This is a genomic window from Bradyrhizobium sp. GW821-FHT13H05, assembly GCF_058804065.1.
Window position 1 is genome coordinate 66,971 of sequence record NZ_JBXAPO010000012.1, and the last position, 55,262, is coordinate 122,232.

54 protein-coding genes, 1 tRNA gene and 1 pseudogene (1 of these 56 cut by a window edge) are annotated in these 55,262 nt (G+C 63.4%); 26 read left to right on the top strand and 30 right to left on the bottom strand.

Going from position 1 to position 55,262, the window contains the following annotated elements; genetic code table 11:
• Positions 1-441: 441 nt before the first annotated feature.
• Positions 442-1,677 (top strand): reverse transcriptase domain-containing protein, encoded by a 1,236-nt coding sequence (locus AC1RR3_RS28585; protein ID WP_492826917.1) that lies wholly within the window; start codon positions 442-444, stop codon positions 1,675-1,677.
• Positions 1,678-1,782: 105 nt separating this feature from the next.
• Here the strand turns inward: AC1RR3_RS28585 and rpoD are convergent, their stop codons facing one another.
• Together rpoD and dnaG are read right to left on the bottom strand one after the other, a co-directional pair.
• Entirely contained in the window at positions 1,783-3,933 is a 2,151-nt protein-coding gene (rpoD, locus tag AC1RR3_RS28590; protein WP_492826919.1) for an RNA polymerase sigma factor RpoD, read from the bottom strand.
• A 373-nt stretch (positions 3,934-4,306) separates the two neighbouring features.
• Complete coding sequence (gene dnaG, locus AC1RR3_RS28595; RefSeq protein WP_492826921.1) at positions 4,307-6,331, bottom strand: DNA primase; 2,025 nt, start codon at positions 6,329-6,331, stop codon at positions 4,307-4,309.
• A gap of 172 nt (positions 6,332-6,503) precedes the next feature.
• Here dnaG and AC1RR3_RS28600 point away from each other — a divergent pair, with 172 nt between their 5' ends.
• Positions 6,504-7,067, top strand: coding sequence for a chlorite dismutase family protein (locus AC1RR3_RS28600; RefSeq protein ID WP_492826923.1), 564 nt, complete (start codon positions 6,504-6,506; stop codon positions 7,065-7,067).
• On the opposite strand, the gene AC1RR3_RS28605 is transcribed toward AC1RR3_RS28600, so the two are convergent.
• The 3 genes from AC1RR3_RS28605 to AC1RR3_RS28615 all read right to left on the bottom strand — a co-directional run bounded on the left by AC1RR3_RS28605 (position 7,064) and on the right by AC1RR3_RS28615 (position 9,286).
• A complete protein-coding gene (locus AC1RR3_RS28605; protein WP_492826925.1) occupies positions 7,064-7,462 on the bottom strand; it encodes a gamma-glutamylcyclotransferase family protein in 399 nt (132 codons plus the stop codon). The two genes, AC1RR3_RS28600 and AC1RR3_RS28605, sit on opposite strands and share 4 nt — an antisense overlap.
• A gap of 96 nt (positions 7,463-7,558) precedes the next feature.
• On the bottom strand, positions 7,559-8,374 hold the full coding sequence (locus AC1RR3_RS28610) for a transglutaminase-like domain-containing protein (RefSeq protein WP_492826927.1): 816 nt from the start codon (positions 8,372-8,374) through the stop codon (positions 7,559-7,561).
• Positions 8,375-9,286: a transglutaminase family protein gene (locus tag AC1RR3_RS28615; protein WP_492826929.1), complete on the bottom strand. Its 912-nt coding sequence runs from the start codon at positions 9,284-9,286 to the stop codon at positions 8,375-8,377.
• 90 nt (positions 9,287-9,376) lie between these two features.
• On the opposite strand from AC1RR3_RS28615, the gene AC1RR3_RS28620 reads away from it, so the two are divergent.
• Positions 9,377-10,183, top strand: a complete 807-nt coding sequence (locus AC1RR3_RS28620; RefSeq protein ID WP_492826931.1) for an N-formylglutamate amidohydrolase — start codon at positions 9,377-9,379, stop codon at positions 10,181-10,183.
• Here AC1RR3_RS28620 and AC1RR3_RS28625 read toward each other — a convergent pair.
• The 4 genes from AC1RR3_RS28625 to AC1RR3_RS28640 form a co-directional block, all read right to left on the bottom strand.
• On the bottom strand, positions 10,180-11,163 hold the full coding sequence (locus AC1RR3_RS28625; RefSeq protein ID WP_492826932.1) for a DUF3592 domain-containing protein: 984 nt from the start codon (positions 11,161-11,163) through the stop codon (positions 10,180-10,182). The genes AC1RR3_RS28620 and AC1RR3_RS28625 overlap by 4 nt on opposite strands.
• Before the next feature lie 74 nt (positions 11,164-11,237).
• Positions 11,238-11,855, bottom strand: coding sequence for a LysE family translocator (locus tag AC1RR3_RS28630; protein ID WP_492827160.1), 618 nt, complete (start codon positions 11,853-11,855; stop codon positions 11,238-11,240).
• Positions 11,856-12,085: 230 nt separating this feature from the next.
• Positions 12,086-12,619 carry a hypothetical protein gene (locus tag AC1RR3_RS28635; protein WP_492826933.1) on the bottom strand — a complete coding sequence of 178 codons (534 nt, stop codon included), beginning with the start codon at positions 12,617-12,619 and terminating at the stop codon, positions 12,086-12,088.
• A gap of 2 nt (positions 12,620-12,621) precedes the next feature.
• Positions 12,622-14,070 carry an LVIVD repeat-containing protein gene (locus AC1RR3_RS28640; protein WP_492826935.1) on the bottom strand — a complete coding sequence of 483 codons (1,449 nt, stop codon included), beginning with the start codon at positions 14,068-14,070 and terminating at the stop codon, positions 12,622-12,624.
• A gap of 116 nt (positions 14,071-14,186) precedes the next feature.
• On the opposite strand from AC1RR3_RS28640, the gene AC1RR3_RS28645 reads away from it, so the two are divergent.
• From AC1RR3_RS28645 to AC1RR3_RS28655, 3 genes are read left to right on the top strand one after another with little or no spacing between them, the layout of a single operon-like run.
• The gene (locus tag AC1RR3_RS28645) at positions 14,187-14,501 is read left to right on the top strand and encodes an ArsR/SmtB family transcription factor (protein WP_492826937.1); all 315 of its coding nucleotides are present in this window, start codon (positions 14,187-14,189) and stop codon (positions 14,499-14,501) included.
• Positions 14,494-14,964 (top strand): SRPBCC family protein, encoded by a 471-nt coding sequence (locus tag AC1RR3_RS28650; RefSeq protein WP_492826939.1) that lies wholly within the window; start codon positions 14,494-14,496, stop codon positions 14,962-14,964. The genes AC1RR3_RS28645 and AC1RR3_RS28650 overlap by 8 nt, the downstream gene beginning before the upstream one ends.
• A complete protein-coding gene (locus tag AC1RR3_RS28655; protein WP_492826941.1) occupies positions 14,961-15,473 on the top strand; it encodes an SRPBCC family protein in 513 nt (170 codons plus the stop codon). Before AC1RR3_RS28650 ends, AC1RR3_RS28655 begins: the two co-directional genes overlap by 4 nt.
• An 18-nt stretch (positions 15,474-15,491) precedes the next feature.
• On the opposite strand, the gene AC1RR3_RS28660 is transcribed toward AC1RR3_RS28655, so the two are convergent.
• Positions 15,492-15,683, bottom strand: coding sequence for a hypothetical protein (locus AC1RR3_RS28660; RefSeq protein ID WP_492826943.1), 192 nt, complete (start codon positions 15,681-15,683; stop codon positions 15,492-15,494).
• 397 nt (positions 15,684-16,080) lie between these two features.
• Between AC1RR3_RS28660 and AC1RR3_RS28665 the strand changes: the two genes are divergently transcribed.
• Positions 16,081-16,887: a transglutaminase-like domain-containing protein gene (locus AC1RR3_RS28665; RefSeq protein ID WP_492826945.1), complete on the top strand. Its 807-nt coding sequence runs from the start codon at positions 16,081-16,083 to the stop codon at positions 16,885-16,887.
• Positions 16,887-17,078, top strand: coding sequence for a hypothetical protein (locus AC1RR3_RS28670; protein WP_492826947.1), 192 nt, complete (start codon positions 16,887-16,889; stop codon positions 17,076-17,078). Before AC1RR3_RS28665 ends, AC1RR3_RS28670 begins: the two co-directional genes overlap by 1 nt.
• Before the next feature lie 28 nt (positions 17,079-17,106).
• On the opposite strand, the gene AC1RR3_RS28675 is transcribed toward AC1RR3_RS28670, so the two are convergent.
• Entirely contained in the window at positions 17,107-17,880 is a 774-nt protein-coding gene (locus AC1RR3_RS28675; protein WP_492826949.1) for a DUF2189 domain-containing protein, read from the bottom strand.
• A gap of 260 nt (positions 17,881-18,140) precedes the next feature.
• Here AC1RR3_RS28675 and AC1RR3_RS28680 point away from each other — a divergent pair, with 260 nt between their 5' ends.
• The gene (locus AC1RR3_RS28680) at positions 18,141-20,372 is read left to right on the top strand and encodes an ATP-binding protein (protein WP_492826951.1); all 2,232 of its coding nucleotides are present in this window, start codon (positions 18,141-18,143) and stop codon (positions 20,370-20,372) included.
• Positions 20,373-20,374: 2 nt separating this feature from the next.
• On the opposite strand, the gene AC1RR3_RS28685 is transcribed toward AC1RR3_RS28680, so the two are convergent.
• The 7 genes from AC1RR3_RS28685 to AC1RR3_RS28715 all read right to left on the bottom strand — a co-directional run bounded on the left by AC1RR3_RS28685 (position 20,375) and on the right by AC1RR3_RS28715 (position 25,981).
• Positions 20,375-20,818 carry a hypothetical protein gene (locus tag AC1RR3_RS28685; RefSeq protein ID WP_492826953.1) on the bottom strand — a complete coding sequence of 148 codons (444 nt, stop codon included), beginning with the start codon at positions 20,816-20,818 and terminating at the stop codon, positions 20,375-20,377.
• 2 nt (positions 20,819-20,820) lie between these two features.
• Complete coding sequence (locus tag AC1RR3_RS28690) at positions 20,821-21,204, bottom strand: nuclear transport factor 2 family protein (RefSeq protein WP_492827162.1); 384 nt, start codon at positions 21,202-21,204, stop codon at positions 20,821-20,823.
• A 112-nt stretch (positions 21,205-21,316) separates the two neighbouring features.
• Complete coding sequence (locus AC1RR3_RS28695) at positions 21,317-21,784, bottom strand: MarR family winged helix-turn-helix transcriptional regulator (RefSeq protein WP_492826955.1); 468 nt, start codon at positions 21,782-21,784, stop codon at positions 21,317-21,319.
• A 13-nt stretch (positions 21,785-21,797) separates the two neighbouring features.
• The gene (locus AC1RR3_RS28700) at positions 21,798-23,408 is read right to left on the bottom strand and encodes an acyl-CoA synthetase (protein WP_492826957.1); all 1,611 of its coding nucleotides are present in this window, start codon (positions 23,406-23,408) and stop codon (positions 21,798-21,800) included.
• Between the two features lie 88 nt (positions 23,409-23,496).
• Complete coding sequence (locus AC1RR3_RS28705; RefSeq protein ID WP_492826959.1) at positions 23,497-24,633, bottom strand: epoxide hydrolase family protein; 1,137 nt, start codon at positions 24,631-24,633, stop codon at positions 23,497-23,499.
• A 130-nt stretch (positions 24,634-24,763) separates the two neighbouring features.
• Positions 24,764-25,219 carry a GatB/YqeY domain-containing protein gene (locus tag AC1RR3_RS28710; protein ID WP_492826960.1) on the bottom strand — a complete coding sequence of 152 codons (456 nt, stop codon included), beginning with the start codon at positions 25,217-25,219 and terminating at the stop codon, positions 24,764-24,766.
• 33 nt (positions 25,220-25,252) lie between these two features.
• Positions 25,253-25,981, bottom strand: a complete 729-nt coding sequence (locus AC1RR3_RS28715; RefSeq protein ID WP_492827164.1) for an alpha/beta fold hydrolase — start codon at positions 25,979-25,981, stop codon at positions 25,253-25,255.
• A 146-nt stretch (positions 25,982-26,127) separates the two neighbouring features.
• Between AC1RR3_RS28715 and carA the strand changes: the two genes are divergently transcribed.
• Together carA and AC1RR3_RS28725 are read left to right on the top strand one after the other, a co-directional pair.
• A complete protein-coding gene (gene carA, locus AC1RR3_RS28720) occupies positions 26,128-27,318 on the top strand; it encodes a glutamine-hydrolyzing carbamoyl-phosphate synthase small subunit (protein WP_492826962.1) in 1,191 nt (396 codons plus the stop codon).
• Positions 27,319-27,438: 120 nt separating this feature from the next.
• Positions 27,439-27,960 carry a cupin domain-containing protein gene (locus AC1RR3_RS28725; RefSeq protein ID WP_492826964.1) on the top strand — a complete coding sequence of 174 codons (522 nt, stop codon included), beginning with the start codon at positions 27,439-27,441 and terminating at the stop codon, positions 27,958-27,960.
• A 112-nt stretch (positions 27,961-28,072) separates the two neighbouring features.
• On the opposite strand, the gene AC1RR3_RS28730 is transcribed toward AC1RR3_RS28725, so the two are convergent.
• Entirely contained in the window at positions 28,073-28,597 is a 525-nt protein-coding gene (locus AC1RR3_RS28730; RefSeq protein ID WP_492826966.1) for a Dps family protein, read from the bottom strand.
• Between the two features lie 113 nt (positions 28,598-28,710).
• Between AC1RR3_RS28730 and AC1RR3_RS28735 the strand changes: the two genes are divergently transcribed.
• Positions 28,711-29,412: a class I SAM-dependent methyltransferase gene (locus AC1RR3_RS28735; protein WP_492826968.1), complete on the top strand. Its 702-nt coding sequence runs from the start codon at positions 28,711-28,713 to the stop codon at positions 29,410-29,412.
• A gap of 304 nt (positions 29,413-29,716) precedes the next feature.
• On the opposite strand, the gene AC1RR3_RS28740 is transcribed toward AC1RR3_RS28735, so the two are convergent.
• The gene (locus AC1RR3_RS28740) at positions 29,717-30,088 is read right to left on the bottom strand and encodes an ArsR/SmtB family transcription factor (RefSeq protein ID WP_492826970.1); all 372 of its coding nucleotides are present in this window, start codon (positions 30,086-30,088) and stop codon (positions 29,717-29,719) included.
• Between the two features lie 112 nt (positions 30,089-30,200).
• Here AC1RR3_RS28740 and AC1RR3_RS28745 point away from each other — a divergent pair, with 112 nt between their 5' ends.
• The 3 genes from AC1RR3_RS28745 to greA all read left to right on the top strand — a co-directional run bounded on the left by AC1RR3_RS28745 (position 30,201) and on the right by greA (position 35,664).
• Positions 30,201-31,370, top strand: coding sequence for an MFS transporter (locus AC1RR3_RS28745; RefSeq protein ID WP_492826972.1), 1,170 nt, complete (start codon positions 30,201-30,203; stop codon positions 31,368-31,370).
• Between the two features lie 142 nt (positions 31,371-31,512).
• Positions 31,513-34,977, top strand: a complete 3,465-nt coding sequence (carB, locus tag AC1RR3_RS28750) for a carbamoyl-phosphate synthase large subunit (RefSeq protein WP_492826974.1) — start codon at positions 31,513-31,515, stop codon at positions 34,975-34,977.
• Positions 34,978-35,190: 213 nt separating this feature from the next.
• Positions 35,191-35,664, top strand: coding sequence for a transcription elongation factor GreA (gene greA / locus AC1RR3_RS28755; RefSeq protein ID WP_007596674.1), 474 nt, complete (start codon positions 35,191-35,193; stop codon positions 35,662-35,664).
• A 279-nt stretch (positions 35,665-35,943) separates the two neighbouring features.
• Here the strand turns inward: greA and AC1RR3_RS28760 are convergent, their stop codons facing one another.
• Positions 35,944-36,423 carry an Lrp/AsnC family transcriptional regulator gene (locus AC1RR3_RS28760; protein ID WP_492826977.1) on the bottom strand — a complete coding sequence of 160 codons (480 nt, stop codon included), beginning with the start codon at positions 36,421-36,423 and terminating at the stop codon, positions 35,944-35,946.
• A 267-nt stretch (positions 36,424-36,690) separates the two neighbouring features.
• Between AC1RR3_RS28760 and trxB the strand changes: the two genes are divergently transcribed.
• The 6 genes from trxB (at position 36,691) to AC1RR3_RS28790 (ending at position 40,964) form a co-directional block, all read left to right on the top strand.
• Positions 36,691-37,656: a thioredoxin-disulfide reductase gene (gene trxB / locus AC1RR3_RS28765; protein ID WP_492826979.1), complete on the top strand. Its 966-nt coding sequence runs from the start codon at positions 36,691-36,693 to the stop codon at positions 37,654-37,656.
• A gap of 5 nt (positions 37,657-37,661) precedes the next feature.
• Entirely contained in the window at positions 37,662-38,585 is a 924-nt protein-coding gene (locus AC1RR3_RS28770) for a LysR family transcriptional regulator (protein WP_027534296.1), read from the top strand.
• A gap of 449 nt (positions 38,586-39,034) precedes the next feature.
• Positions 39,035-39,943: a 4-hydroxy-tetrahydrodipicolinate synthase family protein gene (locus tag AC1RR3_RS28775; RefSeq protein WP_492826982.1), complete on the top strand. Its 909-nt coding sequence runs from the start codon at positions 39,035-39,037 to the stop codon at positions 39,941-39,943.
• A 213-nt stretch (positions 39,944-40,156) separates the two neighbouring features.
• The gene (locus tag AC1RR3_RS28780) at positions 40,157-40,351 is read left to right on the top strand and encodes a hypothetical protein (protein WP_492826984.1); all 195 of its coding nucleotides are present in this window, start codon (positions 40,157-40,159) and stop codon (positions 40,349-40,351) included.
• Positions 40,352-40,520: 169 nt separating this feature from the next.
• Positions 40,521-40,667 carry a hypothetical protein gene (locus tag AC1RR3_RS28785; RefSeq protein WP_220013223.1) on the top strand — a complete coding sequence of 49 codons (147 nt, stop codon included), beginning with the start codon at positions 40,521-40,523 and terminating at the stop codon, positions 40,665-40,667.
• A 150-nt stretch (positions 40,668-40,817) separates the two neighbouring features.
• Positions 40,818-40,964 (top strand): hypothetical protein, encoded by a 147-nt coding sequence (locus AC1RR3_RS28790; RefSeq protein WP_492826986.1) that lies wholly within the window; start codon positions 40,818-40,820, stop codon positions 40,962-40,964.
• A gap of 159 nt (positions 40,965-41,123) precedes the next feature.
• On the opposite strand, the gene AC1RR3_RS28795 is transcribed toward AC1RR3_RS28790, so the two are convergent.
• Positions 41,124-41,801, bottom strand: coding sequence for an AAA family ATPase (locus AC1RR3_RS28795; protein WP_211381568.1), 678 nt, complete (start codon positions 41,799-41,801; stop codon positions 41,124-41,126).
• Positions 41,802-42,289: 488 nt separating this feature from the next.
• The gene (locus tag AC1RR3_RS28800) at positions 42,290-42,652 is read right to left on the bottom strand and encodes a hypothetical protein (protein WP_492826988.1); all 363 of its coding nucleotides are present in this window, start codon (positions 42,650-42,652) and stop codon (positions 42,290-42,292) included.
• A gap of 324 nt (positions 42,653-42,976) precedes the next feature.
• Here AC1RR3_RS28800 and AC1RR3_RS28805 point away from each other — a divergent pair, with 324 nt between their 5' ends.
• Positions 42,977-43,921 carry an AEC family transporter gene (locus tag AC1RR3_RS28805; protein ID WP_492826990.1) on the top strand — a complete coding sequence of 315 codons (945 nt, stop codon included), beginning with the start codon at positions 42,977-42,979 and terminating at the stop codon, positions 43,919-43,921.
• A 29-nt stretch (positions 43,922-43,950) separates the two neighbouring features.
• Here AC1RR3_RS28805 and AC1RR3_RS28810 read toward each other — a convergent pair whose 3' ends face one another.
• Positions 43,951-44,718 (bottom strand): outer membrane protein, encoded by a 768-nt coding sequence (locus AC1RR3_RS28810; protein WP_492826992.1) that lies wholly within the window; start codon positions 44,716-44,718, stop codon positions 43,951-43,953.
• Positions 44,719-45,180: 462 nt separating this feature from the next.
• Positions 45,181-46,590 carry an amidase gene (locus tag AC1RR3_RS28815; RefSeq protein WP_492826994.1) on the bottom strand — a complete coding sequence of 470 codons (1,410 nt, stop codon included), beginning with the start codon at positions 46,588-46,590 and terminating at the stop codon, positions 45,181-45,183.
• A 61-nt stretch (positions 46,591-46,651) separates the two neighbouring features.
• Between AC1RR3_RS28815 and AC1RR3_RS28820 the strand changes: the two genes are divergently transcribed.
• Both AC1RR3_RS28820 and AC1RR3_RS28825 read left to right on the top strand, forming a co-directional pair.
• Positions 46,652-47,209, top strand: coding sequence for a TetR/AcrR family transcriptional regulator (locus tag AC1RR3_RS28820; RefSeq protein ID WP_492826996.1), 558 nt, complete (start codon positions 46,652-46,654; stop codon positions 47,207-47,209).
• A gap of 540 nt (positions 47,210-47,749) precedes the next feature.
• Positions 47,750-48,001: a hypothetical protein gene (locus tag AC1RR3_RS28825; protein WP_492826998.1), complete on the top strand. Its 252-nt coding sequence runs from the start codon at positions 47,750-47,752 to the stop codon at positions 47,999-48,001.
• Positions 48,002-48,211: 210 nt separating this feature from the next.
• Here AC1RR3_RS28825 and tenA read toward each other — a convergent pair whose 3' ends face one another.
• Both tenA and AC1RR3_RS28835 read right to left on the bottom strand, forming a co-directional pair.
• Positions 48,212-48,877, bottom strand: a complete 666-nt coding sequence (gene tenA / locus AC1RR3_RS28830; RefSeq protein ID WP_492827000.1) for a thiaminase II — start codon at positions 48,875-48,877, stop codon at positions 48,212-48,214.
• A 243-nt stretch (positions 48,878-49,120) separates the two neighbouring features.
• The gene (locus tag AC1RR3_RS28835) at positions 49,121-51,070 is read right to left on the bottom strand and encodes a DUF924 family protein (RefSeq protein WP_492827002.1); all 1,950 of its coding nucleotides are present in this window, start codon (positions 51,068-51,070) and stop codon (positions 49,121-49,123) included.
• 299 nt (positions 51,071-51,369) lie between these two features.
• On the opposite strand from AC1RR3_RS28835, the pseudogene AC1RR3_RS28840 reads away from it, so the two are divergent.
• Positions 51,370-51,556, top strand: a pseudogene (locus AC1RR3_RS28840) (class I SAM-dependent methyltransferase); the annotation flags it as partial.
• 82 nt (positions 51,557-51,638) lie between these two features.
• On the opposite strand, the gene AC1RR3_RS28845 reads toward AC1RR3_RS28840, so the two are convergent.
• The 3 genes from AC1RR3_RS28845 to AC1RR3_RS28855 form a co-directional block, all read right to left on the bottom strand.
• On the bottom strand, positions 51,639-52,160 hold the full coding sequence (locus AC1RR3_RS28845; RefSeq protein WP_492827003.1) for a hypothetical protein: 522 nt from the start codon (positions 52,158-52,160) through the stop codon (positions 51,639-51,641).
• A 162-nt stretch (positions 52,161-52,322) separates the two neighbouring features.
• A tRNA-His gene (locus AC1RR3_RS28850) sits at positions 52,323-52,399 on the bottom strand.
• 312 nt (positions 52,400-52,711) lie between these two features.
• Complete coding sequence (locus AC1RR3_RS28855) at positions 52,712-53,146, bottom strand: phasin (protein WP_492827005.1); 435 nt, start codon at positions 53,144-53,146, stop codon at positions 52,712-52,714.
• Positions 53,147-53,644: 498 nt separating this feature from the next.
• On the opposite strand from AC1RR3_RS28855, the gene AC1RR3_RS28860 reads away from it, so the two are divergent.
• Positions 53,645-55,262 carry the beginning of a PAS domain-containing sensor histidine kinase gene (locus tag AC1RR3_RS28860; protein ID WP_492827007.1) on the top strand. 1,865 nt of this gene lie beyond the right edge of the window, so only the first 1,618 of its 3,483 coding nucleotides appear in the window; its start codon is at positions 53,645-53,647; its stop codon lies off the right edge, out of view.

Here is a 55,262-nt window from a genome sequence, read left to right on the forward strand (position 1 = left end):
GAGCCGAGCGTGTCGCGCGCAAGCGTGGCAGCTGCAAAGCTCCAAGACCCAGCAGATGCGTCTTTGACCATCTGGTGGCACGGCAGAACAACGGAGGTGTCAATGTCCGTGGTGCGTAACACTAAGAGGCGGACTATTGATAATTGTGACGGAGCGCCGAAGGGGCGGGGACGGTGTGCCGATACCGTTCGTTCATGGTCTGTTCTTTCGCTGCTTGCGGGAGCTTGCCTGGCGAACAACTTGATCGCCGGGTCTGGTGGCGGCTTTACCGTCGCGATTGACCAGACGACGGTGATCTGTCACGAGCCGAGCGTGTCGCGCGCAAGCGTGGCAGCTGCAAAGCTCCAAGACCCAGCAGATGCGTCTTTGACCATCTGGTGGCGCCAGTTCTAGCAAGCTTAGGTGCACCAACATCCTCGATCCTGAGCTTGTGCGAACGGCATGACGCCGAGACCGACGAGAATACTTTCAAAGTCTAAGCTGCGATTGGCTTGGAACGATTCTCGAGATTCCTCTCCAAGTGCTGGGCGACCAGGCGTCGACAACATTACGGCATCAGCATTCGCCGCAAATCTGGACAACAATCTCTCCGTACTGGCCCGCAGACTACAGCAGGGCCAATATGGGCCAGCGCCGCTTAAGGCTGTTTTTATTCCGAAGCCTAACTCTGACAAGGAGAGAATGATCTGCATACCGACGGTGTCAGATCGCCTGGTCCAGCGAGCCATCATCATCTATCTCGATAAGAATCGAAAATTCCCGATATACAACTCATCGTCGTTCGGCTTTTTACGCGACTTAGGAACGGAAGCTGCGATCAAAGCGACCGTCGGATATCGGCAATCCTACGATTGGTGTCTTAAGACTGATATCGAGTCGTTCTTTGACAAGATACCGCGTCAATATCTCAAAGCTCGCGTGAGCAAGGCACTCGGCAAGCACAGCCTCGCTCCTATAATTTCCAAGATCATTGATTGCGAGGTGAAGCCCACGATCTGGAATCGTGCCAAAATTTCAAAGCACAGCATACAACTGGGGCATGGCGTACGACAAGGAATGCCATTGTCGCCGATCTTGGCGAACCTAGTGCTTTCAGAATTTGATAGCCGTATGGAGCATCTTGGCGTGAAGATGGTCCGCTACGCGGATGACATAGCGGCATTTTTTGAGACCAAGGAAGAAGCCCAAGAAGGCCATAAGATAATCAGCGATGCTCTGGCTCGCATCAGCTTATCAATCCCAGGCATGAGCGACGAGTCCAAGACGCAGCTCCTCGGTCCAGACGATCCAATCGATTTCCTTGGCAGAGAAATTGTTAGAGTCGGGGACGATAAGCAGGCTGTTTGGCGAGTTGCAAACAAGCAGATCCGAAAGATCGTGCGCAAGCTAGAGGAGGAGTACACGATCCAGGCCCGCATGAAAGCTGACAGCAATTTTCAAGAGACGATCATCGACGTTTGGGATTCGATTTCCGCATACTTCTCGATTTACAAAGGTGCACACAACTTCGTATCGCTTGATACCCAGCTTCGCGGGATATCGCGAAAGATAATCGGTGATATTTTTCTCGATCTTTTCGGAGAAATGGCTCTCTCGCGTTTGACCGCTGAACAACGAAAATTCCTTGGTATGAGTCATGTCGATTTCGGTGAAACGGACAGCGATCTTTTCGCTTAGTTTGAGCTAGGCAAACTCCCTATCCAGAAACAAAAACGGCGGGCTTTCGGCCCGCCGTTTTGTTTAGATGGATGCCCGGGTCAGGCCCGGGCATGACGATCCCAATTAGTTATCCAAGAAGCTCCGCAGCTTCCTCGACCGCGACGGATGCTTCAGCTTCCGCAGCGCCTTCGCCTCGATCTGACGAATACGCTCGCGCGTCACCGAAAACTGCTGGCCGACTTCTTCCAGCGTATGATCCGTGTTCATGCCGATGCCGAAGCGCATGCGGAGCACGCGCTCTTCGCGCGGGGTGAGCGAGGCGAGTACGCGCGTGGTGGTCTCGCGCAGGTTCGACTGGATCGCGGCGTCGATCGGGAGGATCGCGTTCTTGTCCTCGATGAAATCGCCGAGATGCGAATCCTCTTCGTCACCGACGGGGGTTTCGAGCGACAGCGGCTCCTTGGCGATCTTGAGGACTTTTCGCACTTTCTCGAGCGGCATGCCGAGCTTCTCGGCCAGCTCCTCAGGCGTGGGTTCGCGGCCGATCTCGTTGAGCATCTGGCGGCTCGTGCGCACGATCTTGTTGATCGTCTCGATCATGTGCACGGGGATGCGGATGGTGCGGGCCTGGTCGGCGATCGAGCGGGTGATCGCCTGCCGGATCCACCACGTCGCGTAGGTCGAGAACTTGTAGCCGCGGCGGTACTCGAACTTGTCGACGGCCTTCATCAGGCCGATGTTGCCTTCCTGGATCAGATCGAGGAATTGCAGGCCGCGGTTGGTGTACTTTTTCGCGATCGAGATCACGAGACGGAGGTTGGCTTCCACCATCTCCTTCTTGGCCTGACGTGCCTCGCGCTCGCCCTTCTGCACGGAGTGCACGATCTTGCGGAACTCGATGATCTCGAGGCCGGTCAGCGCGGCGAGCTGATGCACCTCGTGACGGAGGTCCTTGATGCGGTCCTTCTCGTGGTGGACGAAGTTCTTCCAGCCCTTGGCCGACAACTTCGAGACACGGTTGAGCCAGCGCGGGTCAAGCTCCGAGCCGGTGTAGTTGCGCAGGAAGTCTTCGCGCGCGACCCCGTGGCTGTCGGCGAGGCGCATCAGGCGGCCCTCATGCGACACGAGGCGCTTGTTGATGTCGTAGAGCTGCTCGACCAGCGAATCGATACGCGCCTGGTTGAGGCGCAGCGACTTCACCTCGACGATGATCTCGTCCTTGAGCTTGCGATACTTGCGCTCCTGGTGCGGTGACAGCGAGGGACCATGCGAGGTGCTCTCGAGCTGGTTCTGGATGTCCTGCTCTTGCAGCTTGCGCAGCTTCTTGTAGCTCTCGGCGATCTTGTCGAAGATCTCGACGACCTTCGGCTTGAGTTCGGCCTCGATGGCCGCGAGCGACATCTGGTTCTCGAACTCGTCGTCCTCGTCCATGTCGGACTCGGCGGCGGCTTCGGCCGGATCCTTCTCGGCCTCGCCGGCATTGCCGGGCGCGGGTGCTGCGCGGAACGGGGTCGGCGCCGGAGGCGCAGCAGGCGGCGCGACATGCGCGCCCACGGCCGCAGCGGCCTGGCCGCCCTCGGCCGATGCTTCGCCGTTCTCACCGTTGGGACCGGCGATCATCGCATTGTTCATGCCGGCCTTGGCGTCGGGGCCGGCATAGGTCGCTTCGAGATCGATGATGTCGCGAAGGAAAATCTTGCCTTCGTTGAGCTCGTCGCGCCAGATGATGATGGCCTGGAAGGTCAGCGGGCTTTCGCAGAGGCCTGCGATCATGGCCTCGCGGCCGGCCTCGATGCGCTTGGCAATCGCGATTTCGCCTTCGCGGGAGAGCAGCTCGACGGTGCCCATCTCGCGCAGATACATGCGGACGGGATCGTCGGTACGCTCGCCCGGCTCGCTCTTCTTGACCTCGGTGACGGCCTTCTGGGTGACCTCGACGAGCTCGTTGTCGGTCTCGTCCTCGCCGCCCTCGTCCTTGTCTTCCTCGCCTTCGCTATCGTCGGCTTCGGTGACGTTGATGCCCATGTCCGAGAGCATGGACATGATGTCCTCGATCTGTTCGGGCGAGGTCTGGTCGGACGGCAAGACTTCGTTGAGCTGATCGAAGGTCACGAAGCCGCGCTTCTTGGCCTGCTTGATCATCTTCTTCACGGCCGCGTCGGACAGATCGAGCAACGGCGAGGGCGCGTCCTGGGAATCCTTCTCCGGAGCATCCGCTGCCTTGTCGTCTTTTTCCTTGTCCTTCGCCTGCAGCGTCTTTGCCTTGGTGGCCATCCATTGCTCCTAAACGCGTTTCATACAGACGTTCGCCGCGCCCGCGTGAAATCACTTGAACCTGTTGCTCGACGCTCTCGCTTCGTCAGCTCTCGACACGGAAAGGGCGGCGCGCACATCTCTCGCCACCCCCATCTTTCTCTCGCCGGATTTGCCTAACGCTTCGTGAGCCTCTTTGTCGCGGCGGATGCAGGTGTAGTGCCAACAGTGCTCGCGCGGATTCATTCCTGACGCGTCTGTTCTGCCTGCGGCCGCCCTGGGCCAAAGTGCTACAAGACCGTTAAGCCTCGATTAACCCTGTTTTTGCCGCCAAACCATGGATTTGGCGAGTCTTTTAGCGGTACCTAGCCCGGCCGTCCGCATGATTCTTTCATCACACGCTCTTCTGGAACCGGCCCGACAGCTCGCCAAAACCCTCGATCAGAGCCTCGGTGCCATCGACTTCGCCTATCCGAGCCTTGACGTCACGCAGCCACGCCAAATTGGCCTCGCTGGGGTCCTCCCCCAAGGCCAGCTCGGCGTCCTTCAACTCTCTAAGTAGTGAATGGTATTGCCGATGCAAGGCAACGAGCTGGTGCCAGGTGGAGAGAACGTCGTCCCGGGCCGCGCCCTCGCGGGCACCCCACACCGCCGCGGTGGTGATGCCATTCTCAACCCTTTGAAGAAGCTGAGAAAATCCGCCCTTCTCGATGTCGGATCGCATCTTCTCGGCGAGCTCCCCGGGGTCCGGCGAGTGGTGGTGGTCGTTGGCGAAGGCGGCGATGATGCCGGCCCGCAACTTATGGGCCTCGGGATGGGCCAGCTCCAGGGCGGCAACCTCCTCGAGATGGTCGTGCAGCAGCCAGGGGTGGTTGATCAGGATTTGCAGGATCAGGGCTTCCCGGCGGGAGATGGCGCTGCGCTGGCCCTTCATGATCGGGCTCGTCGCCAGTTGCGGGCTCGCCGCCTGGTAGGGGCCGGAGGGAATCGGGGCAGAACCGAGGGCCCCACGCCGCCCCTGATTGCCGAATCCCTGCCCCCCGAATCGATTCGCGTTCCCGCCGCTGCGGGGCTGGAAGGAGCGGCCGGAATTGCCTTGGAAACTGCCTTGGAAATTGCCCCGGCCGGCAAAGCCGCCGCGTCCGCCCTCAGGCGCGAAGGTGCGTCGAAGCCGCTCGGCAAAATCGTCGCGATAATAGCGCCGCACCACCTCGTCGCGGATGCCATTGGACAGCTCCTTGACGCGTGCTTCGAGCGCGGCGCGGCGCTCGGGGGTGGCAAAATTGCCGCCTTCGAGCTCGCGCGACCAGATCATCTCCGCGAGCGGCTTCGCTGCCGCAATCACCTCCTCGATCGCGCCGCGGCCGCCGGAGCGCGCGAGATCGTCGGGGTCCTGCCCTTCCGGCAGCAGCGCAAAACGCAGGCTCTTGCCGGGAGCGAGGAAGGGCAGCGCGAGGTCCGCAGCACGATAAGCCGCCTTCTGTCCGGCGCGGTCGCCGTCGAAACACAGGATCGGCTCGTCCGCCATCTTCCAGAGCAGCGCCAACTGGCTTTCGGTCAGCGCGGTGCCGAGCGGCGCGACGGCGCCTGCAAAGCCAGCCGTCACCATGGCGATGACGTCGACATAGCCTTCGACCACGATCAGCGTTGCGCCGTCATGCGTGGCTTTGCGCGCGGTCTGGTGATTGTAGAGATTGTCGCCCTTGTGGAAGAGCGGCGTCTCCGGCGAGTTCAAATATTTGGCCGGAACGTCCTTCTCCAGCGCGCGCCCGCCAAAAGCGATGACGCGGCCGCGAATATCCGTGATCGGAAACATCACGCGATCGCGGAAGCGGTCGTAAGGCACGGGAATATCGTTGCCGGCAACGAGCAGCCCGGTCTCGACCATGTCATCGACGGAGATGCCGAGCTTGCCGAGATGCTCCTTCAGCGCGAAGCGATCGGGCGAGGCATAGCCGAGGCCGAACTGCAATTGCGTCGCCGGCGAGATCGCGCGGTCGGCGAGATAGCCGCGCGCTTTCGCACCCAGGCGCGAGGCCAGCGTTTCCGCAAAATATTTTGCGGCGAGATCCATGACGTCGTGCAGCGAGCGGCGCCGCTGCTCCTGGCGCGCTGCATCCGGCGTCACCGCCGGCAGCGGCAGGCCCGCCATGCTGGCGAGCCGCTCGACCGCTTCGGCGAACGGCAGGCCGTCGGTCTCCATCACGAAATTGATGATGTCGCCGTGCTTGCCGGAGGAGAAGTCGTGGTAAAAACCCTTCTGGTCGTTGACGTAGAAGGACGGCGTCTTTTCCTGCTGGAACGGCGACAGCCCCTTCCACTCCCGCCCGGCCTTCTTCAGCTTGACGCGCTTGCCCACGACTTCGGAGACCGAAAGCCGGGCACGCAGCTCGTCGAGGAATTGGGGCGTGAAGCGCATGGGATGTGTCTAGCGCGAAACCGTGTGAGTCGGGCGAAGGATCAGGGATATAGGTGCGACGCGCCTAAAAGTCAGGTTTGTCAGGCTTATACGCGCTGTTCACAGCCCCTTCCGTCGTTCCGGGGCACGCGGAAACGCTTGAACCGCGCCCGGTTCCACGCTTCCATAGGCCATGTTCAGGACCTTTCGAGGCGGCCATAGCGGGGGCTGGCGCGTGACCTCGATTTCGCCCGTGATGGGTGAGCCCCTGCCTTTCATGCCGGCGCTGTCGGTCACCGACAGCGAGGCCATCTCGTTGCCGCTGGTGCCCTCGCGCAATGCCTGGCGGCTGGTCGGCGTTGCCAGCAGCTTGCGCTACACCGAACGGGGCGAGAAGCAGCGGCTCGTCGCCGTGCAGGCCGGGCTCGGCCGGCCCGAGGCGACGTCCGCGGCGCTGATCCCGATCCGCAAGTCACAGGCCTGGTGGGAGCTGACGCAGGAAGAGCGCCGCAAGATCTTCGAGGACAAGTCGCATCACATCGCCAGCAGCCTTCGCTTCCTGCCCGCCATCGCCCGGCAGCTCTATCACTGCCGCGACCTCGGCGGCCCCTTCGACTTCCTGACCTGGTTCGAATTCGCCCCCGCACATGCCTCGCTGTTCGAGGAGCTGGTGGCGATGCTCCGGCGAACCGAGGAATGGACGTATGTGGAGCGCGAGGTCGACGTGCGCGTGGTGAAGGAAGTGCTGTCGGCCTAGTGGTCGAGAAAACGGCCGGACGCGATGCGGGGCAGATCGGTGACGGGCCAGTTGTAGATATAGGTCCACGCCTTGCCCGTGGTGCCGTCCGGCAGCGTCACGTCGATCAGCTGGCGCAGATATTCGGTCGGCTCCGGAAAGCCCTCGCCGCAGGCCTCGTACATGTCGAGCTCGCGCAGCAGCTCGTCGGGCACGCGCAGATGGAAGAGCTCGCCGTGGACGATGTCGGAGGCTGCGTCCGACAGCAGCAGTCCCGGATAATGCTTCACAAGAACAAGCCTGCCGCGGCAGGTCGCTTCACCCAGGAATTCCGCATGGCCGGCCAGCAGCCGCGCCATCGGATGGTCGAAGCCGCGCATCAGGGTGCCGTAGACGAAGAGACGATCGGAGGTCATGAGGCTCTATAGACTCACAACGCCGTCATTGCGAGGAGCCCGCGACAAAATTGCGAAAGCAATTTTGCGCTGGTGCGACGAACGTGGAGCAACAGCTCACGCCGCCTTCACCACCTCGTCGCTCACCACCACGAACTTCTTCAACTCCATCCGACCAAAGCTGGTCGAGAGCGCGACGTCAGCGGCGTCGCGGCCGGTGCCCATCAGGATGCGGCCCCTGCGCGGAATATTGTGGCGGGCGTCGAAGGTGAACCATTTGCCGGAGAGCCAGACCTGAAACCAGCCGGAAAAATCCATCGGCGCCGGATCCGGCGGAATGCCGATGTCGCCCATGTAGCCGGTGCAGTAGCGCGCGGGGATGCCCATGCAGCGGCAGAAGGCGAGCGCCAGATGCGCGAAGTCGCGGCAGACGCCGGTCTTCTGCTCGTAGACATCGTGCGCCGATTTCATGTGATGGGCGTGCTCGTAGCCGAAGGTGACGTGCTTGTGCACGAACTCGGTGATCGCCGCGACACGCTCCCAGCCGGGTTTGGTCTTGGCAAAAAGTGACCAGGCGATATCTGTGAGCTTGTCGGTCTCGCAGTAGCGGCTCGGCATCAGATAGAGCATCAGTTCATTCGGCAATTGCTCGATCGGGAGCTGCTGCGCGGTCGGCATGACCTCGTCGGGCAGGCCGGTATCGCGGACCAGCGCGCGGCCCTTCAGCGTCACACCGCCGGCGGGCGCGACGAGGCGGCCGCAGATATTGCCGAAACTGTCGTGATAGAAGCGGATCGGCACGTCGGGCTCCGCGACCACCGTCTCCTTGCCGATGATGTCGGCCTGCCGGGAGGGGTGGATGTTGAGCATGATCACCATCGGTGTCGGCTGCGCTGCCGCGTAGGTGAGCTCGAAGCCGACCTTGATTTCCATCTACGAAACTTCCGCCTCCATCTCTTCGTCGCTCTGCTGGTCGTCCGAGACCACCTTGATGTTCACGTCCATGGCCTCGAAGGCATCTCCGGGGCCGATATAGACGCCGTGCAGCGGAATCGCCTGGCGCGGATCGCGGGCGACCGCGACACGAATGAGATCGCGGGTGCCGACGATGCCGTTGGTCGGATCGAACTCGATCCAGCCCGCGCTCGGCAGATAGACCTGCACCCACGCATGCGTCGATCCACCGCCGACATGTCGCTGCTCGATATCCTCCGGCACGAAGATGTAGCCGGAGACAAATCGGGCAGCGATGCCGAGATGGCGCAACGCCTCGATCATAAACAGCGCATAGTCCCGACAAGTTCCAGTGCCCGACTGCAAAGTATCGAGCGGATGCTGCGTGCCGGGCTCATGGCGCTTGCGGTATTTGAACTGCTTGCGGATGCCGTGCGTGATGCCGCTCAGGATCTTGAAGGTCGGCGACGGCGCATCCTCGTCGAGAAAGCCGCGGGCCCACTCCGCGATCTCGCCGTCGGGATCGGTGTATTGCGGCGCGATGTACTGGACCAGATCCGGGAATTCCTCGTCGTCGTAGACGAAGGGATAGAAGTAGGCGGGATCATCCGGCGTGAGCGCGAATTCCTCAACCGGGTTGTGCTCGACGGTGACATGCCAGTCGAAGGTCAGCGTCTCCGCACGTTCGTCGAAATTGGCGATCGCGACCGAATTGCCGAACACGTCGTGAATCCAGTGCAGCGACATCGGTGTGGGCGAGATATCGAGCCTGGAGTCGAGCACGCGCAGATCGTGCCCGTCGCGCGGACGCAGCATGATCTTGTGTTCGCCGAACGCCACGGGGCGGTTGTAGCGATATTCGGTCTTGTGATGAATCGTGAGCAGCGGCATCGTGAGGCGATCATGGTGAGTTTGGGCGGATCAATCTATAGCGATTCTGCCCAATTCTAGGGGTGACTGCTCTTTCCGTAGGCAATCTGGATGGCTTTAGACACAGCTAATGCGACCGATCAACTCCTCGGCAAAGGTGACATTCCGCCAGTGCATGAGGTGAATGCGGCGGGGACATCGCCCTTTCTGCTCACCTCGGATCATTACGGGCGGATTTTGCCACGGGCACTCGGCGATCTCGGGGTTGCCGAGGCCGAGCTTGTCAGGCACATCGCCTGGGATATCGGCATCGCCGGCGTCGCCGAGCGCCTCTCCAAGATGCTCGACGCACATCTGATCGCGCAGCGCTATTCGCGGCTTGTGATCGACTGCAACCGCCCGCCGGGCGCCACGAGCTCGATCCCCGTGATCTCCGAGGCCACGACGATCCCGCGCAACGAGGGCATTTCGGAGGATGAGCGCGAGGCGCGGCGGCACGAGATCTTCGAGCCCTATCACCGCCGCATCGACGCCGCGATCAACGAACGTTTGCACGACAAGCGACCGACCGTGCTTGTGTCACTGCACAGCTTCACGCCTGTTTATGCGGGCGTCCCACGGCCCTGGCACATCGGCGCGCTCTACAACCGCGACACGGTGCTGCCGCAGCTCCTGCTGAAGCACCTGCGCGCGGAGAGCGACCTCGTCGTCGGCGACAACGAGCCCTATGCGGTGAACGACCTCACCGACTACACCATCCCCGTGCACGGCGAAGCCCGCGGCCTCGTCAACACCGGTATCGAGATCCGCCAGGATCTGATCGCGGACCAGTCCGGCCAGCAGCAATGGGCCGAGCGGCTGGCAAGGATCTTTGCGGAAATCGAGGTGGAGCTGCGGGCGGAGAGGCTGGTCGACTAACCGCCGCGCGTCGCCACGAACAGCGCCAGCGCGGCAAAAATCGCGGCGATGCCCCACAGCACGTAGGCGATGCGGCCGTCGCCGCGGGCGTCGAGCGTTGCCTCGGCCGGGTTGTCGGGATTGACCCGGACCTCGACGGTGGCGCCGTCCTGATAGCGTGACATCAGCTTTCGCAGCATGTCATCGGACGCCGAGGGCGTTTCCGTCGCGACGCGCACGCACTCATTGGTGTAGCTGACGTTCTGGTAGAGATAGGTGTAGGTCACGCGCTTGCCGAACATCTCGGTGCCGCGCCGCTCGCCCGGCTCGCTCGCCTGGTGATATTCCTCGATGCCCGACAGCTTGATCGTACCCGGCACGACCGGCCAGCGCGTCGCCATCGAGGCCTGCCGCTGCACCGCCCACGCCATCAGCGCAATGACGAGGCCGAACGCACCGAAGCCGACGACAAGCCCCGCAAGATCGGGCCGCCCGACGTGATGGGCGAGATATTGGTAACTCTGGTTGAGGCCGAAGGCCGAGCCGAAGATGATGGCGATCACGATCACCGAGCCGATACCAAGACAGCCCCACAGGCCCTTGGGCAGGTCGCGCTCCAGCACCGCCTGATCGGGATGACGCGGATTGTAGTAGACGGTGACGATGCTGCCGGCCGGATACTTCGCCAGTTTTTCGGCGACCTGGAAATTGCCGAGATCCTCGCCGATCGAGATGCGGTTGCAGCGCAGCTTGCGGCCACCGACTGAATATTCGTAGGTCACGTTGGCGAAGTTGCGGTTCTCCATCCGGTAACCGTCTTCGCGCTCGTCGTCGGAGACCCTGACCTCGCGGACCTCCGCAACTGATGTGACGACCTTGCCGGCGACTTGCGGCCAGCTCCGCGCCTCACGCGCCTGCCAGGTCTTGACGATGGCGGCGACCAGGATCAGCGCGAGCGGCGCAAGCAGCATCGCGTAAACCAGCGGGGGCAAATTCGGCACGGCAAAGTCCTTCGTCAGCGGCAATGCTTCCTTGGACGCACCGCTGCGGACGAAGGTTCAACCGGCCGACAGGCTCATTTGGCCCGGATCAACGCCAGCCAGATTCCGCCGCCGATCATGAAGCCGCCGGACACGCGCGACACCATGCGGGTGCGGCGCGCCGAGAAAAAGCCGCGGGCTTGCCCTGCAAGCAGCGCGTAGATTCCGTCCGTCAAGCCGGCAAGCACCATGAAGGTGATTCCGAGCACCAGGACCTGCGACAGGTGATCCTTGCTCATATCCATGAATTGCGGAATGAACGCGCCGAAGAACACCAGCAGTTTCGGGTTCGACAACGCCACGACAAAGCCCTGCAAAAGGAAACCACCGCGAGGGGGCGGCGGGGGCGCGTCGGCGTCGACGCCCTCAACCGGGGAGCGGATCAGCTTGATGCCGAGCCAGACCAGATAAGCCGCGCCCGCAAAACGCACCCAGTTGAACCAATAGCCCATCGTCGCCATCAGCGTGGTCAGGCCGACCGCGAGGATGCCGATCACGATCAACAGCCCCATCTGCACGCCAAGAATGTTGGTCAGCGCCGAGCGCGTGCCGTAGCGCAGGCCGTTGGCGATGACGAGGGTCACGATCGGCCCCGGCAGCAATGCCAGCGCAATGCAGGCGGCAACGAAGGCGAGATAGGCTTGCATGGACATCATGGGAGGGACTCGGCTGAGGGCGGTTTGGGGATATTAATGCATGGGACGGGTGGGAACGGAAGTGAGATGAGTGCGAGGTGTCCGCCCAACCACCGGCGTCGTACCCCGCGAAAGCGGGGTATCCAGTACGCCGCGGCCTCTCCGTATCCCACAAACGCCTCGGAATACTGGATCACCCGCTTTCGCGGGTGATGACAGCGGAGAGCGTAGCGCGGGCAGCACCGCTCTCATCGCCCGTCCAGCGCAGCGGCCATCCATTGCGTCATCTCCTCCGTCTCCAGGAACACCAGCGCCGCACGCTGCACGGCATTCGCCTCGCCCGCGCCTTGCGCCACCGCGACGAGCAAATCGCAGCGGCGCGACAGCGCGAGGCCGGCGGCGGCGTGGCGGGCACCGTCGGGCATGGCGAGATCATAGTGCCGGATGCGGCCCTGCATGGCCGCGACACTCACGATCGCACCCGGCGCTGTAGCCACGAAGCGCGGACTGATCAGGTCGATGTCGGTGACGCGGTCGACCTCGTCGTCATCGGCAACGCCGGTATCGCAATTGCAGAATCCGCGCTTGGCGCGGACATAGAGTTCGGCACCAGCGCAGCCGTCCGTGGAGCAGCGGAACGCGCGGCCTGCGGGCCAGCCGTCGCGGGGAAATGGCCACGCGATCTCCCGCCATTGCGCGGCGCGTTCAGCGCCATAGGCGCGCACGTCCGACAGCATACCGAGAGCGATCACGGCCATCAGCATGGTCGCCCCGCGCCGCATGGTCAGTTCCTCGGCAGGCCGGCAGCCGCGCGCGCGGGTCCGGTCAACTCGAGAATGTGCAAGCCGGTATTGGCGCGGTCGACGATGTAGATGTAGCCGCGGTCGTCAGTCTCGACATTGTTGGTCTGGATCGCGACCTTGCAGCGCGCGCCGGCCTCGGTCGGAATGCAGCGCTTGTCGGTGGCCGCGGTGATCCCAGGAATGAAGTAGCCGACCTCCTTGGGATGATAGGGATCGCGGATGTCCAGCGCGCGCACGCCCGCATTGAAGAAGGCGATGAAGGCCATCTTCTTGTAATAGACCGGCGCCATGCTCTCGTTCGAGGAATGCGAGCCGAAGCGGCCGCCACGCTGGCAGAACTGCCCGCTCGCCTCCGGCACGGTGTAGCTCGAGATCATCATCGGCCGCGTCTCGGTGGTGACGTCGGCGAACCACACCATCTGCCGTGCCTCGCCGCATTCATTGAGGATCGCCTCGTCCACGATCATCACGATGTCGCGGGTCTTGCCGTCCTTGTCCTCGGAAAATTCCGCGACGGGCATGTCGAGCATCGGAAACGTCGTATGCGCGCCGTTGAAGGCGGACATCGGCATCCGCGAAATCTCGGGGTAGCGCAGATTGTCCGGAGTCGGCTCCTTCGGCCCGTTCAGCAGCTTGTCGCGATCGACGATCTGCAGGATGCCGCCCTTGTTGGTGCCATAGCCGAAGAAGACGCGGTTGCCATCCGGTCCGGTCGAGATCGGCCCGTGCAGCTCGGTCGGCACCGCGCCGGTCGCGCCCGGCTCCTGCCCGGGCAAGCCGAAATCCCGGATCTTCTGCGGATGTGCGGGGTCGGAGAGATCATAGATCTGCGTCATCCGCCGGGTGCGCCAGTCCGGCGCGCCCGAGACGAGAAAGGCGATGCCGGTGTCGCATTCCCACCAGCTCTTGTGCGTGTCCTTCAAGCCGCCAATGCGCGTGACGAGCACGGGACTTGCGAGATCGGCGACATTCCAGATCTCATGCGCCTCGCTGCCGAAGGTGCGCAGCATGTAGACCGCATTCGGATCGCCCTTCGGCAACGCCTTGCCGTCGCAGACCCGCACCATCTGCGCGCCGCCGGATTCGTATTTGCCTTCCTGCCCCGGCAGGTGACGCAGATACTTTGGATGCGCGGGATCGGTGACATCAACGATCGAGGTTCCGTTCGGCTCCGCCTGCCCCGTCATCGGATTGACCGGATTGGGCACGTCGTCGGTGCCACCGTGATGACCGATATAGGCGATCCAGCGGTCGCCCTGATGATGGATCGTCGGCTGATAGGCGCTGCGCGCCTGGAGGTCGTTGGCCCCGACCAGCTTCATGTTGGAAGCTTCCGGCGGCGCGCCGATCGTCTGCTTCTGCTGTGCCTGGGCCGTGGTGCTGCAGGCAAAAAGGGCGAGTCCTACAGCAAGTGGGACGCAACGGAACATCAATGTCCTCCCGGAACCAATCTGCGTTGGCTGAGATGAAAGGCTAACACAACCGAATGCGCGCGCCCAAGACACCATCTTGACATGCAACCATTTGGTTGCATATTATCACTTTCATGGATGAGGTCTTCAAAGCGCTGGCCGACGCGTCACGACGGTCGCTCTTGGACAGGCTTCACGCCAACAACGGCCAGACGCTGAATGAGCTTTGCGAAGGCCTCGCGATGACGCGGCAGGCCGTCACAAAACACCTTGCCATTCTCGAAGAGGCCAATCTGGTGACAACCATCAGGCATGGCCGCGAGAAGCTGCATTACCTCAATCCGGTGCCGATCCATCAGATCGGCGACCGCTGGATCAGGAAGTTCGAGCGCGACAAGCTCGTCGCACTCAGCGAGTTGAAACGTCAGTTGGAGAAGCGCGATGAGTAAACCGCAATTCGTCTACGTGACCTATATCGAGACCACGCCGGAAAAACTGTGGGAGGCGCTGACGTCGAGCGAGTTCACCAGACAATACTGGTTCGGCGCCGAGGTCAGGTCGGACTGGAAGATCGGCTCGCCCTTTGCGCTTCTGCTGGACGGCGAGGTCACCGATTCCGGTGAAATCCTGGAGGCCGATCCGCCGCGGCGCCTGTCCTACAGCTTCAAGCACCACAAGTTCGAGGAACTGCGTGGCGAGCCGATCTCACGCGTGGTCTTCACCATCGAACCCTTTGGCGCGCTCGTGCGTTTGACCGTGTTGCACGACGGTTTCGTCGCGGGCGGCAAATATCTCGGCGCCGTCTCCAATGGCTGGCCGGCGATCCTGTCCCAGCTCAAGAGCCTGCTCGAGACCGGCAAGCTGCTCGGCATTCCGCGCACAGCCCTGAACAAGGGATTCGACGCAAAATGAACCTCGATCAATTCAAGCCGCTGACGGTTTACACCATCTACATCGCCGCGACGCCGGAGAAGGTGTGGGAAGCTCTGACCTCGGCCGAGTTCAGCCGAAAGTACTTTTCCGGCTTTGCGGTGGAGATGGAGCCGAAGCTCGGCGGCAGCTTCATCGTGCGCGCGCCTGACGGTTCCGAGCACATCTCCGGCGAAGTCTTCGAATACGATCCGCCAAAGAAGCTCACCGTGACCTGGAACGTCAACTGGCCCGACCTCGTTGCAAAGCTCGGCACTACGCTCGTCACCTACGAGATCGAGCCCGCAGGCGAAGCCGTCCGCCTCACCATGAGCGAGCGCCACGACCGCGAGCTCAGCGACGACATCCTCTCCGGCGGCCGCACCGGCTGGCCAGCGATCCTGTCGGGGCTGAAGAGCCTGCTGGAGACGGGCAAGGCGCCGCAGATCAAAATGGCGCCGCCGGCACGGATGCTGGCGGCGTTGAAGGCAATGGGGATCAAGACGCCGTAGCGGCCCGAATCTGCGCCCTCATCGCTTCTTCTTCGCCGGCGGCGGTTGAATCTCGTCGATCTTGCGGCGGCAATCCCCTTCCGAGTCGTGCGGGCCCGAGACAAAGGTCCCGCTGACCTTGATCGCGTACCAGCCCGACTCCACGCCGAGCCGGAGTGCTTCGTCTGTCTTGACGTGCCGTGGCGAGAGAGCTTGCGGTTGAGTTTGCATCGGGTGCTTTCAGTTGGCGTTCGATCTCATATCGAGCCGCGGTGGAATCTCTTGGGCATCCGCGGCACGAGCCTGCCGCGTCCGTCTCACCCGCGGGAACGGGCAATATGCGCAAAGACCGCCGTTACGACGGTTTGATGGGGCGGCTCCGCGGTGCGAGGATCAGCCAGCTGACGTCGCGCGCGTATCGTCGTGGCGCCGCGTATGCGCAGAGACGACCGCTCTTTCCGACATCGGCGCACCGTGCGCGCAATCGCGGCAATTAGCCATCGTTTTCTTCTCCGCGCCGCGCTTTTAAAGCGCCAAGGGCCGCTTCCGACCGAATAAAGGCGTCGAAGCCTTGTGTTCGACCGCGCCGTAGCCATGTTGAGAGCTTCGCCAAGGGAAAGTCTTTCGTATGAAGCTCCGCGTCGGGTTCGAGATGCTGTACGAGTTCCCGCAACCGACGCCTATGATCATGGTGTTGGGCACGCACTTCACGCGCGCCTCCGATGTCATCGTGCCCGACCTGCTGACCACCAGCCCCTCGGTGGCGATCAGTCCCTATCGCGACCTCTTCGGCAATTGGTGCAGCCGCATCGTGGCGCCGGCCGGCGCCTTCCGACTTGCCGGCGACGGCATCGTTCGCGACAACGGTCTGCCGGACCCGGTGTTTCCCAACGCGCTTCAGCACACCGTCGAAGCGCTGCCGGCCGACACGCTTGTCTATCTGCTCGGCAGTCGCTACTGCGAGACTGATCGCCTGTCAGATATCGCATGGAAGTTGTTCGAGCGGACGCCGCCCGGCTGGGCGCGGGTCCAGGCCATCTGCGATTTCGTTCATCGCCACATCACGTTCGGCTATGAGCACGCGCGTGCGACCAAAACGGCCCGGGAAGCTTACGACGAAGGCAAGGGCGTGTGCCGCGACTATGCCCATCTTGCCATCACATTCTGCCGCTGCATGAACATCCCGGCGCGTTACTGCACCGGCTATCTCAGCGACATCGGCACGCCGCAGCCGTGGGCTGCAGGAGATTTCGCCGGCTGGTTCGAGGCTTTCATCGGTGGCAGCTGGCACATGTTCGATCCGCGCAACAACACGCCACGGATCGGCCGCGTGCTGATCGCGCAGGGACGCGATGCTTCCGACGTCCCGATCACCCAGACCTTCGGTCCGAATAAGCTGCTCAATTTCAAGGTATGGACCGACGAGGTCGCCTGATGACAGACAGTACCGCTGCGCTCAGCGCCGATGAATTCGCGTCGTTGGCCGAGATCGGCAAGGGCAAGGCGCAAGGCGACATCCCACAAGCGCATGGCGAACGCCTGGCCAATTTGGCTTATGTGATCAGGCGGCTCGGCGAACTCGAACTGACCTCATCCGGCGCTCGCCGCCTGGCAACGGGCGAGTAATTCGCTGGCGTTGCGTCCGGCTCGCCTCTTACGCCACCGGCACCACCAACCGCCGATAAAGATGCCACGTCGCGTGCCCGAGCACCGGCAGCGTCACGACCAGCCCGAGAAAATACGGCAGCGCCGAGACGATCAGCAGCATCACGATCACAGCCGCCCAGGCGATCATCGGCAGCGGGCTGGTCACCACCGCGCGCACGCTCGTCACCATCGCAGTGACGAAATCGACCTCGCGGTCGAGCAGCAGCGGAAACGACACCACGGTCAGCGAAAACAAAATCAGCGACAGCGCCGCGCCGACCGCGTTGCCGATGGCGAGGAACAGCAGGCCCTCATTGGTTGTCAGCACCACCGTCATGAATTCCTGAAGGCTCGAGAACGAGGCATGCAGGCCGAGCAGCAGCGCGATCAGCAGCCGCACCTGGTACATCCAGACCACGAACACGAATAGCGTCACGAACGCCATCCAGCCGATCTCGCTGCGCGATCGGATCGCCGACCAGATCGCGCCGAAGGAGACCGGCTCGCCGCGCTCGCGGCGGCGGCTGACTTCGTAGAGACCGATCGCCACGAATGGACCGATCAGCGCGAAGCCCGCGGCCAGCGGATAGACCAGATAGACCATGCCGAAGGCGGTGACGCAGAGCATGATGGCGATGCCGCCGGCGGCATAGAGCGCGCCGAAGCAAAGCCCGTAGAGCGGCAGCGCCTGGAAATCGCGCAAGCCTTCGACCAGCGCCTCCGCGATATCGGCCGCCACCACGGGACGCACCACCGGATCGACCTTGCCCGAAATGGACATCAACTTCCTCCCCATTTGCCGGCGCGATCTTCGTCGCACGCGACCTCGATACTAGCGTCCCCCGCCGTCGCGCGCACGAGCAAGTTGATTGGCGGGCGGTATCATGGGAGCGCCGCAGCACCCCCTTGATGCGTGCCACTTCAAAATCTTTCCCCATCGACGGCTTTTCGGCACGATGCCTATGGACTGAGCGGAGGCTGGTGCCGCAAATTGTACCTACGAACCAGCACACGCGATGACAGAAGCGGACGATTCGACCGATGAGCTTGCGTACCCGGCTACTGATACTCGTCATCGCGGCCATGCTGGTGCCGGCGAGCCTCGTTGGCCTGCGTTTCGTGCAAAATCGCAGCAGCGAGATCAACGCGGCCCTCGCCAATCTGGCTGCGACGGCCGACGACATCGCGAGCGATCTCGACGAAAAGATCCAGGGCACCGCCCAGCTTCACTATGGTTTGTCCCGTGCGCGCGACCTCGACACGCGCGACAAGGCGGCATGCTCGGCGTTCCTGTCGGATGTGCGCGAGGAATACCCGCAATTCACGGGTATCCTGACCATAGATCCCGACGGCAGCCTGTTTTGCGATTCGCTACGGACCAACCGCACACTCGATCTGAATGACCGCGGCTATTTCAAGCAGGTCAAGGGTCTGCAAGGCGTCGTCGCGGTGGAGCCGGTGTTCGGCCGCCTGACCGGCCTGTCGGTGCTCCAGATCGCCTATCCCGTGCGATCGGAGGCGGGCGCGCTGAAGTTCGTGCTGCTCGCCTCGTTCAACCTGAACAAATTCGCGGAATTCCACGACAAGCGGCTGCTCGCCGAAAAGGACATCCTGCTTGTCGACAGCAAGGGCACGGTGCTGGTCGCGCCCAAGGGCGGCGGCTGGAGCGAGCCCGTCGGCACATCGATCGCAGGCTCCGATCTGCTCCGCTTCGCGGCGGCGCCCGATCGCGAAGCGTTTCGGGAGGTGACCGACCGCGAGGGCCGCACGCAGGTCTGGGCCGTCGCCCGTTCGCCCTCGCTTCGCAAGGCCGGGCTCTACATCCTGGTCGGACGGTCCAAGGATGGCCTCGTCGCGGCAGCGAACCGCCGGCTTTACGAGGACATGGCGATCCTGGCGGTGGCCTTACTGCTGCTGCTCGCGGGTGTCTGGATTCTTGCGACCATGAGCGTCGGACGCCAGGTCGGGCGGCTCGCCACGATGGCGACGAAGCTCGGGCTCGGCGACCTCAGCGCACGAATTCCGCCGCCACATCCGCGCGGCGAGCTCGGCGGACTGATGACGCTGCTCAACGACACCGCCGAGTCGCTTCAGCAGCAACGCGCTGCGATCGCAGACCTCAACCAGAAGCTCAGCCAATCCCAGAAGATGGAAGCCATGGGCCAGCTCACTGGCGGCGTGGCGCACGATTTCAACAATCTCCTGACCGTCATTCTCGGCAATGCCGAGCATCTCGCCGACAGTCTGGCGGGGAACAAGGAATTGCACCGGATCGCCGGCGACATCGCGACCGCCGCCGAGCGCGGCTCCGACCTGACGCGAAGCCTGCTCGCCTTCGCGCGCAAGCAGCCGCTCCGGCCGCGAGACCTCGACATCGCCGGGAAGATTCTCGACATGGAGCCGTTGCTGCGCCGAACCCTGGGCGGGCACATCGAGTGCAGCTTCGCGCTCGATCCGGATCTATGGCTGACCAGCGTCGATCCCGGCCAACTGACAACTGCCCTGCTCAACCTCGTGCTCAACGCGCGCGACGCTCTGCCTGATGGCGGCAAGCTGACGGTTGAGGCGCGCAACATTTCGCTCGGCGCCGCCGATCTGGACGTCAACGGCGAGCCGCGGCCGGGCGACTATGTCATGGTAGCCGTAACCGACACCGGCAGCGGCATGACCGCTGAAGTGGCAAGCCGCGCCTTCGAGCCGTTCTTCACCACCAAGGAGGTAGGCAAGGGGACCGGGCTTGGGCTGAGCATGGTCTACGGCTTCGTGCGACAGTCCGGCGGCCTGGTGCAGATGCGGTCCGAACCGGGTCGCGGCAGCGTCGTCAGGCTGTTCTTCCCCCGCCTTGCAACGCCGCCGCCCGAGCAGCCGTTACCCCCGGAGCGAACCACGGCACCCGATGGCAGCGAAACCATTCTCGTCGTCGAAGACGACGACATGGTGCGAGCCTATGTCGAGAACGAGCTGAAGGCGCTCGGCTACCGCGTCATCGCGCGATCGAACGGTCCCGCGGCGCTGGCATTGTTGCGCAAGGCGGGGGACATCGACCTGCTGTTCACCGACGTCGTGATGCCCGGCGGCATGTTCGGGCCGGAGCTTGCCAGGCAAGCCATTCTATTGCGGCCGGAGCTCAAGGTGCTCTTCACCTCCGGCTACACCCAAAATCCCGTCAAGACGCCCGACGGGGTCGGCGACGCCCGCATTCTGACAAAACCGTTCCGGCGCAAGGATCTTGCCGCGATGCTGCGGTCGGCCTTGTCAGCACCGCCGCGATGACATCAGGACGCGAACGCGAGCAGGAACGCCACACCTAGATTGGCTGCGAACAGAGCGGCGTCGATGACGAAGATCCGGAGCATCGGACCTTTCAACACGGGCCAGTAGGCCACCCCGACGCGTCCGCCGCGCATCAGGACCGGAAGGTTATAGGCGAACTGGCTGAAGTGGCAGGCGGCAAAGAACAGGAACAGCACAAGCTGCGCCTGGACCGGCTGGAAGAACAGCGGACGCGCGGCCAGAAGATAGAACGACAGCAGCCCGATCGGCAGATTGATGCCGCCGAGAAACGCCACGCTGGCGGCCAGCGTCGGCGCGATCGGATTGCCGCGCTCTTCCCGCGGCAACAATATCTTCAGCGTGTTGGCTTGCGCGATGCTGAACTGGATGAAGGCCCCGACGAACCAGAGCGTGTTGAGAAGCAGGACGAAATCCGAAAGACGCATGACTATTTTCCGTAAAACGCTTCGCTGCGCACCACACGGCCCGCAGCGTTGAAGTCCATGAATTCGCTGGCGCGGGTGTCGCCAAGTTGCCACCACACGGTCAGTCGCGCGATCGCCTCGTCCCAGCTCCAGCTAAGTATCTTCAGGTCTGCACTTTCGATGTGGCCATATGCTTTCCGCCAATAGGCGCGGATGTTCTCGGCGCCGGTGACGACAGGGGAATCGGTCAGCGTCAGCGCCAGAGGACTGCGCATCTGCGCATCCTCAGCGAAATGCGCGACGACAGCGTCGATATCGACCCTGCACCAGTTCGCGCACCACGCCGCGACAAATTGCTCGGCGGCTCCGCGATTCATCTTCTGTGCGCTCATGTCTTGAGCGCTCATGTCTTGAGCGCTCATGGCTTCCGTCCGCTCACGACGCGGTCCTCCCCTGGCTCGTTGCGAGGAAAGTGGCAAAGCCGGCGTCTCATGTCAACTATATTGACTTTAAGATTTGTCAGTTGTTGTCGGCGATCGCTTTCATCACGGCCGTCCACGCCGCCGCGCCCGGCGTCCCGACCCGATCGAACGCCTCGCGCATGACCTTGCGCTCGTGGTCCGATGCCCTCTGCTCGATGCGTCGCCCGGCCTCCGTCAGGCGCAGCAGCTTGGAGCGATGCTGCTCGGGCGAGCGCTTCGACGTCAGGAGCTTGCGTTCCACCAGCAGGTTGAGCGGCCGGTTCAACGCCTGCTTGGAAATGCCGAGGACCTCGATCAGCGCGCCGATCGCGATATCGGGCCGGCGTGCCACCACGTAGAGAATACGGTGGTGCGGACGCGACAGGCCCTGCTTCGCAAGATAGTCGTCGGCCTCCAGCGTCATCCCGCGCCAGCCGTAATACATCAGCTCCAGCGCCGCATCGAGATCGTGCAGCTTGTCGAGCGAGGCGCGATGAAGCCCCGCGGCTTGAGATGTCTTTGGCATTGTCTGACTATGTCTAACCCTTGGCCCGCAACTCGCGCCGCAGCACCTTGCCGGTGGCCGTCATCGGCAGCGTCTCCGCAAACTCTACGAAGCGCGGATATTCATGCGCAGCAAGCTGCACCTTCACGAACTCCTGGATCTCGCGCGCGAGCGCGTCGCTGCCGGTAAAGCCCGGACGCAGCACGATCCACGCCTTGATCGATTCGGTGCGGATCGGATCGGGGATGCCGACCACAGCGGCCATCGCCACGGACGGATGCTTCATCAGCGTGTGCTCGATCTCGGAGGGGCCGACACGGTAGCCGGCGGTGGTGATAACGTCATCCTCGCGGCTGACATACCAGAAATAGCCGTCTTCATCCTGCACACTGAGATCGCCTGTGAGCAGAAACTCGCCTGCATATTTCTTCGCCGTCGCATCCGGATTGCGCCAGTATTCGATCATCGTGCAAGGACAGGGCTGGCGCACGCCGATGATGCCGCGCTGTCCCCTTGGCTGTTCCTCGCCCTTGTCGTTGACGATGCGGACGTCGAAACCCGGCGTCGCCTTGCCCATGGCACCGGGGCGGATCGGAAACAGGTTTGAGTTGCTGCCGATCACGAGATTGCACTCGGTCTGGCCGAACACTTCGTGCGCGTCGATACCAAAGGTCTCGCGCACCCAGCCCAGCAACTCGCCACCGAGCGATTCGCCGCCGGTAAAGATGCTGCGGAGCTTGACGCCGGAATGCTTTACGCCGGCCTGCCGCATCAGTTTTAGCGCCGTCGGCGGCAGGAAGACGTTCCGCACGCCGAGATCGGCCATCATCTGCATCGCAGCCAGCGGCTCGAATTTTCGCGCGCGATGGCCGACCAGCGGAATGCCGTGGTACCAGAACGCAAAGAGGCCGTTGACGAGGCCCCCGATCCAGGCCCAGTCCGCCGGCGTCCACATGAGATCGCCGGGGCGCGGCAGGAAGTTGTGACACATCTCGACGTTCGGTAGATGGCCGAGCACGACGCGGTGCGCATGCAGCGCGCCCTTCGGATTGCCCGTCGTGCCCGAGGTGTAGATGATCAGCGCGGGATCGTCGCACGAGGTATCGACCCGCGCGAAGTCGGGTGACGCGGTCTTGACTGCATCCCAGAACGATTTCGTGCCCGCGGGCGCTCGCTCGCCGACGATGTAGACGTTCTTCAGGTCAGGCAGGCGGTCGCGGATTTTAGCGAGCTTCTCCCAGCCGCCCTCGTCGGTGACGATGGCCTTGGCCTGCGAGTTCGACAGGCGGAATTCCAGCGCATCCTCGCCGAACAGTGCGAACAGCGGGATCGAGATCATGCCCGAGCGGAACGCCGCCGTATGCGCAATCGGCAATTCCAGCGACTGCGACAGGAACACCGCGACGCGGTCGCCACGGCCAAGCCCATCGGCCTTCAGCACGTTCGCGAAGCGGCGCGACAGCTCGGCGACTTCGTCGAAGGACGTGCGCGTGGTGGCGCCGTTCTCGTCGACATAGACCAGTGCGAGGCGGCCGGTGCCGTCGGCATGGCGGTCGCAGCAAGCCTCCGCCATGTTGAAGCGATCAGGCACGTCCCAGCGAAAATTGCGATAGAGCTCGTCGTAGGTCTTTGCTTCGGTGAGCATGGGCTTGGTCGTCTTCCCGATGTCTTGTTGTTGTCGCCCAGTCTAGAGCCATGAGTGCTCGGGACAAGCCCCGGAATGACCGAGAGAGTTACCGCACCGTAGCGAAAAACTTCCTGACATCGCGCACAAACAGTTCCGGCTGCTCGAAGGCGGCGAAATGGCCGCCTTTCTCCATCTCGCTCCAATGCGTGATGCTGGAGAAATTCGGCTCCATCCAGCGCCGCACCGGCGTGATGATCTCCTTGGGGAACACCGCGACGCCCGTGGGCACCGTGACCTTGGGCGTCGTTCGGCGCTTGCCGAAGCTTTCCCAATAGAGCCGCGCCGAGGACGTCGCCGTCGCCGTCGCCCAATAGAGCATGACGTTGTCGAGCAGCTCGTCCTTGGTGAAGATGGTCTCGGGATGACCGTCGCAATCGGTCCAGGCCCAGAATTTTTCCAGGATCCAGGCGGCCTGCCCGCTCGGCGAATCCGTCAGCCCGTAGCCAAGCGTCTGCGGCCGCGTCGACTGCTGCTTGGAGTAGCCGGAGTCGAGATCGACATAATGCTTGAGGCCGGCCAGCGCTCGCTTCTCCTCCACCGTCGGCTCGCCCTCGACCTTCGGCGCGGCGTTGAAGGCGAGCGTGATGTGGATGCCGGCGCAATGCCCGGCATCCTGCGCGCCGAGCGAGGTCGTCACCGCCGAGCCCCAGTCGCCGCCTTGCGCGCCGTAGCTGATATAGCCGAGCCGGTCCATCAGCTTGGCCCAAGTCGCGGCGATGCGGTCGACGCCCCAGCCGGTGGTCTTGGGCTTCGCCGAGAAGCCGAAGCCCGGTAACGACGGACAGATCACGTGAAACGCATCCGCGGGATTACCGCCATGGGCGGCCGGATCGACCAGCGGTGCGATCACCTTCTGGAATTCGACGATCGAGCCGGGCCAGCCGTGGGTGATGATCAGGGGCAGTGCGGCCGGCTCCTTCGAGCGCACATGCAGGAAATGGATATCCAGCCCGTCGATCTCGGTGGTGAACTGCTCGAAGCGGTTGAGCTTTGCCTCGCGAGTGCGCCAGTCATAGCCATCAGCCCAGTAGCCGCAGATCTCCTGGATCCATTTCAGCGGCGCACCCTGGCTCCAGTCATCGACCAGCTCAGCCTCCGGCCAGCGTGTGCGGGCAAGGCGCGATTTGAGGTCGGAGAGGACGCCGTCGCTGATGGCGATGCGGAACGGTTTGACGGCGGTCATCGGTTGCCTCCCCTGTTTCTTCTTGTCATTCCGGGGCGCGCGGAGCACGAGCCCGGAATCCATTGAGCAACGGATTCAGCAGCACGATGGATTCCGGGTTCGACGCTACGCGTCGCCCCGGAATGACGGATCAGCCCGTCAGCGCGGCTTTCACGAGGCCACTCGCCTTGCCGAAATCCATCTGCCCGGCGTACTTCGCCCGCAACACCGCGATCACCTTGCCCATGTCCTTCATGCCGGCGGCGCCGGTCTCGGCGATCGCGTCCGAGATCGCCTTCTTGACCTCGTCGTCCGACATCTGCTTCGGCAGATAGGCCGAGATCACCGCGATCTCCTCGCGCTCTTGCGCTGCGAGTTCGGCACGGCCGCCCTTGTCGTAGAGTTCGACCGATTCCTGGCGCTGCTTGATCATCTTCTGGAAGACGCCGAGCAGGTCTGCGTCCGTCAGCGGCGGCTTGCCGTTGCCGCGGGCCTCGATGTCGGCGTTCTTGATGGTCGAGTTCACCATGCGCAGCGTGGACAGCTTGCGCTCGTCCTTGGCCTTCATGGCCTCCTTGACCGCATTGTTGATGTCGTCGCGCAGCATGATCGTGATCCCTTCGAATATCCGACGCCTGATCTAGGCCGTTCGCGCTCCTGAGACAACCTGGGTTTGAAGCCATTCCGTCAGCGCCCGCACTGTTGCCTCGGGCTGTTCCGGCTGCGGCAGGTGCCCGCAACGCTCCAAAACGACCAGCTTTGCGCTGGCGATCCCCTCTGCCATCTCCTTCGAAAACGCATTCGGAATCGTATTGTCCTGATCGCCCGTCAGCACCAGCGTCGGGCATGTGATCGTCGCCAGCGTCGGCCGTGAATCCACCCGCGCGATGATCGCGGTCTGCTGCCGGATGTATGCTTCCGCGCCGACGTCCTCGCCCTGCTCATGCACGAGCTGGCGAATGCCGGCATCATCGCGGCGTGAGGGATGCACGAGTTCGGGAAACATCTCCTCGCGCGCCGCGCGTAATTCACCGCGCTTCGCCCGTTCCATCAGGCCGCGGCGGCGCTGCGTCGCTTCCGGCGTGTCGGGCCGGGCCTGGGTGTTGATCAGCGCGAGTTTTGTCACCCGCTCGGGCGCCTGGCGCATGATCTCGAGCGCGATGTAACCGCCCATGGAATGGCCGGCGAGCGCGAAGCGCGGCGGTGCCTCGCTCAGCACCCGCCGGGCGATCGCGGCCATGCTGTCGTCACGGATATGGTTGGCGACCATGACCGGGCCGAACCGCCACAGCGCCGGGATCACCGGGGCATAGATCCGGGCCGAGGAGGCCAGCCCCGGAACCAGCAGAAGCGGGGTGGTCTGGTCCATTATTGCCTCGTAAGCCCCAAGAATTGCCGGAAATTGTGCGCCCAAGCTTAAGTGGCCGAGATGGGCTGTCAAATATGCAAAAACGCATGTGAATCGAGCCTCTCCCGCTTTGACGGAGGCGCGCGGGGGGCTTATGAAGCGGGCTCATGACACAACATGACAACGATCCCGCCTGGCCGGACCATAAACCGACCGCGCTCCTCGTGCTCGCCGATGGCACGGTGCTCGAAGGCTTTGGTCTCGGCGCCGAAGGCCACGCCGTCGGTGAAGTCTGCTTCAACACCGCGATGACCGGCTATGAAGAGATCCTCACCGATCCCTCCTATGCCGGCCAGCTCATCACCTTCACCTTCCCGCATATCGGCAATGTCGGTACCAACGAGGAAGACATCGAGACGGTGAACATGGCCGCGACGCCAGGTGCGCGCGGCGTGATCCTGCGCACCGCGATCACCGATCCCTCGAACTACCGCGCCACCAAGCATCTCGACGCCTGGCTCAAGGCGCGCGGCATCATCGGCCTCTCCGGCATCGACACCCGCGCACTGACCGCGCTGATCCGCAGCAAGGGCATGCCCAACGCCGTGATCGCGCACGCCAAGAACGGCGAGTTCGACCTGCATGGCCTGAAGGAAGAAGCGCGCGAATGGCCGGGCCTCGAGGGCATGGACCTCGTGCCGATGGTCACAAGCGGCCAGCGCTTCACCTGGGATGAGACGCCCTGGCTGTGGGACAAGGGCTTTGGCCGCCAGGACAAGACCGAGTTCAACGTCGTCGCCATCGACTACGGCATCAAGCGCAACATTTTGCGCCTGCTCGCCGGCGTCGGCTGCAAGGTGACGGTGGTGCCGGCGACGACCTCGTCCGCGGACATCCTGGCAATGAAGCCGGACGGCGTGTTCCTGTCCAACGGTCCGGGCGATCCAGCCGCGACCGGCAAATACGCCGTGCCTGTTATCCAGGACGTGATCAAGTCCGGCACGCCGACCTTCGGCATCTGTCTCGGCCACCAGATGCTGGGCCTTGCCGTCGGCGCCAGGACCAGGAAGATGCATCAGGGCCATCACGGCGCCAATCATCCCGTCAAGGACGAGACCACCGGCAAGGTCGAGATCACCTCGATGAACCACGGTTTTGCCGTGGACGAGAAGACCTTGCCGAAGGGCGCGACGCAGACCCACATCTCGCTGTTCGACGGCTCCAATTGCGGCATCCAGCTCGACGGCAAGCCGGTGTTCTCGGTGCAGTACCATCCGGAAGCCTCACCCGGTCCGCGCGACTCGCACTACCTGTTCCGGCGCTTCGCCGATCTGATGCGGCAGAAGAAGAGCGCGTAAGGCGCCCATCAACGACATCCACGACATCAAGCCCGGGCATGGTCCCGGGCTTTTTCGTCAGAGGAACGGCGCTGCACGCTTTTCGTTGATTTCCTGCTACGTTCACGCAGGAGCCCCGCCATGTCCGCCGTCCGCGACAATGCCGAGCCACTCGCCATCGTGTTCGAAGACGATGGGCTCGTGCCAAACAACATCCTCCCCTTCCTCGTCTACCAGGACGTGGTGAAGCTCGATCCCAAGCAGCCGGAAGAGACCATCGAAAACCTGTTCGAGGTCAACGGCTGGGTCGGCACGTGGCGCAACGGCGTCTACGACTATCTGCATTATCACGCGACAGTGCATGAGGTGCTCGGCGTTGCGCGTGGAAGTGCGCGGGTTCGTTTCGGTGGCGATCGTGGGCAGGAGCTGGAGATCAAGGCAGGCGACGTCGCGATCCTGCCGGCCGGCACCGGGCATCGATGCATCAAGGCGAGCGGTGATTTCTGCGTGATCGGCGCCTATCCACCTGGCAGCAAGATGGAGATCACGCGGGCAACGGCAGAGAACCACGCCCGCGCGCTGAAGACGATTCTTGATGTCGCGCTGCCGCCGGCCGATCCGGTGACGGGCAAGGATGGGGCGTTGATGCGGTTGTGGCGGTAGCTACGAGGGCGGAGGCCGCAGGGTGGGTTAGCGAAGCGTAACCCACCTCTTCTGTTTCCGTCGAGATAGACGTGGTGGATTACGCCTTCGGCTAACCACCCTACTACGCTGCCTACGCCTCGTTGGCGCCTTCCTGGCGAGTGGCTTCGAACAGGAACCAGGTGCGGCGCTCGGTCTCGTCGATGAAGTTCTCGAGGATGCTGGCGCTGGCGACGTCGCCGGCGTCATCACAGACCTCGTGCGCCTTCCGCATGGCGACAGCCACGTGCTTGTTGTCCTGCATCAGCTCGCGCAGCATCTCGCGCGGCGGCACGTAGTCCTCGTCGTTGTCCTTGATGGTCTGGAGCTTTGCGACCTGGCCGATCGACTTCAGCGTGGTGCCACCGATCTTGCGGACGCGCTCGGCGAGCTGGTCAGTGGTGGCAAAAATCTGATCGGACTGCTCGTCCAGCAGCAAATGGTAGTCGCGGAAATGCCGGCCGCTGATATGCCAGTGGAAATTCTTGGTCTTGAGGTACAGCGCGAAGGCGTCGGCCAGAAGCACGTTCAGCGCCTCCGAGACCTTTTTGACCGCCGGGGCTGCCAGATCGGTGGGGGTGTCGAGGTCAGGAGAGACCTTGCTGGGGGCTTTGCTCACGGGAAACCTTCCTGTTAGGACGCAGACATTGACGGCGCGCCGTCGCACCCCTAACGCATGCGGGCAGCGCCGGTTCCTTCGCAGGAACCGCTTGGCCGGGGCCCTCGGATACCATGGACGATTGGATCGATTACTACGACTCCACGCATACGATCTATGTCAGCAAGCTGCATCGCGATTTGCACTTCCAGATCATCGCGCGGGACATCATCGGCTACATCTCCTCGCCCGAGGCGACCGTGCTGGACTATGCCTGCGGCGAGGCGCTGTCGGCGAGCCAGGTCGCGGCCGCCTGCGGCAAGCTGATCCTCGCCGAGCCCGCCCCGGGCGTGCGCGGCCGGCTGATCGCGCGGTTTGCGCCGAACACGAAAATCCGTGTCCGCTCGCTCGACGACGTCCGCAAGATGCAGGACCAGTCGATCGACCTCGTGGTGATGAACTCGGTCGCACAATACATGACGCCGGACGAGCTCGATGCCGCGTTTCTCAATATCCGGCGATTGCTGACTCCGTCCGGCAAGCTGGTGCTCGGCGATATCTTGCGGCCTGATGTCGGCATGTTCAGGGACGTGATGGCGCTGCTCAGCTTCGGCCTGCGGCACGGCTTCCTGAAGGACGCGCTTGTAGGCCTGATCAGCACCGCACTGTCGGATTACCGTCATCTGCGCTCGCGCATCGGGTTGCAGCGCTACAGCGAGGACGAGATCACCGAGAGGCTCAAGGCGGCCGGCTTCGCAGCCCAGCGTGCCCACACCAATATCGGCCATAATCGCTGGCGCATGACCTTCATCGCGCGGCCGCCTCTGGTGCGTTAAGCATAACGACCGCCTGAGGTGGCTTGTCGCACCTCGATCGGACATGATCCGTACGGCCCGGTGGCGGAAGCGTCTACGCGAGAGCGGTGCATCGCTCTTTATCCTGGTTCAAATCCAGGCCGGGTCTCCAGCCTTCGCTGGCTTCGCCAGCTTCGGCTCGGCAAGCCCTATCGTGGCGAAGGCTGCCGCGGCGAAGCCCAAAGGGCGAAGCCGGGCGTGGCGCAGCCACGCAAGACCCGCAGGGGCGAAGCGTGTCCGGCGTAGCTGGAGCGAAGCGAAAGCGAAGACGGACTTTATTCCCGCTTCAATCGGCCTCGACCACTTCACACTCCGCAACCAGCGGAAGCCGCTCCGCATCCTTCGCCGCAGAGCTGATCACCGCATCGAGCAGACCCGGAAAGCGTGCGTCCAGATCCTCGCGGCGCAGCCGCATGAAGCGGTTGGTGCCGGCGACGCGCGTCTGCATGACACCGCATTCGCGCAGCTTGGCGAAATGATAGGCGAGGTTGGATTTGCCGGCGAGCGCGTAGAAGTCGCCACAGCAGAGTTCGCTGCTGACAGGTTCTTGCTGGGCGAGCTGGTACACGATCGCCAATCGGATCGGATCGCTCAGGCAATCCAGAACCATCGGCAGCTCGATCTGCTCGCGGGTGGGATGGAGGGGCGTGCGGCTCATGGTCTGGAATCATAGCAATGCGGCGACAATGTTCAATAGTTCTTGAACCAATTGACACCAAAAGCTTTGGGTTCGATAGTTCAATAAGCATTGAACATAGGGATTGTCTCCAATGAGCGTCTTCTGGCTGGCCCTGGCGGCCTTTGCGATCGGCACCGAAGGCTTTGTGATTGCAGGACTTTTACCGGCGATCGCGACCGATCTGTCGATTTCGGTCTCAGCCGCCGGCCAATTGGTCACCGCCTACGCCCTCACCTATGCCGTGGGCTCACCGATCCTCGCGGTGGCGCTGAACAACATCGACCGCCGCACCGTGCTGGCCCTGGCGCTGACGACCTTCATCGCCGGCAACCTCGCGGCCATGGTGGCATCCAGCTACGCCCTGTTGCTGGCCGCGCGCATGCTGATGGCACTGGGCTCCGGCCTGTGCATGCCGACGGCGCTCGCCGTGTCGGTGGCCGTCGCCGCCCCTGAAAGGCGCGGCCGCGCAGTGGCGCTGGTCACCTCGGGCCTCACGGTTGCGACCGTGATCGGCGTCCCCCTCGGCAATCTCGTCGGCAGCCTGTTCGGCTGGCGCGCGACCTTCGCCATGGTCGCCCTGATCGGCGCCGTCGCGCTCGCCGGACTGCTGCTCGGCCTGCCACGCGGCCTGCCGCGGAACACGGCGTCGCTCAGCGAGCGGCTGGCCGTGGCCCGCCACAGCAACGTCCTGATCGCGCTGGTCATCACCATCCTGTGGGCGCTCGGCGGCTTCACCGTGTTCACCTATTTCGCCGTCCCATTGCGCGGCCTGGGCTTCGACGCGTCGCACATCAGCCTTGCACTGCTGGTGTTTGGCGGCGCGGCCGCGATCGGGAACATGCTCGGTGGCGCCCTCGCCGACCGGCTTGGCACGCTGACGACCGCAGCCCTGGGCCTCGCCGGCATGGCCAGCGCGCTGATCCTGCATTCGCTGGTCCTTAAATTGATGCCCGGCCAGGCCCATTACGCGGTGCTGGGCACGATCTTCCTCTGGGGCATTTCGGGCTGGGCGTTCTACCCGGCCCAGATCGCCAGCATCATCCGGATCGAGCCGCAGGCCTCGATGATTGCCCTCTCGCTCAACGCCTCCGCGATGTATCTGGGCTTCGCCATCGGCGGTGCCTTAGGGGGCGCGGTGCTGGCCACCATGTCGCCAAACGATCTCGGCTGGATCGGCGGAATGAGCGTTGCGGCCTCGCTTCTGGTGCATCTCGCCCGTGGCTGGCAGGCCCGGCCAAAACCCGTCAAAATTGCCGGTTGATGGGCGTTTTTCGGGGTTTCGCCGTCCCGAAAACTGGTCTAAGACCCGTCCGCGCGCGAGGGAGACCAACGCGCTCTCGGCCAAAGGGACGCGCAGCAGCGCGCCCTTTTTTTGTGCCCAAATTCCACTTCGGCGAGAGTTGATGCCCAAACGTACAGACATCACCACCATCCTGATCATCGGCGCCGGCCCCATCGTGATCGGCCAGGCCTGCGAGTTCGACTATTCGGGCACGCAGGCGGTGAAGACGCTGAAGGAAGAGGGCTATCGCATCGTCCTCGTCAATTCCAATCCGGCCACCATCATGACCGATCCGGAATTGGCCGATGCGACCTATATCGAGCCGATCACACCCGAGATCGTCGCAAAAATCATCGAGAAGGAGCGTCACGTCATTCCCGGCGGCTTCGCGCTGCTGCCGACCATGGGCGGACAGACCGCGCTGAACTGCGCACTGTCGCTGCGCCGGCAGGGCACGCTGGAAAAATTCGACGTCGAGATGATCGGCGCGACCGCCGATGCCATCGACAAGGCCGAGGACCGCCAGCTGTTCCGGGAGGCGATGACCAAGATCGGGCTCGAGACGCCGAAGTCGCGGCTCGCCAACGCCTCGGCGCTGAAGAAGTCCTTCCGCGACAAACACCAGGCCGAACGCGAGAAGCTGTCGGGCGCGGCTCTGGAAGAGCACGACCGGCAATGGACTCTCGGCGAAGGCGACCGCCGCAAGCGCTACCAGGAATATGCGCTGGGCCAGGCGATGATGGCGCTGTCCGAGATCGGCCTGCCCGCGATCATCCGCCCCTCCTTCACCATGGGCGGCACCGGCGGCGGCATCGCCTACAACAAGGAAGAATTCCTCGACATCATCGAGCGCGGCCTCGATGCGTCCCCGACCAACGAAGTCCTGATCGAGGAATCCGTCCTCGGCTGGAAAGAGTTCGAGATGGAGGTGGTGCGCGACAAGAAGGACAATTGCATCATCGTCTGCTCGATCGAGAATTTCGATCCGATGGGCGTACATACCGGCGACTCCATCACGGTGGCGCCGGCGCTGACGCTGACGGACAAGGAATACCAGATCATGCGCGACGCCTCGCTGGCGGTGCTGCGCGAGATCGGCGTCGAGACCGGCGGCTCCAACGTGCAGTTCGGCGTCAATCCCGAAGACGGCCGCATGGTCGTGATCGAGATGAACCCGCGCGTGTCGCGTTCGTCCGCGCTGGCCTCGAAGGCAACGGGTTTCCCGATCGCCAAGGTCGCGGCCAAGCTCGCCATCGGTTACACGCTCGACGAAATCGCCAACGACATCACCGGCGGCGCGACGCCGGCCTCGTTCGAGCCGACCATCGACTACGTCGTGACCAAGATCCCGCGTTTCGCCTTCGAGAAATTCCCCGGCGCCTCCACCACGCTGACCACGTCGATGAAATCCGTCGGCGAGGTCATGGCGATCGGCCGCACCTTCCAGGAGAGCCTTCAGAAGGCGCTGCGCGGGCTCGAGACCGGCCTGACCGGGCTCGACGAGATCGAGATCGACGGCCTCGGCCAGGGCGACGACAAGAACGCGATCCGCGCCGCGCTCGGAACGCCGACGCCGAACCGGCTGCTCCAGGTCGCGCAGGCGATGCGGCTCGGCTGGTCCAACGAGGAGATCTTCAACTCCTGCAAGATCGACCCGTGGTTCCTTGGCGAGATGCGCGGCATCGTCGACATGGAAGAGAAGATCAAGAAGAGCGGTCTTCCCGCCAATGCCTTCGGCATGCGCACGCTGAAGGCCATGGGCTTTTCGGACGCGCGGCTCGCGGTGCTTACGCAGACCACGGATACCGAGATCACCGCCAAGCGTCACGCGCTCGGCGTCCGCCCGGTGTTCAAGCGCATCGACACCTGCGCCGCCGAATTCGCCTCGCCCACGGCCTATATGTACTCGACTTATGAGTCGCCGTTCGCCGGCACAGTCGCGGACGAGAGTCAGCCGTCGGACCGGAAGAAGGTGATCATCCTCGGCGGCGGCCCGAACCGCATCGGCCAGGGCATCGAATTCGACTATTGCTGCTGCCACGCCTGCTTCGCGCTGGCCGATGCCGGCTACGAGACGATCATGGTCAACTGCAATCCGGAGACGGTGTCGACCGACTACGACACCGCGGACCGGCTCTACTTCGAGCCGCTCACCGCCGAGGACGTGCTGGAGATCATCGCGACCGAGCGCACCAACGGCACGCTGCACGGCGTGATCGTGCAGTTCGGCGGCCAGACGCCGCTCAAACTGGCGCGCGCGCTGGAAGCCGCCGAGGTGCCGATCCTCGGCACCTCCCCCGACGCCATCGACCTGGCCGAAGACCGCGACCGCTTCAAGCGCGTGCTCGACAAGCTCCGCCTCAAGCAACCGAAAAACGGCATCGCCTATTCGGTCGAGCAGGCCCGCCTGGTCGCGACCGATCTCGGCCTGCCGCTGGTGGTGCGCCCGTCCTATGTGCTCGGCGGCCGTGCGATGCAGATCATCCGCGAGGAAAACCAGCTCAGCGATTACCTGCTCGGCACGCTGCCGGAGCTGGTGCCGGCCGACGTCAAGGCGCGCTATCCCAACGACAAGACCGGGCAGATCAACACGGTGCTCGGCAAGAACCCGCTGCTGTTCGACCGCTATCTCTCTGACGCCACCGAAGTCGACGTCGACTGCCTCTCCGACGGCAAGGACACCTTCATCGTCGGCATCATGGAGCATATCGAGGAAGCCGGCATTCACTCCGGCGACAGCGCCTGCTCGCTGCCGCCCTATTCGCTCGATGCCAAGATGATCGACGAGCTCGAGCGGCAGACCCGCGAGCTCGCGCTCGGCCTCGACGTCGTCGGCCTGATGAACGTGCAATACGCCATCAAGGACGGCGACATCTACGTGCTCGAAGTCAATCCGCGCGCCTCGCGCACGGTGCCCTTCGTCGCCAAGGTGGTCGGCACGCCGGTTGCGAAGATCGCCGCGCGCATCATGGCCGGCGAGAAGCTTGCCGACTTCAAGCTCAAGAAGGCGAAGCTCAAGCATGTCGGCGTCAAGGAATCGGTGTTCCCGTTCGCGCGCTTCCCCGGCGTCGACACGGTGCTCGGCCCCGAGATGCGCTCGACCGGCGAGGTCATGGGCATCGACCGCAACTTCGAGGTCGCCTTTGCCAAGAGCCAGCTCGGCGGCGGCACGCGGGTCCCTCGCAAGGGCACGGTGTTCGTCTCGGTGCGCGAGAGCGACAAGACGCGCATTGCGGACGCCGTTCGCGAATTGCATTCGCTCGGCTTCAAGGTGCTGGCGACATCGGGCACCGCGCGCTTCCTGACCGATCAGGGCATCCCGACCGAAAAGGTGAACAAGGTGCTTGAGGGGCGGCCGCACATCGTCGACGCCATCACCAATGGCGACGTCCAGCTCGTCTTCAACACCACCGACGGCCCGCAGGCGCTCGCCGACAGCCGATCGCTGCGGCGCGCGGCCCTCTTGCATAAAGTGCCGTATTACACCACTCTTTCCGGGGCCGTGGCGGCCGCGCAGGGCATCCGCGCCTATCTGGGCGGGGACCTTGAGGTTCGGACCCTGCAGAGCTACTTTTCGGAAACCTGATCGCTAGCGGGGGCGACGCTTCCGCTAAGTGACTGGCAATGAAGTCACAATGGCCCGAGGAACTGTCCGGCCGTTGTGGTTGTTCTGTTCCGGCGCTAAGCCCATATCTTTCAACGTCCGGCGGCCCCCGTATCGGGCTCCGGAAAGACCGACGAATCAAGGTTGGGCGCCCTTTCGTGTTCTTGGGCGCGCGATCGAAGGACGAGAGAGAAGATGGAAAAGGTTCCGATGACTGCGGGCGGCTTTGCCGCGCTCGGGGAAGAATTGAAGAAGCGCCAGTCCGAGGACCGTCCGCGCATCATTGAGCATATCGCCGAGGCGCGCTCGCACGGAGACCTGTCGGAGAACGCGGAATATCACGCCGCGAAGGAAGAGCAGTCCCACAATGAGGGCCGCATCGCCGAGCTCGAGGACAAGCTCGCGCGCGCCGACATCATCGACATCTCGAAACTGTCCGGCGACACCATCAAGTTCGGCGCCACCGTGACGCTGGTCGACGAGGACACCGAGAAGAAGACGGTGTGGCAGATCGTCGGCGAGGTCGAGGCCGACGCCAAGAAGGGCCGCATCTCCATCACCTCGCCGCTCGCGCGCGCGCTGATCGGCAAGAAGAAGGGCTCGACCGTCGAGGTCAACGCCCCCGGCGGCGCCAAGGCGTATGAGATCACCAAGGTGGAGTGGCGGTAAGGATTTGCCGCTGCGGATGATGAGGTTTTGAAAAGGCCGCGCACTGCGCGGCCTTTTTGTTTCGGCGCGTTGCTTGCGCTTGTGGCGAAGCACGCTCTCACTCCTCGTCATTGCGAGCGCAGCGAAGCAATCCAGAATCTTTCCGCAGAGACAGTCTGGATTGCTTCGCTGCGCTCGCAATGACGGAATGTAGGGTAGCAGCGTCCGCCTCTCGCGTGTCCCGGACGCGCTGCAGCGTTCTTACGCTGCTGCGCAGAGCCGGGGCACAAAAGCGGCAGCCTACCTCCGCCCCTTCACATCCAGCGGCACCGCCGCCTCGTATTTCGAATTATGCAGCACCAGCGAGGTCCGCACGTTGCGCACATGGGGTGCGGCGGTCAGGTGCGTGACAAATTCCTGGAACGTCGCCATGTCAGGCGCGACGCATTTCAGGATGAAATCGACTTCGCCCGACAGCATCCAGCATTCCCGCACCAGCGGCTCGGCGCGGACGAACTCCTCGAAGGCGCGCAAATCGGCCTCGGCCTGGCTGGACAGGTGCACGGCGGCGAACACTGTGACGTCGAAACCGAGCTTTCGGGCGTCCAGGAGCCCGCGATAGCCGTGGATGTAGCCCTCCTCCTCCAGCGCCCGGACCCGGCGCAGGCAGGGGGGCGGCGAAATTCCGACGCGCTTGGCCAGCTCGACATTGGTGATTCGACCGTCGGCCTGAATCTCGGTGAGAATTTTCAGGTCGATCTCGTCTAGGTTCCGCGACACGTGATTGGAACTCCTGGCCTTTGCTGCGGTATTGGGTGGGTCTATCGCAATCCTCATAGCCCAATCCGCGCGCTTAGCGCAATTTTATTGCGCGTGCAGCGCAATCGACTTTTGTTCCCTGTTGGAAAAATCCGCCGACAGGGAATGCAATTCTTGCATAGCTCACCAGAAGGCTTAGATTAGCTCTGATATTTCAGCGCCTCCGCGAGGCCTCCTGGCTCCTTCCGCGCCCGCGCTGCAAATCCCCCGTGAAAGGCGTCCATCGAAATGTCCGCTCCTGTTCATGCAAAGGTCGTGATTATTGGCTCCGGGCCCGCCGGCTACACCGCGGCGATCTATGCCGCACGGGCGATGCTCGAGCCGATCCTGATCCAGGGCATCCAGGCGGGCGGCCAGCTCACCATCACCACCGACGTCGAGAACTATCCGGGCTTCGCCGACGTGATCCAGGGCCCCTGGCTGATGGAGCAGATGGAGAAGCAGGCGGTCCATGTCGGCACCAAGATCGTCTCCGACCTGGTCACCAAGCTGGAGACTGCGCAGCGGCCGTTCCGCCTCACCTGCGACTCGGGCGACGTCTATCTCGCCGAAACCGTGATCCTTGCCACCGGCGCGCAAGCGCGCTGGCTCGGGCTGCCCTCCGAGACGAAATTCCAGGGCGGCGGCGTGTCGGCCTGCGCCACCTGCGACGGCTTCTTCTACCGCAACAAGGAGGTCGTGGTGGTCGGCGGCGGCAATACCGCGGTCGAGGAGGCGCTGTATCTGACCAACCATGCCTCGCAGGTCACCATCGTGCATCGCCGCGATCACTTCCGCGCCGAACGCATCCTGCAGGAGCGCCTGTTCAAGCACCCGAAGATCAAGGTGGTCTGGGATGCGGCCATCGACGAGATCTGCGGCACCGAGAACCCGAACAAGGTCACCCATGTGCGGCTGAAGAACGTCAAGACCGGCGCGCTCACGGACGTGAAGACCGACGGCGTGTTCGTCGCCATCGGCCATGCGCCGGCGACCGAGCTCGTGAAGGATCAGGTCAAGCTCAAACCGTCGGGCTATGTCGAGGTCGCCCCGAATTCGACCGCGACCTCCGTGCCCGGCCTGTTCGCCGCCGGCGACGTCGCCGACGAAACCTATCGCCAGGCCGTGACGGCCGCCGGCCTCGGCTGTATGGCCGCTCTCGAAGCCGAACGTTTCTTGGCCCTGCGCGCCAGCGAGCGCGCGGCAGCGGAATAAAGATCATGCCTCGAACACGCGACGGATTTACGGATATGGACTGGGACAAGCTGAAGGTGTTTCACGCGGCGGCGGAAGCGGGCAGCTTCACGCATGCGGGCGAGCAGCTCGGCCTGTCGCAATCGGCGGTCTCGCGCCAGGTCTCGGCGCTGGAGCAGGAGCTCTCGGTCTCGCTGTTCCACCGCCATGCCCGCGGCCTGATCCTCACCGAACAGGGCGACCTGCTGTTCCGCACCGCGCATGACGTGTTCATGCAGCTCCAGGCGGCGCGCGCCAAACTGACCGACAGCCGCGAGCGGCCGAGCGGCGATCTCAAGATCACCACCACGCCCGGCGTCGGCATCAACTGGCTGATCCCGCGGCTCGGCGAATTCACCGCGCTCTATCCGGAGATCCGGATCTCGCTGATCGTCACCGACGAGGAGCTGGACCTGTCGATGCGCGAGGCGGACGTTGCCATCCGCACCCGCAAGCCGACGCAGCCGGATCTCATCCAGCGCAAGCTCTTCGCGATGGGCTTCCACGCCTATTGCTCGCCTGACTACATCAAGCGCTTCGGCACGCCGCGGACGCTGGAGGAGCTCGACTCCCACCGCATCATCACGCTCTCCGACGGCAACTTCGCGCCGCATCTGCAGAACCGCAACTGGCTGGTCGAAGCCGGCCGCAACGGCTCGGGTCCGCGCGAGGCCTATTTCAGGGTCAACAACATCCTCGGCCTGGTGCGCGCCTGTCAGCAGGGCCTCGGCATTGCCGCGCTGCCCGACTATCTGATCGAAGAGCAGAGCCGCCTCGTGCAACTGTTCGGTGAATCCGATTCGATCCAGCTCGACACGTATTTCGTCTATCCCGAGGAGTTGAAGACGGTCGCGCGCGTGCAGGTGTTCCGCGACTTCGTGGTGAGCAAGGCGCAGCGCTGGCCGTCCTGATTTCCGCATGTCTGACATGCGGCCTCGGCTGTTGCTGCATGGCGTTCGGCAAGCTCATAATGTTTGCACGCTGAGCCTTCGCGTTGCGCATTTGTCCCCCTCCTCCAGTGGCGCGGGAGTTCAGTAATCCCTCTTGGAAGGTGATTGTGTCGGCCTCACGTGGCCAATACCTTAAGCCGGGCTCGTTCGAGCCCGGCTTTTTTTCTGTCCAGTTCGGCATTCGCCTTCCGCGTGTATTGACAGTTCCACGTATCGCCCGCATCATTTGCAAATGATCACGAAGTCGTGCGCACTCGTTTCGAAAAAAGGGCCCCACCCGGGGACCTCGGATTTTTGCGCGCGCTAACTAGACTTCGTCATCGCGAGCCAATCCCGAAAACCCCGCCACCTGGACGGGGTTTTTTTCATGTGCCCTCCGTCTCAGGTTTTTTCCGAGAAGGAGACAGAACATGACCGGACTACGAGATCATTTGCACGGACTCTGGCTGCCGCTGGTGACGCCGTTTCGCGACGGCAGGCTCGACGAGACCTCGCTGCGGCGGCTGACGCGGCATTACAGCGGACAGGGCATCGACGGCTTCATCCTGGCGGCGACCTCCGGGGAAGGCATGACGCTGCGCGATGCCGAACTCGAACGTCTTGTCGCCGTCGTGCGCGACGAGATGGCCGCCGGCCGGCGCAGTCTTCCGATGTGCCTCGGGCTGTCAGGCGCAGACACCTCGCGGCTCAAGGATCGGCTCGATGAAACCGCGGACTGGCCGATCGACGGTTATCTGATCGCGAGCCCCTATTATGTGCGGCCGTCGCAGCGCGGGCTGCTGGCTCATTTCGAGGCGCTCGCCGACCACGCCGCCTGGCCGCTGGCGCTCTACAACATCCCCTACCGAACCTCGGTCAACATCACCAACCAGACCATGCTGCGGCTCGCCGAGCATCCCAACATCGTCGGCCTGAAGGATTGCGGCGCGAGCCGCGAGCAGTCGATCGCGCTGCTGCGCGACAGGCCGGAGGGCTTTCGCGTGCTGACCGGCGAGGACGCGAACTATCTCGAGGCGCTCAGCGACGGCGCCGATGGCGGCATCGTGCTGTCGGCCCACGTCGAGACCGCGACGTTTGCGGCTGTTTATGCCGAGCACAAGCGCGGCAACCACGATGCGGCGCAGGCGCGCTGGCACGAGATCGCCGAATTGACGCGGCTGTTGTTCGCCGAGCCGAGCCCGGCGCCCGCAAAATACTGGCTGTGGCGCAGCGGCCTGATCGACAGTCCCGAAGTGCGCCTGCCGATGGTGGAAGTGAGCAGCGAGCTCGCAGCCCAGATCGACCGCGAGATCGAGCGACGGATGAAAGTCGCGGCGTAGCGCGCCTCTTCACCTCACTTGCGTGCTGCCCCTAGCACGCGGTGTGCGCGGCGTCTGTATCAGCCGTCACAGCGGCAGATCCGTCCGCGGAAAATAATCCCTCGCTCCTCTCGCCGCTCCGCGGCGAGCCACCCTCTCCCGCATCGGGAGAGGGAAGGCCGCGCCGTGTCCAAATGCAAACCAATCTCCAACTCAATCCGGAAAGATCTGTTCATGGGACTCCGTTTATGGACCCTCGCCCTCGAGGCCATCTGGCAATTCCTGTCATGCGCGGAGGGTTACAAATGGGTCGACAAATATCCGCTGTCCCCCTGGCTGCGCCGCGACATCGGGCTCAGCGAGGACGTCGTGATGCGGGAGTGCGACCGTGTTGACGAGATCAGACGCAGGTACAGCGGATGGGTTTAGCTGCTGTCACTCCCTCTCCTCGTAAGAACGGGGAGAGAGAGTGAAGCAGCGCGGCTCGTGGTTAACCGCACCTCAATTGCCTTCGCATCCGCCGCATGGCGCATCCACGTCTCGTTTACGCATCCGCCCGTATCGTTTTTCTCAAAGCTTGACCAAAGGGGAAATTACCATGGGGCATCGCACCCGGCCTACGGCCGCGAGCCAATTCGCGCCCGCCGATCTCTTGCAGGGAATTCTCGTCGTATCATCGTTCGGGTTCTGGGCGGTGGTGCTCGGCCTGATGCCGGTACTGCTGTTTCGGGTCTGGCTCGCCTGAGGCGGCCGGCCCGCGCGGATGGTTAAACCGAGGTCACAAATGCGCTCAAAATGCGAGCGGGACTGCGATCCGGAATCTTAAAACATCTCGCGTAGCGTGAAGCCCATAAGCGAAGAAATCGCGGGGGCGTTTGTGAATAGTCAAAATGAAATGGCGTCGCATTTCGACGCCGGACGGCGGAGCTTTGGCACCGAAGACAGCTTCACCACTGAGGACATCCTCTGGGCCGTCGGCATCTGGTCGGTGATCCTGACACTGTCGCCGGTCATCGTGTTCTACATGCTGATGGTGGCGTAGTTCTCAGTTCGTCATTCCGGAGCGCCCGAAGGGCGAATCCGGAATCTCGAGATTCCAGGTCTGACGCTGACGCGCCATCCCGGAATGACGAGTGAGCCCCAGAAACGCAAAACGCGCGGACACCCGCGCGTTTTCGTCCGGGGAATGATTTTGTGAAAATTATGCCGCCTGCTTGTGCATTGCGCCGGATGCCGACGCCGTGCCGCGAATGGCCTTGACCGAACGCTCGATCGCCGCCCACAGCCTTGCAATTTCCTGAGCTGCGCGGCTCTCGGCCTGATACTCACGCGCGCCTTCGCCGTGGCTGAGTGCCATCAGCAAATCCGAACGATTGGTGATCTGACCGCCCCACACCGGCGCGCGGAATTTCGCCAGCGCTTCGCGGGCGATGGTGACGATCGGGCTCTCGGATTCGTCGCGACGCGCCGGCGCGCCATTGAGCACGACCGCGTAGGGCTTGCGCGCCGCACGGCACATCTGGATGGTTTCCTGCACCGCGTTGACGTCGAACACGCCGGGACGGGCGGGAATCACCACCATGGTGGCATTGCGGATCGCGTCGTCGACGACGGCCGACAGATTCGGCGGCGTGTCGATCAACACCCATTCATAACCGTCGCGCTTGGCGGCGGAGACGATGCCGCTGACGGAGTTCACGGCCGCCTTGATCGGCGGCTCGTTGGTGCCACGCAGCTTGTGCCACAGCGTAAGCGAGCCCTGCGGATCGGCATCGACGAGCAGAATAGGCTTCGTCGCCTTGATCTGCGCGGCGAGATGTGCGGCCAGGGTACTCTTGCCCGAGCCGCCTTTACGCGATGCAAAAACAATAACGTTCATACCCTTGGCCTCCAGATTGACCCCAGGCTGCGAAAATGAATCACCGCGCTGATTCGTGAAAGAAAAATTTGTCGGCAGTTGCGCTACAGCCACGAAATAACAAGACGTGTTGGCTTTTGAGTCACACTGCTCCCAGCGACGAGACACAAACCGCAACGAAACGCCTTTCGCACGGGCATTCGTGCGTTTTTTGAGCAGGCGCGCGGGAAAAGCCGGAATGCAACCTCCCCGCGCAAAACGTCTCGCATCTCTCTTCCATCACGCGCATTCGTAATTGTCGCAGGTGTCCGCGCAAGCCGGCGAACAAAACGAGTCCGGTGGCTGTCGCGTGGCTGATGCCTGGTCATTTTGACCGAAGAGACCGCGAACCACCGTCGCGGCGTGCGCGCTGCGTATCAAAGTCCACACAGCAGGCGGACGAAACGCAAATGCCCGGGGATGAGCCCGGGCACCACGGAGTTTCAGAGAAGGAACGCGCTGTGAAGCGCTCAGTCTTCGGTCTTTTTCTTCTTGCTCGCCTTCGGCGCCGGCTTGGTACTCTTCTTCGCAGCGCTCGATGCGCTCTTGGGCGCGATGTTGACCGGCTTGCCGGCACGGGCCTCGCCGGGCTCGGGTCCCTGGCGGAAGTACACCTTGCACTGCGGCGAGAGCTGCGCCTTCTTCCGGATCATGCAGGCGGTGATGGCGTCGACGTTCGGCACGAACTCGCCGCACAGCCGCATCGCATCGGGCGTGCAGGCCTGCTGCTCCTCCGGGGTGTAGGCAAAGCCGGCGCGGGGCTGGATCAGCACGGCCAGGGCAACCCCGGCCATGACGGCAAGAACGGACTTTCCAGAGTGAAACGCCGGCATCGATCCCCCCAAATTTCGAGTCAGGGCGGAGTGTGGGTGAACGGCGGTTCGTTGGCAACGCGGCCGGAGGCGAAAGCTCGGACGTGTGCGGTCTCGGCAACAGGCGGGGTCCCGGCTTGCGGCGCCCCCGCAAGCTGGAGAGGGAGCGTACCTGCCCCCTCCCAACAAAAACGCGAAAACAACCCCATGCACAGTAGACATGTCCCGGCACCATCTGCGGATTTTACGAAATCGATTTGACCCGTCGGGCAAAACAGTGGCATGATGGCATCGTCGGGAGTGCGTGGGGTGGTCGGCTGAGATCCCCGTGAGGTTGAGGGGCGCATGGCCACCATATTGATCGTCGCGCCGGTGTTCGCCCTGATCGCGGCCGGCTACGCCGCGGTGCTGTTTCGCTTTGTCTCGGAGACCGCACACAAGGGCATCTCCGAATTCGCGTTCAGCATCGCGATCCCCGCGCTGCTGTTCCGCACCATCGTCGTGTCGGAGTTCCCCGACGTCAGTCCCTACCGGATGTGGGGCGCCTACTACGGCGCACTCGCGATCACCTGGATCGCGGCGCTGGCGCTCTCGGCGCTGCTGCGCGAACGGCGCGAGGATCGCGAGGACGGCGTCGTGTTCGCGATCGGCTCGGTCTACGGCAACATCGTGATGCTCGGCATTCCCATGACGCTCTCGGCGCTGGGCAACGAGGCCGCAGGCCCGATGGCGCTGATCCTGTCGGTGAACACGCCGTTGCTCTGGCTCTGCGGCATCCTGCAGATGGAGCTGGTCAGCCGCAAGCGGACCGGCTCCCCCCTCGCGGTGATCCGGCCCGTGCTCGCCGATCTCTCGCGCAATCCGCTGATGCTGGGAATCGGTTTTGGCGTGGTCTGGCGCTTTACCGGCCTCGGCCTCAATCCCGTCGTCGACAGGACGATCGAGCTGCTGGCGCAAGCGGGATCTCCGGCGGCGCTGATCGCGCTCGGCATCAATCTCTTTCGGTTCGAGGTGAAGGGCGAAACGTTGAACGTCGTCGTGATGAGCGCGCTCAAATTGCTGGCGATGCCGGCGGCCGCATTCGCGCTGGCCAGGCTGCTCGGCTTGCCGCCGGTCGCGGCCGGCGTGATCGTGCTGTTCGCGGCGATGCCGACCGGCGCGAACGCGTACATCTTTGCGGTTCAGTATCAGCGGCTGGTCAACCCGGTGTCGGGTGCCGTGGCGCTGGGGACGCTGCTGGCGGCGGTGACGTTGCCGGTGGTGGTGATGATCGTGGCGGGGGTGAGGTAGGGCTCACGCTGCCCGCCACGATCTGGACGCTACTGAAACTTGTAGCTGAACCTCACGCGCGCAACGTCGGTCGAGAGCTGGCTGCGGATGGCGCAATTGGCTGCGGGCAGGCCCGTGCAGGCATGGCTGCCGTCGGCACGAATAATGGTCGCGTCGCCATCCTGATACATCGTATGCAGGAATTCGCCGCCGACAATCCAGTTCGAATCCAGCGCATATTCGACGCCCAACCCGATCACGCCACCCCAGCGAACGCCACTGCCATTGGCCGTGACTCCGGTGGGGCTTCCAAAGGTCGCGCTGCCAACGGAATTGCCGATTTCTGTCCCGGTCTGCCTGACATCGGCCCAAGCTGCGCCACCGGTCACATAAGCCAGGACATTGTCGACGGCGAGGCCGGCGCGCGCCCGGATCGTGCCGCTGGTATCCGCCTTGAGACCGACCGTCATGGCTCTGTTGTCATCACCGCCAAGCACGGAATCCTTGAAACCGCCGTTGCCGTTGACGTCTGCTTCGATGCCGATCAGGCCGTGACCGAACTGGTAGTTGTAGCCGACCTGTGCGCCGCCGGTGAAGAAGCCTCGCGTGGGGGTCGCCGAGGAGCAGTAGAAACAGGGATCGTCGAAATGGGATGACGCCATGCCGCCGCCGAGATTGCCGCCGACGTAAAAGCCGGTCCAGCTGTACACGACAGCCGCAGGCGCAGCCTTGAACCGGACCGCGCCGATATCGGCCGCGGAGCTCGCGGCCGTGGCAGCCAGCAGCAGAGCGATCGCAGCCGCGAAAGTGTTTCTCATCGAAGGTCTCCAAGTGACATGTGTTTGGCTGTGGTAGCGAACGATCGGATCTTCAACCTCTGATCCGGAGCGGCGACAGGAAGCCGAAAAATCGCACCGCGCGCGTCGTGCGAACGCAGGAGGCCGTCGCAATTTGAAAGTGGCGTTGCAGAATTGACACGGCGGCTCTCGCCCACAAGCAGACCGCGCGAGGGGCTCCAGCTTTGCGGACTGCTCCGGTCATTCGTTCGGGGGAGACGCTCGCGATTGTCGTGGATTGCAGCCGGCGTGATCGTGCTGTTCGCAGTGATGCGGACCGGCGCGTATGCCACGTCATCGCGGTTCGGTATCAGCGCGCTTGTCTGAACCACGCTTCGCGCATGGAAGTGAATGGTCGCATCCGCCTTTGCCGGATCATCGGATGCGTTTTGACGGAGCGGCGCCGACGAGATGTGTGCTGCATCCCGCCGGCGCGCCGTGCCGTCAGAGAGCTGGACGGAGATCCCGGACGGTACTCACGCCTTCGAGCAGCGAGGCGACGTGGAGAATCGTCGACTCCGCCTGCCACTTGCCGACGATCTGGATGTTGATCGGCAGGCCTTCCTTGCTGGTGCCGAATCGCATCGCCACGCCGGGTAGTCCGGCGACGTTGAGCGGCACGGTCGCGCCTTGCAGGTAGGTGGCATCCACGGTCTGGCCATCGATCGTGAACGCCTTGACGCCGTGCTTGTGCGCCGGGATCGGCAGCACCTGCGTCACGAGAGCGTCGTAGCGCGAGAAGTAATCGGCATAGCCGTCGCGGATACGCTCGGCCGCCTGTTCGGCCTCGATGTAGTCTTTCATGGACGTATCGGGCAGCGAGAGCATGGTCTTCGCCATCTTGTAGAGATCGTCCCGGCTTCGGCCGGCGGTTGCTTCGGCGAAGGCCGGCTTCATCTCCATGACGTGGAGCTTGTTGAAGACGTCGAGGGCGAAATCGCGCTCCAGCGCGGGAATGCCGACCTCATCGACGGAGACGCCGATGCTCTTGAGTGCCTCGGCCGCCGCCCGCACGGTCGCCGCGACCTCCTGATCCACCGGCCCCAGGCCGGGCCCGACCATCCAGCCCACACGAAGGGGAAGCAAAGGCTGGCGGCCGATCCCCGCATCGAACGGAACGGTGCTGGTGGCAAAGGCGTCCTGGCCGTCTGGCCCGGCGAGCTGCGAGAAGGCGAGCGCGATGTCGCGAACCGAGCGGGCCATGGGCCCGACATGCCAGAAGCGGCGCGGGGCGCGCGGCCAGATGCCGGTCATCGGCACCCGTCCGTGCGTTGCCTTCATCGATGTGATGCCGGTCTGCGCAGCCGGGCCCCGCACGGAGATCGCAAGGTCCGTGCCGAGACCGATTGGCGACATGCCCGCCGCGATAGCGGCCGATTCACCGCCGCTCGAACCGCCCGGCGTGCGAGTCAAATCCCAGGGATTGTTGGTCGCCCCGGAGAGCAGATTGTCGCTCTCGATCCAGTAGGAAAATTCCGGAAGGTTCGTCTTCGCCAGCAGGATTCCGCCGGCCTTCTTCATGCGCGCGACGCTGATCGCATCGGTGTGGGGCGTGCGCCCCTTGAAGATCGGCGAGCCGCGCTGAGTCGGAACGCCGGCGGTATCGATCGAATCCTTGACGGTGAAGGGAACGCCGTGAAGCGGGCCGCGTGCCTCACCCGAGAGGACATCGGCCTCGGCCGTCCTGGCTGCCTTGAGGGCATCGTCGGCCACGGTGACGATCGCGTTGATCTTCGGGTCCACCGCCGAGATCCGATCGAGGTGTGCCTGCACGATCTCGACCGGGGAGACCTGCCTGGTGCGGACCAATTCGGCCAGCCTGGTTGCGTCGGAAAAGATGAGTTCGTTGCTCATGATGATTTCTGATGCGTCAAGACCTATCTAACGTATGGTAGGCTGAGGGGCAGGTGGGCGAATGAGCACGAACGATGCGATTCTGGAGGCGGCCACACGCAGCGCACAGGCGCATGGCTATGGCGGCATGAACTACCGGGATCTTGCCAAGGAAGTCGGCATCAAGGCTGCGAGCATCTACCACCACTTTCCCAGCAAGGCTGAGCTCGGCGCCGCCGTCGCGAAACGCTATTGGGAAGATACGGCGGCCGATCTGGAAGCCATGTTTGCGGAGACAGGCGATCCCATCAAAGCCCTGCGCAGATATCCCGAGATTTTTCGCCGCTCCCTCGAGCGGGGCAATCGGCTGTGCCTCGGCAGCTTCATGTCGGCGGAATATGACGACCTTCCGGAGCCTGTGAAGAAGGAAGTCCAGACCTTTGCCAACGTCAACGTGGCCTGGCTCAGGAGGCTGCTCAACGCGGCCGGCGTCGTTGGTCCCGAGCAAAGCGAAGAGCGGGCGCGCGCCATCTTCGCGGCCGTCGCCGGCGCTCAGCTCATGGCAAGAAGTCGGGCGGACATCGCGCTCTTCGATGCGTTGATCAAAAGCTACAGGACCGCCGGACTACTGCCTGCGTAAGAACCATCGCTGGTCGCCCGCGCGTATCTTTGGCGCCAGTACGGGTTGGCGGCGGTGACGCTGCCATGGTCGTGATGATGGTGCGTCCCGCTTCTTGTGGTCGCCCTCGCGGGATCAACGCAATCCGAGGAATGACAGGATTGCGCCCACCACGACGATGAGACCGACGATATAGATAATTCCGTTCATTGTTCTGCTCCTCAGCGTTGTCTGGCCCTGCTGCGACCACAGACACCCTGAGGGACGAAAAGGTCCTCCACATCGATCGCACATCAATTGCCAATTTTTCCCGAAATCAGGAACGAATGGCCGCCCTGCTGCTTCTGAATCCGGGACTGTCTGGAGGAAGAGGGATCGATGCGTGCCTGGCACCAGATTGCGAGTGCGACGACGACAATTGCATTTTCGATTTGCCTGTTCATCGCTTCGCAGATGTACGTGGCGTCCCGCCTGTCCGCCGCAGAACTCTCAACCTCGCACATCATGAAGCTGCGAAACGTCGCGTATCGCGTGCCGCGCGGTCATTGAGCCGGACCGGGCATGCCGCTTGCCATATCGTTGATCGTGGACGGCTATGTGCGCCTGGGGGATCGCGGGGCGCTGGAGACGCTACGCGCCCATCGTGTCGAGCTGCTGGACTCGGCGAGATCAATCGCCGACATGGACACCAGCCGGATGATGGCCTCCCTCACGGAAGAAATCGGGATCATCGAGGCCGGGTTGTCCCGACTGAGCCCTCAGCACGAGCAGCAGGAACTCGCACCCGCGCCGCTCAAGCCGCCCAGTCCATAATCGCGTCAATGAAAGTCTGAGCCTGGCGGATCGCGTCCGCCCTCGTCGCGCAAACACCGACCGACACGGTTCGGCCCTTTCCGACCGTCCACTGCCAGCCAGACAAATAGCTGATTTCAACAATTGAGAATCTGACGCCGCGATGTTCCACGGAGGACCTCCGCTGACATGTTGCTGTGCGAGAAGACTACGCGAAATGATGAATGCGGTCTAGCGGCCCACACGCCAGGCCATCTCCCAGAAGTCTGCCTCCAGGCGGGTGGCTTCCTTGAAGATCGCAATCAGCTCTGCCTCGCGGGCCGGCGTGGCGTAGAGATCGGCAAGATGCTCCATGTGCGCTTGCGCCTTGGCCGCGACCTCCTGGTACGGCGCGCCGGCATATTCGGCGATCCAGACGCGATAGGCGTTCGCTGTGGCGTCCGCGAGGGGGAGCGAGGCGAGCCGCGTTGCGATCTCCGCGTACCCGATCACGCAGGGAGCCAGCGCCACCTTGAGGGCCAGCAGGTCGCCGCGCATTCCCGCATCTAACACGTAGCGCGTATAGGCCAGCATCTCGGCCGCCGGAGGGGCCTGTTCAAGGTCAGCCGGGGACAGTCCCCAATCGGCACAGAGTTTTACATGCAGGTCCATCTCGACATCGAGGATGGCCGAAAGGCCGCTAGCTGCTTCACGCATGTCGGCAAGCCTGGGCGACTTGTAGACCGCGAGCGCGTAGGCGCGCGCAAACTCGATGAGGAACAAATAGTCCTGAACGAGGTAGTGACGAAACGCAGCTTCAGGGAGCGAGCCGTCCGCCAATCCGTTCGTGAAGGGATGCTCGGTGTAGGCTCGCCACTCAACGGATGCTGCTGTCTTGAGACGCTCGAAGAAACTCACGATGTTTTTCGCCTGGCTTGCTTGTCGATGGACGTCGTTGGCTCGCTACCGATAGCGCATTGCGAACGGAGGGGCTACGGAGAGCGCGGACAAAACCGGCTTTGGGCGGCGTTGCGGAGGGGCATTCCTCGCGTCGAGAGGTTTGTGCACTGGACTGCCCCCCTCAAGTGAGACACGATGATCCCGGTGACCTTGCCGGTGGTCGTGATGGTGGTGGCGGCGATCAGGTAGCGACGGTCACCGTCAAAGCGTTCGCAACGACGGGTCTCTCACATATCTGAGGTACGAGCGAACCTTGCGCACGCCGCCCTGATCTGCGAGCTGCTCGGCTTCCTCGTCGGAAATGAACGGCAGCACCACGGTGTCCTCTCCCGGACGCCAATTGGCCGGCGTTGCGACGCGATACTTCGCAGCGAGCTGGAGCGCGTCGACGATCCGGAGAATCTCGTCGAAATTTCGCCCGACATGGGCCGGGTATGAGAGAATCAGCTCCACGCGCTTCAACGGCGAAATGACGAAAACGCTGCGCACGGTCATGGTTTCGCCAAGGCTCGGTCCATGTCGAAACGTCGTGGGGTCGAGCATGCCGAACAGCATGGAGATCCGGCGATCCTTGTCGGCGATGATCGGGAATCGCACCTCGGTCTGCTGTGTCTCGTTGATGTCGGCGATCCAGCGCTCGTGCTCGTCCGTGCTGTCGACGCTGAGACCGACGATCCTGGTGTTGCGCCTGCTCCATTCGTCGTGAAGCTTCGCCGCGGCGCCGAGCTCGGTGGTGCAGACCGGCGTGAAATCGGAGGGATGCGAGAACAGCACGCACCAGGACTCGCCGATGAACTCGTGAAACCTGATCGGCCCCTGGCTGGTGTCGATCGCAAAATCCGGAACGCTGTCGCCGATCCGGATGTAGCCCTGGCTCGTCAGCTGCTTCTGCGTCCGCGTGAAGGCGACTTCCGGTCCCTCGTACTTGAACTCGAAGACCTGGCCCGGCGTCTCGTCGGTGTCAGGAAGCAGGGTCTCGTATTCGTGCCCGAGCACGGTCACCGTGCGCTTCTTGACCGTGCCCGCGAAGGTAAGCTTGCCGTCCGGCTGGCGCACCAGCGGCAGGTCGAAGCGGAAGGAGCTGTCGGTCAAAAACTCCTCCTCCGCCGCCGTGCTTCGTCGCTCCAAAATCTTGTTTCGATGCGGAAACCGGCCGAAACGATGAATGACCGCAACATGCCGGTGAAAGATCTCGTGAAAGACGTTCAGCGGATCGTCCGGCGCAAGCTCGCGCATCGCCCGGCTCCATTCCTCCATGCAGAGGTGCTGGTCCTCGGGCGATTCCGAATGGGTCAGCGCGAGGCAGAGGAAGACGCGCTCGATCGGCCGCAGCCGCTCGCCGATGCCGACACGCAGCGCGCGCTTGACCAGCGTGCGGCATCGCGCATCGCAATCGTACATCTGCGAGGTATCGCGATAGATGTTGCGCGGAAACTGGTCGAGCATGATCACGAGCGCCACGATCAGATGCGGCTGCTCGACGTTCAGCGCCCAGTGGTCGTAGTGCCCCTGGGCGGCCAGGGCGACGTCGACACCGAACCGGTTCCAGATGTCCTGATCGGTCTGCTGCGACTTTCCAAACCAGAGGCTGAGGCACTCCTCGATGCTCGGCCGCAGCATGTAGGACAAGACCAGCGCGGCCTTGTCGGCGTGCTCAGTGGCGACCTGGAGGCGATCGTCCTGGAGCAGCATGCGCAATTCGCGATGAAGGTCCTCCACCTCCACCGCGGACAGAGGGACATGGCCATCGAGCCCGGCAATGATGACCTTCAGATATTGCTGAACCTTCTGCCCCGTGCTCGGGCTCATCCGCGCGACATGCTTGTTCATCGCCCGCAGCCGGCGGACCAGCGTCTTGGTGAACTCCAGCGCGCGTTCAGGATTGTCCTGGGAGGAGGCAATGAACTCGTCATAGGCGGTGACGAGGCACTTGGTCGGCGTGACCGCCTTGATGGTCGCCGACCGCGGCCCCGGATCGATCAGGCTCATCTCGCCAAAGACGTCGCCTTCGACCAGCGTCCCGAGGATCTTGACATCGGCCCCCGTGCTCACGCTGACCTCGACCGAGCCAGACACAATCAGAAACGCACTATCGCCCGGATCACCTTCGCTAAGGATGGTTTCGCCAGCCGAGAATTCCAACGTCTGCATTGAACGAACTTTGCCCCGGCGCCCGATGCGCCAACCAGAGAACCTGAGGTTGAACGCTACAAGGTCGTTTGTGCAAGCGCCAGTCGAGTGCGGCGCTCGCCCCGCCGCAGCGGGCGATTCGCATTCAACGCATCAAACCGCGATCGAGGCGGGCTTTGCCTGACTTGGGTGCTACCGTTCCGGCGAGGGCGGGTCCCGGCGTAGTTTTCGTCAAGATTCCCGGGCCTGACGGTGGTGGCGAGAACGAAGTCATTCGGCCGCATGGGTGGGGCGGGCCACCAGCGTGGACGGAGCATGTCATGGCACAGAACATCTACGACAATCCCGATCTCTTCGCAGGTTACAGCCAGCTTCCTCGCCAGGTGCACGGCCTTGCCGGCGCACCGGAATGGCCGGCGCGCCATCGATCTCGGCTGCGGGTTCGGCTGGGTCTCACGCTGGCTGCGCGACAATGGCGCCAGCACGGTTCTGGGCGTCGATCTTTCAAACTACGGTGACAGTGCATCAAACTGCTGTCGCACGGTGCCCGGGAGTATCGCGCACCATCAGCTTAACCCGCCGGACAAATCTAATAACCCACTTCGAATCGGACGGCTGCATCAGCCTTGCTGCCGTAACGAGAGCTGGAGTTCTCTTTGCTGAACAAGTGATAGTACTGAACGCCAGAGGGAATTTGCGTGATCGTCATGAGCTCATTGCTGACGTATTCGCTAATGCCATGCGCTTGCTCCGGCGTGATGATTCTGAATTTGATTCTGTACGAGCGCTCGTTGATCGAAACCGGGTACGATGCCACAGACATCTCGCGGGCAGCTCCGGCAAAGTCCGTTACTGTCGGATAGACGTATGAGACGCCGTTGACTTCAAACGGAATTTTGATTGGATCGCGGTAGAGATCACCCCCGTCAACGCCGAGTATTCGTATCCATACCTGCTTTGCAGACGTCTCGGGCTTTTCTGTCGCCTTCTGCGTGGCAAGTGCGACCCAGCCGGACATTGCTCCGATGAGAGCCACGCAGATGGCCGCATAGGCTCGCACCTTTTCAATGCGAAAGCTGCTGTCTGCGCTGCTTCTGTCTGTTGACGGCATGGAGTCCCCCCGTACGCCATCACCCGCGTGCATAACGCTTGCTTCTGGTTCCAAACATTGTGCCTTCAGCTCGGAACAAGTTGCAAGGCAGCCGGCTGCTCTCGTTGAACGGGAATGAGGCGACTCAAATGAAATGCTGAGACCACGGGCCATGCGCACCGCTGGTACAGTTGGGTGGGCTCGAACCACCGACCTCCTGTTCCACAGACAGGCGCTCTAACCAACTGAGCTACAACTGCATCCTTGCGAGCCGCGCCTTGGGGGCGCCCTGACGGGCCGGTCACCGAGGGGGGCTGGACGGGGCGGAAACTAGGTGCAACGGCCGTTTTTGGCAAGGCCGCAAACGGACGAAAAACCGGGGTAAATCACCCTGAACGCGATGAAATCGGGCTTGATGTCGACCGTAGCGAGGTTGCGCTCCCCTCGCCGGCTTGGCGGCGACACTCCCCGTGAGGAGAGAGCCCTCTCCCGGCCTCTCCCGCAAGCGGGAGAGGTGAAGAAAAACCCGGACCTTGCGGCCCGGGTTTTCAACTCATTCAGACCCGATCCGCTCAGGCGGCGGGCGGGTAGAGCTTCGCGGCGCTGGCCTTGATCGGCTCGGCGGCGGCGGTGGCTGCGCGCTGGGCGATCTCGGCGAGCTCCTTGGCCTGGGCCTGGAAGGTCTCGAGCTGCGTCTTGGAATGGCCGGTCCACAGCGCGAAGGCATCGGACGGCGACTTCACGGTGAACAGCTGCTGGGTGAACTCGAGCTGGGCGGTGGTGTTCGCCTTCATGAACTCCATCACCTTGGCGGCGTACTCGCTCGCGCCCTTGTGGGCGGAGGTGAACACGGCCTCGACGGTGCCGTTATGGCTTTCGGCGGCGTCCTTGAACTTGGCATAGCTTTCGCGGGCCTGCGAAACGCCTTTTTCGGCGAACGCACGCATCTGCTCCGGAACCTCGAACGGAATGACGGAGGCAGAGAATGGATCAGTCGCACCTGTCATGGTTGTCCCTCACGGTAATGGAAAATGGGGTGAGCCATCTGGCGCGCCCGCCGGCCCCGATCCGGGCCTTCAAATTCAGCGGGTACGACAACTGGATACGAGAAAGAGATGGCTCGCCCAACGCCCAGTAGTGTTGCTGCCTAACATGTCAACATTGTGCAGCGCAACGCGATCCGGGGGTGCATCGCGAAATTTAATCCCGGGGAGGGTGAGGTCCCGGATCTTGGGAACCCATGGTTGCGGTATGTCAGTGCTCCTGACGTGCTGCATCCCTGGCCTGCGCGGCTGACGATCCGGTCCTTCGCGAATCCTGCGGATGCAGCCCGCCTGCGGCTTGCGGGTTCGGCCACGTTAAGGTTATCGCGGCATTAGGCCCTCCCCCGTAGGCTGGGGCCGTGGACCTGCCCGCGCCCGCGCGCGATACTAACCCTTTCTTAAGGCTGTCATTCCCGGCAGCCACCCACGAGATGCGTGACAGCGAGACTTGAAGCCGGTTGGATGACTAGTTCGGATTTCCAGTTGCGAGGCGTGGGCGATCCCCGGCTGGCCGTGCATGCGACCTCCCCGCTGCCCGCCTGGCTCTGGTCGATCGACGGCACGCGCGTGCTCTGGGCCAATCCGGTCGGCGCAAAGCTGTTCGGCGCGGCGCATGCGGCAGCGCTGGCGGACAGGATCTTCGGACCGGCCGACGGCCATCGTCGCCAGGTCACCCGGCTCGCCCGCCAGCTGCCGGCGGACGGCGCGATCAGGCTGGAACGGCTGCGCGGCTTCGGCGCCCGGTTCGGCACGCTGATGACCTGCGCCTGCGCGCGGCTCGACTTTGCCGATGGCGGCCATGCCGTGCTGGTCACGGCGATGGATACACATGTGCGCAGCATGTCGCTGATCGAGCGGCTGCATCGTCTCGTCGACGGCGCCAAGGTGCCGATGGCGGCGTTCGCGCCCGACGGCATGTTCGCCGGCGCCAGCGAACCGGCCCGCTCCCTGCTCGGCTTCCGCGACCTCGGCGAGGCCGGCCTCGAACAGGCCCGCAGCGATGCGCTTCGCGACGGCCGCGCCGAGATGCCGATCGGGATCGGGCAGATGGTGCTGCAACGGGTCGGCACGGGGGCCGATGTCGGCCTGATCGCGCTGATCGAACCGGCTGTGGCGGAGGCGGCTGCGGCGGAGACCACGCCCGAGACCGCAGAGCCCACCGCGCGCGACGAGGCTGTTCAGCCCGCGCCTGAGATGACGCCGGCCGAAGCTCCGGCCGCGGTGCCGGACCAGGCGCAGGGCGCACCGTCGAACGAGGCTCCGTCCGACATCGCACTGTTCGACGCCTTCGCCGAGCCGGCCGAGGCGCCTGCGCCGGTCGAGACAATCGCGCACGAGCCTGCCGCGGAGATCGTCTCGATCCAGGACGCCGTCAGGGACACAGTCGAACAGCCGGTCCAGGAAACGGCCTCCGAGACAGCCGAAGCCGCGCAAGATTCTCCGGTTGAAAACCTGGCCGAAGCCATCGTGCCGCCGCAGGCCGCGCCGATCACGACAGCCATGGTCGAGCCGCCGTCAGCAGAGCCGCCGGCACCACGTCAGCATCCGCTGCGCTTCCTCTGGCAGATGGATGCGGAGGGGCGCTTTGTGCTCGGCTCGGACGAATTCATCCGCCTGATGGGCGCGCACACGGCAGCCGGCTTCGGCCGCCCCTGGCGCGAGATCGCCGACGAATTTTCGCTCGATCCTGACGGGCGCGTGGCGCAGGCGCTCGCAAGCCACGACACCTGGGCCGGGATCACCGTGAACTGGCCGGCCGACGGCGGCGAGCATCTGCCGGTCGAGCTTGCGGGCCTGCCGATCTACGACCGGATGCGCAACTTTGCGGGCTTCAAGGGATTTGGCGTCTGCCGCGATCTCGACGGCCTCAACCGGCTCGATGCACTCCGCCGCTTCGAGCTGTTCGTCGAGCCGCCGGCGCCGCAGAGCCTGTCTGCCGACGTCGTCGAGCCGGAGCCCGAACCGAAGCCGGAGTCTGTCGCCGACACGGTGGCCGAGGCTCTGCCTCCGCCGATCGAGCCGCCTGAGCCTGAGCCCATATTTGAGCCCGTCACTGAGCTGCCCGAACCCACAACCGAAG

Excerpts from the sequence above, each read along its gene's own strand:
- AC1RR3_RS28725 (WP_492826964.1), top strand. The coding sequence starts at position 27,439 with ATGTCCGCCGTCCGCGACAATGCCGAGCCACTCGCCATCGTGTTCGAA.
- AC1RR3_RS28795 (WP_211381568.1), bottom strand. The coding sequence starts at position 41,801 with ATGAACGTTATTGTTTTTGCATCGCGTAAAGGCGGCTCGGGCAAGAGT.
- AC1RR3_RS28695 (WP_492826955.1), bottom strand. The coding sequence starts at position 21,784 with ATGCCAAAGACATCTCAAGCCGCGGGGCTTCATCGCGCCTCGCTCGAC.
- AC1RR3_RS28735 (WP_492826968.1), top strand. The coding sequence starts at position 28,711 with ATGGACGATTGGATCGATTACTACGACTCCACGCATACGATCTATGTC.
- AC1RR3_RS28815 (WP_492826994.1), bottom strand. The coding sequence starts at position 46,590 with ATGAGCAACGAACTCATCTTTTCCGACGCAACCAGGCTGGCCGAATTG.
- AC1RR3_RS28615 (WP_492826929.1), bottom strand. The coding sequence starts at position 9,286 with ATGCCGCTGCTCACGATTCATCACAAGACCGAATATCGCTACAACCGC.
- AC1RR3_RS28800 (WP_492826988.1), bottom strand. The coding sequence starts at position 42,652 with ATGCCGGCGTTTCACTCTGGAAAGTCCGTTCTTGCCGTCATGGCCGGG.
- AC1RR3_RS28670 (WP_492826947.1), top strand. The coding sequence starts at position 16,887 with ATGACAGACAGTACCGCTGCGCTCAGCGCCGATGAATTCGCGTCGTTG.
- AC1RR3_RS28620 (WP_492826931.1), top strand. The coding sequence starts at position 9,377 with ATGGCTTTAGACACAGCTAATGCGACCGATCAACTCCTCGGCAAAGGT.
- AC1RR3_RS28685 (WP_492826953.1), bottom strand. The coding sequence starts at position 20,818 with ATGCGTCTTTCGGATTTCGTCCTGCTTCTCAACACGCTCTGGTTCGTC.
- AC1RR3_RS28630 (WP_492827160.1), bottom strand. The coding sequence starts at position 11,855 with ATGTCCATGCAAGCCTATCTCGCCTTCGTTGCCGCCTGCATTGCGCTG.
- rpoD (WP_492826919.1), bottom strand. The coding sequence starts at position 3,933 with ATGGCCACCAAGGCAAAGACGCTGCAGGCGAAGGACAAGGAAAAAGAC.
- AC1RR3_RS28635 (WP_492826933.1), bottom strand. The coding sequence starts at position 12,619 with ATGCGGCGCGGGGCGACCATGCTGATGGCCGTGATCGCTCTCGGTATG.
- AC1RR3_RS28640 (WP_492826935.1), bottom strand. The coding sequence starts at position 14,070 with ATGTTCCGTTGCGTCCCACTTGCTGTAGGACTCGCCCTTTTTGCCTGC.
- AC1RR3_RS28775 (WP_492826982.1), top strand. The coding sequence starts at position 39,035 with ATGACCGGACTACGAGATCATTTGCACGGACTCTGGCTGCCGCTGGTG.
- AC1RR3_RS28585 (WP_492826917.1), top strand. The coding sequence starts at position 442 with ATGACGCCGAGACCGACGAGAATACTTTCAAAGTCTAAGCTGCGATTG.
- AC1RR3_RS28645 (WP_492826937.1), top strand. The coding sequence starts at position 14,187 with ATGGATGAGGTCTTCAAAGCGCTGGCCGACGCGTCACGACGGTCGCTC.
- AC1RR3_RS28650 (WP_492826939.1), top strand. The coding sequence starts at position 14,494 with ATGAGTAAACCGCAATTCGTCTACGTGACCTATATCGAGACCACGCCG.
- AC1RR3_RS28790 (WP_492826986.1), top strand. The coding sequence starts at position 40,818 with ATGGCGTCGCATTTCGACGCCGGACGGCGGAGCTTTGGCACCGAAGAC.
- AC1RR3_RS28715 (WP_492827164.1), bottom strand. The coding sequence starts at position 25,981 with ATGGACCAGACCACCCCGCTTCTGCTGGTTCCGGGGCTGGCCTCCTCG.
- AC1RR3_RS28745 (WP_492826972.1), top strand. The coding sequence starts at position 30,201 with ATGAGCGTCTTCTGGCTGGCCCTGGCGGCCTTTGCGATCGGCACCGAA.
- AC1RR3_RS28605 (WP_492826925.1), bottom strand. The coding sequence starts at position 7,462 with ATGACCTCCGATCGTCTCTTCGTCTACGGCACCCTGATGCGCGGCTTC.
- AC1RR3_RS28665 (WP_492826945.1), top strand. The coding sequence starts at position 16,081 with ATGAAGCTCCGCGTCGGGTTCGAGATGCTGTACGAGTTCCCGCAACCG.
- carB (WP_492826974.1), top strand. The coding sequence starts at position 31,513 with ATGCCCAAACGTACAGACATCACCACCATCCTGATCATCGGCGCCGGC.
- AC1RR3_RS28805 (WP_492826990.1), top strand. The coding sequence starts at position 42,977 with ATGGCCACCATATTGATCGTCGCGCCGGTGTTCGCCCTGATCGCGGCC.
- AC1RR3_RS28680 (WP_492826951.1), top strand. The coding sequence starts at position 18,141 with ATGAGCTTGCGTACCCGGCTACTGATACTCGTCATCGCGGCCATGCTG.
- AC1RR3_RS28780 (WP_492826984.1), top strand. The coding sequence starts at position 40,157 with ATGGGACTCCGTTTATGGACCCTCGCCCTCGAGGCCATCTGGCAATTC.
- AC1RR3_RS28825 (WP_492826998.1), top strand. The coding sequence starts at position 47,750 with ATGCCGCTTGCCATATCGTTGATCGTGGACGGCTATGTGCGCCTGGGG.
- AC1RR3_RS28770 (WP_027534296.1), top strand. The coding sequence starts at position 37,662 with ATGCCTCGAACACGCGACGGATTTACGGATATGGACTGGGACAAGCTG.
- AC1RR3_RS28845 (WP_492827003.1), bottom strand. The coding sequence starts at position 52,160 with ATGCCGTCAACAGACAGAAGCAGCGCAGACAGCAGCTTTCGCATTGAA.
- AC1RR3_RS28690 (WP_492827162.1), bottom strand. The coding sequence starts at position 21,204 with ATGAGCGCTCAAGACATGAGCGCACAGAAGATGAATCGCGGAGCCGCC.
- AC1RR3_RS28675 (WP_492826949.1), bottom strand. The coding sequence starts at position 17,880 with ATGTCCATTTCGGGCAAGGTCGATCCGGTGGTGCGTCCCGTGGTGGCG.
- AC1RR3_RS28655 (WP_492826941.1), top strand. The coding sequence starts at position 14,961 with ATGAACCTCGATCAATTCAAGCCGCTGACGGTTTACACCATCTACATC.
- AC1RR3_RS28820 (WP_492826996.1), top strand. The coding sequence starts at position 46,652 with ATGAGCACGAACGATGCGATTCTGGAGGCGGCCACACGCAGCGCACAG.
- carA (WP_492826962.1), top strand. The coding sequence starts at position 26,128 with ATGACACAACATGACAACGATCCCGCCTGGCCGGACCATAAACCGACC.
- trxB (WP_492826979.1), top strand. The coding sequence starts at position 36,691 with ATGTCCGCTCCTGTTCATGCAAAGGTCGTGATTATTGGCTCCGGGCCC.
- AC1RR3_RS28600 (WP_492826923.1), top strand. The coding sequence starts at position 6,504 with ATGTTCAGGACCTTTCGAGGCGGCCATAGCGGGGGCTGGCGCGTGACC.
- dnaG (WP_492826921.1), bottom strand. The coding sequence starts at position 6,331 with ATGCGCTTCACGCCCCAATTCCTCGACGAGCTGCGTGCCCGGCTTTCG.
- AC1RR3_RS28700 (WP_492826957.1), bottom strand. The coding sequence starts at position 23,408 with ATGCTCACCGAAGCAAAGACCTACGACGAGCTCTATCGCAATTTTCGC.
- AC1RR3_RS28710 (WP_492826960.1), bottom strand. The coding sequence starts at position 25,219 with ATGCTGCGCGACGACATCAACAATGCGGTCAAGGAGGCCATGAAGGCC.
- AC1RR3_RS28740 (WP_492826970.1), bottom strand. The coding sequence starts at position 30,088 with ATGAGCCGCACGCCCCTCCATCCCACCCGCGAGCAGATCGAGCTGCCG.
- AC1RR3_RS28810 (WP_492826992.1), bottom strand. The coding sequence starts at position 44,718 with ATGAGAAACACTTTCGCGGCTGCGATCGCTCTGCTGCTGGCTGCCACG.
- AC1RR3_RS28705 (WP_492826959.1), bottom strand. The coding sequence starts at position 24,633 with ATGACCGCCGTCAAACCGTTCCGCATCGCCATCAGCGACGGCGTCCTC.
- AC1RR3_RS28835 (WP_492827002.1), bottom strand. The coding sequence starts at position 51,070 with ATGCAGACGTTGGAATTCTCGGCTGGCGAAACCATCCTTAGCGAAGGT.
- AC1RR3_RS28610 (WP_492826927.1), bottom strand. The coding sequence starts at position 8,374 with ATGGAAATCAAGGTCGGCTTCGAGCTCACCTACGCGGCAGCGCAGCCG.
- AC1RR3_RS28660 (WP_492826943.1), bottom strand. The coding sequence starts at position 15,683 with ATGCAAACTCAACCGCAAGCTCTCTCGCCACGGCACGTCAAGACAGAC.
- AC1RR3_RS28785 (WP_220013223.1), top strand. The coding sequence starts at position 40,521 with ATGGGGCATCGCACCCGGCCTACGGCCGCGAGCCAATTCGCGCCCGCC.
- greA (WP_007596674.1), top strand. The coding sequence starts at position 35,191 with ATGGAAAAGGTTCCGATGACTGCGGGCGGCTTTGCCGCGCTCGGGGAA.
- AC1RR3_RS28855 (WP_492827005.1), bottom strand. The coding sequence starts at position 53,146 with ATGACAGGTGCGACTGATCCATTCTCTGCCTCCGTCATTCCGTTCGAG.